Genomic DNA, 57,531 nt, shown 5'->3' with positions numbered 1-57,531 from the left:
AGGTGGTGCAGCAGCCAGGCGGCGCCCGAACCGGCCGCCCAACTCGCCGTCGCGGGCCACCGCAGCCCGTGGTCCCGGCGGACCGGCACGCTACCGGGCAGGGCCGCGGGGAGGCCGGGACCACCGGCCGCGGTGACGGCTCCGGTGACGGCTCCTGGTGCCGTGGTGGCGGAGCCCTCGGCACCCCCGTTCTCCGCCCGGCGCCCCAGGAACTGGTGGACGATCAGCACCGCGCCGATGGGCGGCACCAGGATGCCCAGGAGTTGCAGCCAGCTGACGATCGACGTCCACACGCCGGTGAGCGCCAGCGCGGCTCCGGCCGCGCCCAGCAGGACCGCCAGCGGGCGCATCCGCAGCGGGGTCAGCCCTGACCAGCCCACCGCCGCGTTGTAGAGGCAGTGCGCGGCGACCGAGCCCAGGTTGGCCAGGGTGAACAGCACCGCGAGCGCGGTGATCCAGCCGCCGTGCCCGTCCAGCAGCCCGAGGAAGGAGCCGCCGTCGGTGGCCGGGTGCGCGGCACCGCCCGTGGCGACCACCGCGCCGCCCACCAGGTAGGCCACGGTGTTGCCGAACGGGAACGCCGCCGCGGTCGCGTACACGGCCGAGCGGCCGTCACGGCTCCACCGGGTGAAGTCGGCGGTCATGGTGCCGGAGTCCGCGAACCCCGCCACCACGATCCCCACCGCCGACCAGAAGGTGATGCCGTGGTCGTGGCCGCGGTACGACAGGGCGCCGCTCGCGGTGGCGCCGCCGCGGGCCGCGTACCAGAACGCCAGCCCGGCGGTGAGCAGGAAGAGCGGCACCGCGACGAGGCCGACCAGCGACAGCGCGCGGATGCCGGTGACGGTGAGGGCGACGTAGACCACCGCGCCGAGCAGGGCGCCCCACACCGGGGTCCAGCCGAGCACCTGCTGGAGGGTGGTGCCGGTCAGCCCCACCTGGTAGGAGAACCAGCCGATCACCACGGTCGCGAGCAGGCCGGTGACCAGCAGCCTGCCGCGCGGGCCGAACGCGTCGGCCGCCTGCATCGCGAAGCTGCGGCCGGTGCGACCGGCGTGGTGGCTGAGCGCACCGACGTATCCGAGCAGGGCGAGGTTGCCGGCGAGGATGGCCCAGAACCCTTCGCGCAGGCCGAGGTTGTACACGATCAGGCCGCCGAAGACGGCGTTGCCCAGGCACATGGGGAAGCCGCCCCAGACACCGGCGACCGACAGCAGGCTCTTGCGGGCGCCCGCCGGCACGGCGGTGTGCTCGTACTCCGCCCCCGTGCCGGCGGCGGGGCGATCGGGTCCGGTCACGGTCGGGTCCCCTGTTCGTCGGTCGGGTGGTCCGGTGCATACACCCGCGGCGGCTGCGCGCGGGACGGTGGGGCGTGTACGGGTACGGGCGGGTGCGGGGACACGGGCGCGGGCCGGTCGGTCCCGGCGCCGGGGCGCTGGGAGACGTGGGCGGCCACGACCCGCCAGCCCTCGGGGAGCCGTACCCAGGTCTGGGACTGCCGGCCCACCCCCGGGACGCCGGCGCGTACGAACACGGTCGTGGTGACCGCGAAGTCGGTGCCGAAGGTGGTGACTTCGGTTCGGGTGCGGGTCCGGTCCAGCCCGGCGGCCGGGCGGCCACGGCGGAAGGCCGCGATCTCCTCGGTGCCGAACAGCTCCTCCGTCGCGCCGAGCCGCACCGTGTGCGGGCCGTCCCAGAACATCGCGTCGAGGACCGGGATGTCGTTGCCGGTCAGCGCGTCTTCGTACGCGTCGGCGAGTGCGGTCACCTCGGCGACGACGTTGGGGTGGTCGATCCGCGCACCCGGGGGGTGGGCGGGCACGTCGGCGGCCATGTCAGCGGGCCCGTGCGGGGGACGGGCCGGCCTGGGCGGCCGGTGCGGCGTGCGCCGCGGTCGCGGTCGCGGTGTCGCCCGGCTCGGCGCGGGCGAAGGTGAGCCGGCCGGCGAGGTAGGCGTAGACCGGGCCGAGCGCGTTCATGGCCACCACGCTCACCCAGGCCGCCCAGACGCTTCCCGCGTGGTAGCCGAAGCCGCCGAAGAACGTGGCGAAGTAGGAGGCGAAGCCGAGGAACATCCCCGGCACCAGCGAGGTCGCCCGGAGCCGGCCGGTGTACATCAGGGCCGTGTTGAGCACCAGGATGATCGCGGCGAGCAGCGCGTCCTGGGCCCAGCGGCCGTTGTCCACGTGCGGCCCGAGGTGCTGGTCGGCCAGCACGATGGCGAGCGCGAACGCCGAGCCCACCGGCATCGCGGCCCAGAGCCGTGCGGCGTTGGCCAGGCTGAGCGGGCCCATCAGGTGCAGCCCGGCCCAGGAGACGAAGATCGCCCACGGCGGCAGGTTCAGGGCGGTGCCGCCGACGAAGGCGGTGGTGGCGGCGAGTACGGAGGCGGCGATCTCGTGCGGGACGCGTTCGCGCATGGCGGGCTCCTGGCGGGATGCGGTCGGGGTGAGGAGGGCTGCGGTGCGGTGACGTGGTGAGGTGGGACGCGGTGCGGTGAGGTCCCGGCGCGAGCGAGGGGAGCCACCGGGCGGCGGCGCGGGCGCGCGGCGGGCGGAGAGAGCGCGGAGGGGGAGGGGCGGAGGGGCGGAGGCGGCGGAGGGACGGTCGGACGGGAGGTCAGACGGCCTGCGGCACCCGCGCGTCGAGGACTTCGCTGGTGCGGGTGGTGCGGGCCACGATCCGGCCGCGCTTGACGACGTAGCGCCGGTCCGGGCGGTCGGTGAGGGCGTCCTCGCGGCGCCGGGTGCCGAGCACCACGAGGTCGGCGCGGGCGCCGGGCCGCAGCCCGTAGTCCGCGTCGGTGCCGGTGATCCGGGCGGCGTCGGTGGTGGCCATCCGCAGGATGCGCTCGGTGTCGGCGGGGCTGCCCATGTGGCAGGTCTGCGCCAGCAGCAGGCCGATGTCGAGCAGGTCGGCGTTGCCGAACGGGGTGAAGGCGTTGCGGATGTTGTTCGAGGCGAAGCCGGTCAGCACGCCCCCGTCGAGCAGTTCGCGGACCGGGGTGACGCCTCGGCGTACGGCCTGGGGGTCGGTGCGGCCGCCCAGGTGCAGGTCGGTGGCGGGCAGCGCGACCACCGCGACGCCGGCCTCGGCGAGGCGGGCGATCACCCGGGCGCGCTCGGCCGGCGGTCGGCCGGCGAGTGAGGTGACGTGGCCGAGCGTCACCCGGCCGGCCATGCCGTGCTGTTCGGTCGCGTCGGCGACGGCCTCGGCCAGCGCGAAGCGGGCGTCGCCCGCGTCGTCGGCGAAGTCGGCGTGCAGGTCGGCCGGCACCCGGAACTCGGCGGCCAGCGCGAACACGGTGTCGATGTGCCGTCGGCACGCGTCGAGGTCGCCCTCGTTGTACGCGCAGCCGCCCACCACGTCCGCCCCGCGCAGCAGCGACTCGCGCAGCAACGCGTATGTACCCGGGGCCCGTTCGATGCCCTCCTGGGGGAACGCCACGACCTGGAGGTCCACCAGGTGCCGGTACGACTCGCGCAGTTCCAGCATCACGTCCAGGCCGGTCAGGCCCGCCAGCGGGTCCACGTCGGGGTGCGCCCGGATCAGCGTGGTGCCGTTCGCCACCGCCCACCGCAGCACCCGCTCGGCGCGGGCCCGTACCGACTGCGGGGTGAAGTCCCGCTTGAGCGCGCCGGTGACCTCGATCGCGCCGGCGAGGGTGCCCGCCAGGTTGGGGCGGTCCCGGTCCAGCAGGGCCTTGTCCAGGTGCAGATGGGCTTCGATCAGGCCGGGCAGCACCACGAGACCGTCGCAGTCGATCGTCTCCGCCGCGGCGGCGTCCGCGGGTATCGCGCCCACCGCCGTGATCAGGCCGCCCGCGACCGCGATGTCCACGAGGTCTTCTCTTTCGGCGATCTTCGCGCGACGCAGTACGAGGTCGAACACGGGACGCTCCTTCCGGGTTCCGCGGCAGCGGATTCGGGCTCCTGGAAGGTGTATACAAATGGCTGATTACACGGTTCGGTGCACTTCGATGACGGCCGTGTTTCCGTGTCCTCTCCACCCGGCGCGCGCGGTGGCGGCAGCGCCGGGTGGACGCGATCGGCTCGGGCGGGCCGCGCCGGTCCAGGACGCGGGCAGGATCAGGTGCGCCGCCGCAGGCGGTACGCCGCCTGCGCCTTCCGGATGTGCTCGGCGACCCGCTCCCGGGCCTGCTCGGGTTCGCGGTCGCGCAGCGCCCGGACGATGCCCTCGTGCTCGTCCCAGGACTCCGCCGCCCGCCGGGGAAGGCCGAGTGAATACACCCACGAGATCTTGTAGCCGAGCTGCGCCACGAGAGCGGCGAGCGTCGGGCTCCCCGACGCCTCCGCGAGCACCTGGTGGAAGCGGGTGTTGAGGGCGGCCAGTCCGGCCGGCCCGACCGCCGATCCGGCCGCCAGCGCCTCACGGGCCTCGGCGATCAGCAGTTCCAGGGTGGCGAGTTGTACGGGTGTGCGGCGCAGCGCCGCCCGCTCCGCGCCGAAGGGCTCCATCAACAGCCTTATACCGAGCAGGTCCTCCGCCTCGGCCTCGCTCAACTCCGCCACGAAGGTGCCCGCGTACGGCCGCGAGTGGACGAAGCCCTCCGACTCCAGGGTGCGCAGCGCCTCCCGGACCGGGATGCGCGAGACCCGGTAGCGCGTCGCCAGCCCCTCCTCGGTCAACCGCTCGCCGGGCGCGAACACGTGGCCGACGACGTCCGCCCTGATCGCCGCGCACACCGTCTGCGTGGTGTCGCGCCGCCGCACCGCACTCCGCTCGGTCATCCGGCCGCCTCTCCCGTCTCCGCCGCTGCGTTAACCGACGTGTAACAGTTGTATGCAAAGGTCCCCGGCCATGAGCGTACTTCAGCCGTACGAGGGCGGGACCGACGGCTCGGTGTATCTCGCCGCGGACCGGAAGTCGACCTGCTGGGGCCTGCTGCCGAACGCCGCGAGCCGCCCCGTCCTGACCGTCGCGCCGGGCACCGCGCTGTGCCTGGACACTCTCAGCCACGAGGGCATCCTCCCGGACCAGGGCGCGGACCCGGCCGCCTTCTTCGCCGCCGCGGGCATCCCGGCCGGCCGGGTCCTGCGGGACGCGGCCGAACTCGCCGCCACCGCACAGCCGTTCGACCCGGCCCGGCGCGGCCCGCACGTGGTCACCGGTCCGGTGGCCGTCGCCGGCGCCCGGCCCGGCGACGTCCTGGAGGTGGAGGTGCTGCGGCTGCGGCGGCGCACCGCGTACGGCGTGATCAGCAACCGGCACGGCCGGGGCGCGCTGCCCGGCGAGTACCCGGCGCCGCCGCCCGGCCACCCCGAGGGCGCGCCGGTGCCGACCGTCAGCCTCGTCGCGCACGTGGACGACGACGGCCTGGGCCGGCTCCCGGTCGGCGACGGCCGCGCCGTGCGGTTCCCCCTCGGGCCGTTCCTCGGCATCATGGGCGTCGCCGCCGCGACCGAGCGGCCCGTGCACTCGGTGCCGCCGGGCCCGCACGGCGGCAACCTGGACATCCGCCTGCTCACCGAGGGCGCCCGGCTGTTCCTGCCCGTGCAGGTGCCCGACGCCCTGTTCTACGCGGGCGACCCGCACTTCTCCCAGGGCGACGGCGAGGTCGCCCTCACCGCCTTCGAGGCACCGCTGCGCGCGACCGTACGGCTCGTCCTGCACTCCGACCCGGCCATCCGCCGGCTGGCCGCGCGCCTGGCCGGGCCGTACGCCGAGACCGCCGGGCACCACCTCGTCACCGGCCTGGACACCGACCTGGACGAGGCGGTCCGCAAGGCGACCCGCGCCGCGCTCGGGTATCTCGCCGAGCGGTGCGCGCTGCCCGCCCCGGTCGCGCTGGCCTACCTCAGCGCCGCGGTCGACGTGCGGATCTCCCAGGTCGTGGACGACGTGAAGGGCGTCCACATCTGCCTGCCGAAGGCCGACCTGGCGCCCCTGCTCACCGGGCCGTCCGGCCCCGGCGCGGGGACGATACCCGCATGACGCCCGCACCGCTGATCGCCCCGTTCGTGCCCTGGCTCCCGTCGGACACCGCCCCGGCCGAGGTCCCCGCCGCCGGCACCGCCCACCACGCCGACCGGGACGAACCGGTCGCGCTCGCCGGGGCACGGCTCGCGGTCAAGGACGTCATCGACGTCCAGGGCGCGCCCACCGGCAGCGGCCACCCGCTGCTGCTCGCCGCCGCGGCGCCGGCCCCCGCGCACGCCGCCGCCGTCGCGCGCCTGCTGTCCGCGGGCGCCCGGTACGCCGGCAAGACCCACACCGACGAACTCGCCTACAGCCTCGGCGGCACCAACGCCCACTACGGCACCCCCGCCAACCCCGCCGCACCGGGCCGGCTGACCGGAGGCAGCTCCAGCGGCACCGCGGCGGCCGTCGCCGGCGGCCTCGCCGACGTCGGGCTCGGCACCGACACGGCGGGCTCGATCCGGGTGCCCGCCTCGTACTGCGGCCTGTACGGGCTGCGCCCCACCCACGCGCGCGCCGACCGTCGGGGCATCGCGCCCCTGGCGCCGTCGTTCGACACCCCGGCGCTGCTCACCCGGACCCTGCCGCTGCTCACCGAGGCCGCCGCGGCGCTCCTCGCCGGCACCCCCCGCGACGACCGGCCGGCGCGGCGCGTCCTGGTCCCCGCCGACCTGTGGGGGTGCGCCGCCGACGGTGTCCGCGCCGCGCTGCGCCCCCGCGCGGACCGTCTCGGACGGGCGCTCGGCGTCCCGATGGACGCGGCACCGCTGTTCTCGGACGGTGCCCCGTGCGCCCATGCGGACGCCCGGGACGCCTTCACCCTGGTCCAGGCGGCGGAGGTGTGGCGCGCGCACGGCCCGTGGGTGGGCCGCGCCCGGCCCGTCTTCGGACCCCACGTCGCCGAGCGGCTCGCCCGGGCCGAGCGCGTGACCCCGGAGGCCGAGGCCGCGGCCCGCGCCACCGTGGCCCGGCTGGCCTCCTGGCTGCACCACCGCCTCGACGGCGCGATCCTGGCGATTCCCGCGACCCCCACCCCCGCTCCGCCCTACGGCACCTCCGTCCCCGCCTCGGGCGACCGTGCCGCCCTGCTCGCCCTGACCTGCGTGGCCGGGCTGGGCGGTCTGCCGGCCCTCACCCTCCCCGTCGCCCGGGTCGGCGGCCTTCCCGTCGGCCTGTGCCTGCTGGGCGCGCCCGGCGCCGACGAGTGCCTGCTCCGCACGGCGCCGGCCCTCCGGCGGTCCGGGAGCGCCGGGTGAGACGGGGAACTCCTGGCGCCCCCGGGAGATCTTCGGAGAAAGCCACAAAACGACACCGCGGGGAATCGGGCAAACCGACGAAGGCACCTCCGCCGGGTCCCGCGACCAGCGGATTTCGGGGATGATGGGCCGAGGAGCCGCAGCCGGGCCAGTCCCCGGCCCGTGCTGACTCCCCGCCCGCCCCAGTTGAACCCGCAGGTGAGAGAGTCGGTATGCGTTTCCTCAACGATGTCCAGCCCCCGTACGACCTGACGTACGACGATGTGTTCATGGTGCCCGGCCGCAGCGCCGTGGGCTCCCGGCAGGCGGTGGACCTGCGCGCGCCCGACGGCACCGGCACCACGATCCCGCTGGTCGTGTCGAACATGACCGCGATCGCGGGCCGCCGGATGGCCGAGACGGTCGCCCGCCGCGGCGGCCTGACCGTCATCCCGCAGGACATCCCGATCGACGTGGTCACCGAGGTCATCGGCTGGGTCAAGCAGCGCCATCTCGTGCTCGACACGCCGATCACCCTGGCCCCGTCGCAGACCGTCGCCGACGCGCTCTCGCTGCTGCCCAAGCGGGCGCACGGCGCCGGCGTCGTGGTGGAGGACGGCCGCCCGGTCGGCGTCGTCACCGAGGCCGACCTCACCGGCGTGGACCGCTTCACCCAGCTGTCCGAGGTGATGTCCCGGGACCTGCTGGTCCTCGACGCGGACCTCGACCCCCGCGACGCCTTCCACCGCCTGGACAACGCGCACCGCCGGATCGCCCCGGCCGTCGACGCCGACGGGCGGCTGGCCGGCATCCTCTCCCGCACCGGCGCGCTGCGCGCCACCCTCTACCAGCCGGCCGTGGACGCCGACGGGCGGCTGCGGATAGCCGCCGCGGTCGGTATCAACGGCGACGTGGCGGGCAAGGCGAAGCAGCTCCTGGACGCGGGCGTCGACACGCTCGTGGTCGACACCGCGCACGGCCACCAGGAGTCGATGCTCGCCGCGGTGCGCGCGGTGCGCGCCCTCGACCCCCGGGTGCCGATCGTGGCCGGCAACGTGGTCGCGGCGGACGGCGTGCGCGACCTGATCGAGGCCGGCGCGGACATCATCAAGGTCGGCGTCGGGCCCGGCGCCATGTGCACCACACGCATGATGACCGGGGTGGGGCGGCCGCAGTTCTCGGCGGTGCTGGAGTGCGCGGCCGAGGCACGGCGGCTCGGCAAGCACGTGTGGGCCGACGGGGGCGTGCGGCACCCGCGCGACGTCGCCATGGCGCTCGCGGCCGGCGCGTCCAACGTGATGATCGGCTCCTGGTTCGCCGGGACCCACGAGTCCCCCGGGGACCTCCAGCAGGCGGCCGACGGCCGGCTGTACAAGGAGTCGTTCGGTATGGCCTCCGCCCGCGCGGTGCGCAACCGGACCAGCGACGAGTCGGCGTACGACCGGGCGCGCAAGGCGCTGTTCGAGGAGGGCATCTCCACGTCGCGGATGTTCCTCGACCCGGCCCGGCCCGGGGTGGAGGACCTGATCGACTCGATCGTGGCGGGCGTGCGCAGCTCCTGCACGTATGCGGGCGCGGCCTCGCTGGAGGAGTTCGCCGAGCGCGCCATCGTCGGGGTGCAGAGCGCCGCGGGGTACGCCGAGGGCAAGCCGCTCTACGCCAGTTGGTCGTAGCGCCGCTGGTCGCAGGGCTGCCGGTGCCGTCGCCGACCGGACCCGGCGGCCCGGGGGACAGGGAGCGCCGTGGCACACTCCCGCTGTGGCGCTCAATGAGATCGACGAACGGATCGTGCACGCCCTGGCCGCCGACGCGCGGCGCTCCTATGCGGACATCGGCTCCGAGGTGGGGCTGTCGGCACCCGCGGTGAAACGGCGGGTGGACCGGCTGCTGGCGGCGGGCGCGATCACGGGGTTCACCGTACGGGTGGACCCCGCGGCGCTCGGCTGGCAGACCGAGGCGCTGGTGGAGCTGTACTGCCGACACAACACGTCGCCCGCGGACATCCGGCGCGGCCTGGCGCGCTATCCGGAGGTGGCGTCCGCGTCGACCGTGACGGGCGACGCGGACGCGGTGGTGCAGGTCTTCGCCGCCGATGTGCGCCACTTCGAGCAGGTGCTGGAGCGGATCGCGGGGGAGCCGTTCGTCAGCCGGACCCGCTCCGTGCTGGTGCTCTCCCCGCTGCTGCGCCGCTACGGTGCCGCGGGCCCCTCCTGAGCCGCGGGCCCTTCCCGAACCCCGGGCTCCTGCTGAACCCCGGGCCGCTTCTCGGCCCCGGGCCCCCGGGATTCCGAGCTCTCCGAGCCCTTCCTGAGAGCCCGCTCGGCGCCCGAATCCCGCCCCGGAATGTCCCTATTGGGATGAGTGGATATGTTTTGCCCGTCCCAATGGGGTAACGCGGTGAAGTGAGGCCGGGAAAACGGCCCCGGCAGCCCGAGGAGGCGACATGATCACGCGCGAGCAGATTCCCCAAGTCGTGGGCCATCCCGTCCATGACACTCAGGGGAAGAAGATCGGCGATGCCAAGCACATGTACCTGGACGACGCCACCGGCCTTCCGGAATGGGTGACGGTCAAAACCGGCTTCTTCGGCAACAACGAGACGTTCGTGCCGACCCGCGCCGCGAAGATCGTGCAGGACCACGTCGAGGTGCCGTACGAGAAGGACAAGGTCAAGGGCGCGCCCAACGTGGACGTGGACTCCGGTGGCCACCTGTCCGCTGAGGAGGAGCGGCACCTGTACCGCTACTACGGCCTGGAGACGCGGAGCGGCTCGGGCGACACCGGGGAGAAGGCCGCGGCGGCCGGTGGCATGGCCGGGGCGGCCGGTGCCGCGGGCCGGGGCCGGCAGGCACGCGGGGACACGGCGGACTCGGGCGCCGCGACCGCGAAGGCCACCGACACGGAGATGTCCGGCAGCGAGGCGGGCACCGGCACCGCCGCCTACGCGGCCGGCCGCACCGGAGCGGCCGAGCGGCTCGGCTCCGGGGACGCGCGGGCCATGGACACCGACGAGGCGATGACCCGCTCCGAAGAGGAGATGCACGTCAGGGTCGAGCGCCAGACGAGCGGCCGGGCACGGCTGCACAAGTACGTCGACGTCGAGGAGGTCGAGCAGACCGTACCGATCGCCCACGAGGAGGTCCGGCTCGAGCGGATGCCGATCACCGAGGCGGACCGCGACGCCCGCGCCGGCGACATCAGCGAGGCCGAGCGGGTCGTCACCCTCCACGAGGACAAGGCCGTGGTCGAGACCGAGGTCGTGCCGAAGGAGCGCGTGCGGATGCGCGTCGAGGAGCACACCGAGCAGCGCAAGGTGCACGGCAGGGTCCGCAAGGAGCGGATCGAGTCCGAGATGAGCGGCGAGCCCGGCACCGAACGCGCCACCAAGTCCACCGACGAGGAGGGCCTGACCTGACAGCCGCCCCTCGCGTCAAGCCCGGGCGCCCACCCCCCGAACCGGGGGTGGGCGCCCGCGTCGCGCAACGGATCGCCGTTTCCGCCCCTCAGGACGCAACGGATCGGGGCCACAGGCGCAATGTTCGCGTCTTGTCGCTCCCGCGGGAGGGCACGTAGCGTCCTGAGGGGACCGGTTGAGCTGCGGAAAAGCCGCTGCGGACCGGATCGGTCACCAGGAAGCGGGGAACCGTGGAAGCGTTGCGGACAGGGCTGCTGCAAGGGCCCGGCGGGCTGCCCGCGAGCACCGCGGCGAGCCTCGCGGCGCTGGAGACGGCCGCCGCCGAGGCGGCCGGACGCGGCGCACGGCTGCTGGTGACGGGGGAGATGTTCCTGACCGGCTACGCCCTCGGGGACGCGGTCGCCGAAGCGGCCGAGCCGGCCGGCGGGGCCGCGGCCCAGCACATCGCCGGCATCGCCGCACGGCACGCCATCGCCATCGTGCACGGCTACCCCGAGCGGGACGGCGCGCACGTCTACAACGCCGCCCGGCTCACCGGCCCCGACGGCACCGCGCTGGCCGACTACCGCAAGACCCACCTCTTCGGCGACTACGAGCGCTCCGTGTTCACCCCCGGCGACCGCCCGCTGGTCCAGGCCACCCTGGACGGCGTCCGGATCGGCCTGCTGATCTGCTACGACGTCGAGTTCCCCGAAGCGGTACGCGCGCACGCCCTGGCCGGCACCGAACTGCTCGCCGTACCCACCGCGTTGATGCGCCCGTACGAGTTCGTCGCCGAAACGCTGCTGCCGGCCCGCGCGTTCGAGAACGGCCTGCACATCGCGTACGCCAACCGCTGCGGCCCGGAAGGCGAGTACGACTTCGCCGGCGGAAGCTGCCTGGCCGGGCCGGACGGCGCGGTGCGTGCCCGGGCCGGCGCCGGACCCGAACTCCTCGTCGCCGACGCCGACATGGAGCTGCTGCGCGCCACCCGCGAGCAGAACCCGTACCTGACCGACCGCCGCCCCGAGCTGTACGGCTCGCTCGCCGCCAGGAGAACCGCCCCATGACGTCCGTGCCCACCGCCATCCACGACGAAGGGCACGTCCGGGCCCAGGCCGAACCGCCCATCACGATGTTCGGCCCCGACTTCCCCTTCCCCTACGACGACTTCCTCGCGCACCCCGCCGGGCGCGGCGCGGTGCCGCCGGCCGCCCACGGCACCGAGGTCGCCGTGATCGGCGGCGGCCTGTCCGGCCTCGTGACCGCCTACGAGCTGATGCGGATGGGCCTGCGGCCGGTGCTCTACGAGGCCGACGAGATCGGCGGCCGGCTGCGCACCGTCGCCTTCGACGGGTTCGGCGCCGTCGGCGAGGACGGCGCGCTGACCGCGGAGATGGGCGCGATGCGCTTCCCGCCGTCGTCCACCGCGCTGCGCCACTACATCGACCTGGTGGGGCTGACCACCAAGCCGTTCCCCAACCCGCTGGCGCCCTGCACCCCTTCGACGGTCGTCGACCTCAAGGGGCAGTCGCACTACGCCACGTCGGTCGACGACCTGCCCGAGGTCTACCACCAGGTGATGCGCGCCTGGAACGCCTGCCTGGAGGAGGGCGCGGACTTCTCCGCGATGCAGCAGGCGCTGCGCACCAGGGACGTGCCGCGGATCAGGGAGATCTGGTCCGCGCTGGTCGAGCGGCTGGACAACCAGACCTTCTACGGATTCCTGTGCGCCGCACCGGCGTTCGCGTCGTTCCGGCACCGGGAGATCTTCGGCCAGGTCGGCTTCGGCACCGGCGGCTGGGACACCGACTTCCCCAACTCGATCCTGGAGATCCTGCGGGTCGTCTACACCGGCGCGGACGACGACCACCACAGCATCGTCGGCGGCAGCCGGCAACTCCCGCTGCGGCTGTGGGAACGCGAGCCGGACAAGCTGCTGCACTGGCCGCGCGGCACCTCGCTGCGCTCCCTGCACGGCGGCACCCCGCGCCCGGCGGTCACCGGACTGCACCGCACCGCGGGCAACCGGATCACCGTCACCGACGCGACCGGCGACATCCGCAGCTACCGCGCCGCGGTGTTCACCGCGCAGAGCTGGATGCTGCTGTCGAAGATCGCCTGCGACGACTCGCTCTTCCCGATCGACCACTGGACCGCGATCGAGCGCACCCACTACATGGAGTCCAGCAAGCTCTTCGTGCCCGTCGACCGGCCGTTCTGGCTCGACCGGGACCCGCGCACCGGCCGCGACACGATGTCGATGACGCTCACCGACCGGATGACCCGCGGCACCTACCTGCTGGACGACGGGCCGGACCGGCCGGCGGTGATCTGCCTGTCGTACACCTGGTGCGACGACAGCTCGAAGTGGCTGCCGCTGAGCGCGCACGAGCGGATGGAGGTCATGCTCAAGTCGCTCGGCGAGATCTATCCCGGGGTCGACATCAGGAAGCACGTCATCGGCAACCCCGTCACCGTCTCGTGGGAGGACGAGCCGTACTTCATGGGCGCGTTCAAGGCCAACCTGCCCGGCCACTACCGCTACCAGCGGCGGCTGTTCACGCACTTCGTGCAGGATCTGCTCCCCGCCGACCAGCGCGGCATCTTCCTCGCCGGGGACGACGTGTCCTGGACCGCCGGATGGGCCGAGGGCGCGGTGCAGACCGCGCTCAACGCGGTGTGGGGCGTCATGCACCACCTCGGCGGCGCCACCGACCCGCTCAACCCGGGCCCCGGCGACCGCTACGACGAGATCGCGCCGGTGCTGCTACCGGAGGACTGACGCGGGCGGCGGAGCCGACGGGACCGGACGAGCCGCCGGTGTGGTCGCCGCGGGCGGTGCCTGCGGGAGGCGTGCGCGGTGGGCCGGGAACGGGGCGAGCAGGGCGTGGGCCATCAGGCCGACGGACGACTCCAGGCTCCGTACGCAGTCCTCGTACGCCTCCTGCCGGTCGCGGATCGCCCACAGCAGGCGGGCCGTGGCCCACGCGCCGTCCCGCGCGCGGGCCAGGGACCACGACGCGACGGCGTGCGTGAGCGGGTCGAGGCGCTCCAGCAGGTCGGGGCCGGGCATCAGCTCCTCCCTGACCCGGACCTCGATGGCGGTGAGCACGCCGCCGACCTCGGCGTAGTCGGCGGCGACCTCGGCGGGCACCCGGCCGGTGGCCCGGCAGGTGTCGACCACCGCGAGCGGGAGGTCGTGGCCCACGTGGGCGGTGATCCCCGCGAGGGCGAACTGGAGCGGGTGGACGGTCTCGTCGGCCCGCGCCCGCAGCAGGGGCCGCCAGCAGGCGGGCGCGCCCCTGTCGTCGGCGGCGCGGTGCCTTCCGCCTCCGGCCGCGCCACCCGCCGCTTCCCCGGCCTCGACCGCCGCCAGGTACCGCCCGGCGAAGAGCACGGCCAGCTCCGCCGCCTCGGGCCCGTCCGAGAACCGCCCGCCGGCGAGCCCCCGGGTTACCTCCTCGGTGACCGCCAGGTAGACCCGGTTGAACACCGCCACCCCGTCCGCCGGCGGGAGCCCCGCCGCGAGCGCCCGCATCCGCGCCACCACATCCGCCACGTCCCCCGGCGCCGTCCACTGTGCCGTCGTCGTCATCCCCCCAGCTTCCGCACCACCCCGCCGCCGCCTCCCGCGCCGCGCGGCGATGTCGCCGTGACGGCGGACCGGACCGGCGGTGCACGGGAGGCGCGCCGCCCGGCTCCGCCTGCCACGTATGGCGGTCGCGGCGGTGCCGAGGGCATGCTCGACGACGGGAAGGAAACGGCCCGGCCGCGCCGGCCGCGCCCGCCGACCGCGCCCTCGACGGCGCAGAACGGACACCGCCGTGACCATGGCCTACCTGGCACAGCCCGAACAGCAGCAGAAGCTCGAATGGCTCGACGGCGGTGAGTTCGCCGTGCTCCTCGACAGCGCGGCCACCGCCGGGCAACTGACCGTGGGACGCTTCTCCGTCCGCAAGGGCGAAGCGCCGCCGTACCACCTGCACACGCGTGAGGACGAGGTCTTCATGCTGGTCAAGGGCACGGCGCTGGTGTGGTGCGACGACGAGGAGCGGGAGCTGGCCGAGGGCGGCATCGTCTTCCTGCCGCGCAACGTCCCGCACGGTTACCGGATCACCTCCGACACCGCCGACCTGCTGATGATCTGCACACCCGGCGGCATCGAAGGCATGTTCCGCCACGCCGGACGCGACAAGTCGACCCCCCGCCCCGAGGGCTACGAGATCTCCCAGGACGTCATGGCCGAGGCGGCCGACCGGTACGGCCAGATCATCCTCGGGCCGCCGCGCTGACCGCTACAGCGCGCCCGCGTCGCGCGCGGTCCAGACCGAGGGGTGGATCGGGCGGAAGCCCAGCTCGTCGCGGATGCGGGCGGTGGAGACGATGCCGTCCCAGGGGTCCTCGACCTGGCGGCCGGCGGCCTCGGCGGGCGGCTCGACGCCGTTGAGCCAGAACAGTTCGACGCTGCTGACCGGCGCGTCGTCGGCGATGTTGTAGGTCCGGCCGGCCAGGCCGGCGGCGTACAGCAGGCGCAGCAGACCCTGGCCGACATCGGCGTGGTGGACCATCTGCAGCCGCTGGTGCCCGGCCCACTCCTCGGCCCACCGCACGACCTGTGCGAGGTGCGGGTCGCCCTCGCCGTAGACGAAAGCGAGCCGGCCGATCCGCACGTCGAGACCGTCCAGGGCGAGCAGCCCGGTCTCGGCCGCCCACTTGGAGTCGGGGTAGGCGGCGCCCGTATGCCGGCCGCCGGACAGCGGCTGGTCGTCCTCGACGGCGGGGCGGCCGCGCCCGGCGCCGTACACCAGGTTGGTGCTGACCTGCACGAAGCGGTGCACGCCCGCCTCCACCGCGGCCCGGCCGAGGTCGAGTGCGGCGTCGCGGTTGACCGCCCACGCCTCCTCGTCGGGCACACCGCGGAAGGAGGCCGCGATGTTCACCACCGCGTCGACACCGTCGACGGCCTTGCGCACGTCGGCGCCGTCGCGCAGCTCGCCGGCCACGGCCTCCGCGCCGAGCCGGGTGAGCGGCTCGGCCCGCGCCTCGTCCCGCACCAGCAGCCGTACGGTGTCGCCGCCGCGCCCGGCCTGCTGCATCAGCCGGGGGACGAACCTGCGGCCGACCTGGCCGGTGGCTCCGGTGACCAGAATTCTCATGACGTGCTCCTCGGAAGTGTCCGTTGTACGGTCCGCCGAACGGCGGCCGGCAGTCCGCGTCCGGCCGCCCCTGTCCGTCGGGGTGCGGTTCCCACCGTGCGGCCGACCGGCGCCGGGCGGGAGAGACCTGCCGATCCAGGGAGCAGCACTCCCTGGATAGCCCCGCGCGGCCGCCGCATGCTGGAGGCGTGGACCGACCAGAACTCGCCGACTTCCTGCGCCGCTGCCGTGGCCGCCTCGGACCCGCGGACGTGGGCCTGGCCGGGAGCCCCCGCCGCCGGACGCCCGGACTGCGCCGGGAGGAGGTGGCACAGCTCGCGGGCATGTCCGCGGACTACTACGCCCGGCTGGAGCAGGCCCGCGGCCCGCGGCCGTCCCGGCAGATGCTCGCCGCGCTCGCCCGTGCGCTGCGGCTGACGGCCGACGAGCACGACCACCTCTTCCACCTGGCCGGCGAGGTGCCGCCGCGCGAGCCGGGCGGCGGCCGGCATGTGCGCCCCGGGCTGCTGCTGATCCTGGACCGGCTGCACGACACGCCCGCACAGGTGCTCAGCGACATCGGCGACGTGCTCGCGCAGAACGCGATGGCCGCCGCGCTGCACGGCGACGTGTCCGCCCGGCCGCCGGCGATGCGCAACATCGTGCGGCGGATGTTCACCGACCCCGAGGGCCGAGCGGCGCTGCCGGCGGAGGACTTCGAGCGGGTGGCCAGGAGCCATGTGGCGCAGTTGCGCGCGGTCGTCGCGGCCCGGCCGAAGGACCCGCGCCCGGCCGCGCTGGTCGCCGACCTCCGCGCCGCCAGCCCGCTGTTCGCCCGCCTGTGGACCGACCACGAGGTGGCGGTGCGGCGTTCGGACGTGAAGCGCTTCCGGCACCCGGTGGTGGGGGAGTTGACGCTCGACTGCGAGGTGCTGCTGAGTTCCGAAGGGGACCAGCGGCTGGTGGTGTTCACCGCCCGGCCCGGCTCCGAGTCGTACGAACGGCTCCAACTGCTGCGGGTGGTCGGCCTGCAGGACCTCTCCGTGAGCTGACCGCCAACTCCCTTGTGTGGCCCGGGAGATGGCGCGAGCCTGTGCCATGGCGTGTTCGCGCGACTGCATTTGTCCGACTCGCGCCTTCGACGTTCCGTAAGGGCGCGCTAACGTGGAGACACGGTCCGGCGGGTTCGATTCCCCCGTGCGCACCCGCCGGACCGCTTCCTCGCCGCGCTCTCTTGCGGCCGCGGTGGGATGCCGCAAGGGCGCGGGGCGCCCTGCGGGCAAGCGCCCACCGGGTGGTCCCCTGGGGTGGACCGTGACCCGCCGCATCCCTGTACTGCAAGCCCGTATCGCCTGCTCCCCATTGCCTCGGAGCGGCCTGCCCTCATACGATCCAGCGATCGCATTGATGAACTGGGTTCATCTACGTGAATTGGAGGGGTCGTGGTGCGGGAACGTCCGGAGACGGAGGCAGGCGCGGATGCGGTCGTACGGAGCGCGGCGGGCGCCCTACGGACGGCCGTAGCAGAGGAAGCGGCGCCGCCGACCGTGGTGCTCGACGGCAGTCGCCTGCGGCAGGCCCGGGACCGGCTGCGCTCCGGCGACCCCGAGACCACCGCGGCCCTGGCCCACCTCACCGCCCGCGCGGAGCGCCAACTCGCCCTGGGCCCATGGTCGGTGACGGACAAGCCGCAGACCCCGCCCAGCGGCGACCGGCACGACTACCTCAGCCAGGCCCCGTACTGGTGGCCCAGCCGCCCGCGTACCGCCGCCGACCCCGACGGCCTGCCGTACGAGCGGCGGGACGGGCTGCGCAACCCCGAGATCGACCTCATCACCGACCACCGCGGGCGCGGCGCGATGTTCGACGCGGTGCAGACCCTCGCCCTCGCCTGGTACCACACCGGCCGCGCCGACTACGCCGAGCACGCCGCCCACCTGCTGCGCACCTGGTTCCTCGCCCCCGCCACCCGGATGAACCCGCATCTCGCGCACGCCCAGGCGATCCCCGGCGGCACCGACGGCCGGCCGATCGGCATCATCGACTTCTCCCAGCAGTTCACCTCGATCCTGGACGCCATCGCGCTGCTCGGCGCCGGCGCCCCTGGCTGGACCGAGGCCGACCGGGCCGGAGTGCACGCCTGGTGTGCCGACTTCACCCGCTGGCTCGGCGGCGACTTCGCGGCCGAGGAGGCGGCCACCGCCAACAACCACGGCACGTTCTTCGACATGCAGCTCGCCGCGCTCCAACTCGCCGTCGGACAGCCGGATTCCGCCCGCCGGACGGTGCTCGCCGCCCGTGCCGCCCGGATCGACCCGCAGATCGCGGCGGACGGCAGCCTGCCCGAAGAGCTGGCCAGGAGCCGCAGTTGGCACTACTCGACCTTCTGCCTGGTGGCCCTCACCCGGCTCGCCCACATCGGCCGGCAGGTCGGTGTCGACCTGTGGTCGTACCGCAACCCCGTGGGCGCGGGCATCCTCGACGCGGTCCGCTACCTGCTCCCCGCCGCCACCGGCCGCGCGCCCTGGCCGCACCCGGAGCTGCACTTCCAGCGATTCGCGGCGAGCGACGTGGTGCGGGCCGCCGCCGAGGCGGGCGACCAGGCGGCGGCCGAGGCCGTACCCGAACTCCAGGCACCGCCCGGCGGCGACCTGTGGCCGCTGCGCCCGTCCCCGGAACAGCTCGACCCGATCTCGCGGTAGCGCCACCACGGGCAGCCGCCCGCGCGATCGGAGGGGACCTCCGGGCCGCGGACGCGCCGTCCCTGAGCCGACGGTCCGCGACCCGGAGGGTCTACGGTGCCGGGCGCGCGGCCCGGCGAGCGGGGCGGACCACCCGGGGGCCGTACCCGCCCGATCCTCCGGCGAGTGGCCGGCGGCGTGCATCCGCCCTGGTCACCGGCCGGTGGTCGGCGACGAGGCGGGAGCGGCTGGGGCGGCCACGCCCGAGGCGGCCACCTCCTTGCGCGGGGTGGGCCGGACCACGCCCGCGCCGAGCACCAGCCCGAGGGTCAGCACGGTGACCAGCACGAAGGACGTGGTCAGCGAACTCGCCCCCGCGATCCCCCCGATCGCGGCGGGCGCGACCAGCCCGGAGGTGTACGTCACCGTGGCGACCCCGGCGATCGCCTGGCTCGGCACCGGCCCGCGCCGCCCGGCCGCGGCGAAGCACAGCGGCACCGTCGTGGAGATGCCCACCCCGATCAGGGCGAACCCGATGATCGCCGGCGCCGGGGTGTGCGCGAGGACCACGAGGAGGCCGCCGAGGGTGGAGACGGCCCCGCCGATCCGCAGCGTGCGCACCGCTCCGAGCCGCCGGACCACCAGGTCGCCGACCAGCCGGGAGGCGGCCATCGTGCACGAGAACGCGGTGTACGCCAGCGCGGCGACGGCCGGCGAGGCGTGCGCGATCTCCTTCAGGTAGACCGCGCACCAGTCGGAACTGCCGCCCTCCGCGAACACCCCGCAGAACCCGATCGCCCCGATCACCAGCGCGGCCTTCGGGGGCAGCGAGAAGCGCGGCGGCGCGGCCTCGTCCTCGTGCGGGCGCACATCCGGCGTGCCCGAGGTGATCAGCAGCGCGGCTACCACCAGCGCGGCCGCCATCAGGGCCAGGTGCACCCGGCCGTCCAGGCCAACGCGCACCGCCGAGACACCCACCGCGGCCCCGACCAGCGTGCCCGCGCTCCACATGCCGTGCAGCCCGGACATGATCGACTTGCCCTTGTGCTCCTCGACGGCGATGCCGAGCGCGTTCATCACCACGTCGGCCATGCCGGAGGTCGCCCCGAACGCGAGCAGCGCCGCGCACAGCCAGGGCAGCCCCGGCGCGAGCGCGGGCAGCGCGAGCGTCGCGCACCACAGGCCCAGCAGCACCCGCAGGGCCGCGCGCGAACCGTAGCGGTGCATCAGCCGTCCGGCCAGCGGCATCATCAGCGACGAGCCGATCGCCGGGCAGACCAGCGCGAGCCCCAACGTGCCCGCGCTCAGGCCGAGATGGTCCTTGATCCACGGGATGCGGGTGGCGAACGAGCCCTGCACCGCGCCGTGCACGGCGAAGGCCGCGCGCATGGTCAGGTGGGCCCGGCGGACCCGGGCGGGTGACCACTGCGCCGGCGACCACTGCGCGGGCGGGGAACTGCTCGTCATGCGCGGTAAACTATCAGGAAGCCTGCCTGAAAGTTAAGCCGCTTTTCCGGCCGCATCGGCGGGTTCTGGAAGGATCGCCGCCATGACCGCCACCAGCGCGCACCCCGGGCGCGGTGCCTCCCCCCGCACCGCCCGGGCGATCAACGACCGGCTCGCCCTGCGACTGCTCCAGGAGGAAGGGCCGCTCACCGCGGGGCAGTTGAAGGAGCTGACCGGGATGTCCCGGCCCAGCGTCGCCGACCTGGTCGAACGCCTTCAGGACTCCGGGCTGATCGAGGTGGTCGGCGAGGCGGGCGCGGCCCGGCGCGGCCCGAACGCGCGGGTCTACGGGATCGTCGCCGACCGGGCCTACGTCGCCGGGCTCGATGTCCGGATCGAGAGCATCGGCGTGGAGATCGCCGACCTGCTCGGGCGGACCGTCGCCCGCGCCGAGCGGCCGGTCGCCGCCGGGGCCGACCCCGAGCGGATCGTCGAGGACGGCGTCGCGCTGCTCACCGGGACCGCGCGGACGGCCGGCGCCGCCGCACTGCACACCGTCGTCTTCGGCGCGCCCGGCCTGATCGACCCCGGCACCGGGCGGCTGAGCCCCTCCGGCGCGCTTCCCGCCTGGCACGCGGACTTCGTGGACGAGGTGCGGCGGCGGCTCGGCGTGCCCGTCCTGCTGGAGAACGAGGCGAACCTCGCGGCCGTCGCGGAACAGCGCATCGCGGCCGCGGGGCCCGACGGCGACACGTTCGTACTGCTGTGGATCGGCAGCGGGGTCGGGGCGGGCGTCATGCTCGACGGGCGGCTGCGGCGCGGGGTGTCCGGCGGAGCCGGGGAGGTCGGGTTCCTGCCGATCTCGCCGGACGGGGCGCTGCCCAGCGCGGAGGACTGCGACAAGGGGTACCACGGGCTGGTGGGGAGCAGGGGGGTGTGCGCGCTGGCGCGGGCGCACGGGCTTTCCCCCGGGTCCGGGGCGGACGCGGAGTCGGCGGCGTCGGCGGTACGGGCCGCGGTCGAGGGCGGGGCCGACGCCTTCCTCACGGAATTCGCCGAGCGGATCGCGGTGGGCGCCGCCGCCATCTGCGCGGTGCTCGACCCGGGCCGGGTGGTGCTCGCCGGCGAAGTGGGCGAGGCCGGGGGAGACGTTCTTGCCGAGCGGGTCGGTGCGGCCTTCGCCCGGCTCTCCCCGCTGCGCACGTCCTTCCGCGTCACCGCGGTCAAGGGCGGTCCGATCCTGCGCGGTGCGGTCATCACGGCCATGGACGCGGCCCAGCGCGACTTGTTCGCACCGGCGAGCTGACCCTCCGGGGTGGTGTGTGCTGTCGGTTCAGGGACCACCTGCCGGTGGACGGTTGCGCGCGCAGTTCCCCGCGCCCCTGTGTAAGCCCGGCTCCCACCGTGCTGGCCCCGGGGGTACCCGGGGCACTTTCCAGGGGCGCGGGGAACTGCGCGACCAGCCACCGCGGACCGCAAGGTCCCGTGACCGGCGGGCAGGGGCGCCCGGGGGGTGTGAGGGAGCGCACAAAGAGGTGGGGGTGGAGCGGGAGCACCGTCGCGTGGCAGACTTGACCGCAGTAGTGACGTTCGCGCACTCCGGGGTCGGTGTAATTCCGAACCGGCGGTTACAGTCCGCGACCCGGCCGCAGCCAGCGGCCGGTTGACCAGGTGAAATTCCTGGACCGACGGTGAAAGTCCGGATGGGAGGCAGTGCGCGGCGGGCGTTCACTCGGGAAGGCCGCCGTAGGAGCGGGTCCGTGCGCAGGCGCGGATCGGTGCGTGCGTGGTCGGTCGTTCCGGCGAGTGGGAGCCCGTCAGTTTCCCTCGCCCCGGAGTCCGTGCCTGATGAGGCAGGAGGACCCGGTGGCCACCAGTGCAGAAGCCGACGCGATGCGTCGAGCCGTCGCGCTGTCCGCGCGCGCCCTCGGCGCGACCGCGCCGAACCCCGTGGTGGGCTGCGTGATCCTCGACGCGGCCGGCCGCGTCGCGGGAGAGGGCTGGCACCAGCGGGCCGGCGGACCGCACGCCGAAGTGCACGCGCTGCTCGCCGCCGGCGAGCGGGCCCGCGGCGGCACCGCCCTGGTCACCCTGGAACCGTGCAACCACACCGGCCGCACCGGCCCGTGCGCGAAGGCGCTGATCGAAGCCGGCGTCGCCCGCGTGGTGTACGCGGTGGCCGACCCCAACCGGGTGGCGTCCGGCGGCGCGTACACCCTGCGCGCGGCGGGCGTCGACGTGGCCGGCGGCCTGCTCGGCGAGGAGGCCGCCGCGGTCAACGCGGCCTGGCTCACCTCCGTGCGCAAGGGCCGCCCCTACGTCCGGTGGAAGTACGCCGCCACCCTCGACGGCCGGATCGCGGCCGCCGACGGCACCAGCCGCTGGATCACCTCCGCCGAGGCCCGCGCCGACGTGCACCGGCTGCGCGCCGAGGCCGACGCCGTCGTGGTCGGCTCCGGCACCCTGACCGCGGACGACCCGCACCTGGCGGTACGCGGCATCGACGGCGCCACCCAGCCGCTGCGGGTGGTCGTCGACACGCGGGCCCGCACGACCGCGGGCGTCCGGGTGCTCGACGACGCCGCACCCACCCTGATCGCCGTCGGCAAGGACGCCGACACCTCCCACCTGACCGCGACCGGCGTGGACGTCGTCCGGCTGCCGTACGCGCCGCAGGGCCGCGGCGTCGACGTGGCCGCGCTGCTCGCCGAACTGCTCGCCCGCGGGGTCCGCTCGGTGCTGCTCGAAGGAGGGCCCACGCTCGCGGGGGCGTTCGTGGCCGCCGGATACATCGACACCGTCACCGCCTACCTCGCCCCGGCGCTGCTCGGCGCCGGCCCCGCCGTGCTCACGGGCGGGGGAATCAGCACCATCGCGCAGGCGTTGCGGCTCGACGTGACCGGCGTCGACCGCCTCGGACCCGACCTGCGCGTCACCGCCGTACCCGCTGCCACCGTCGCCAGCGCCGCCACTCCCGCCGACGTCCCCACCGCACCCCAGGAGAGCTGACGTGTTCACCGGAATCGTGGAAGAGCTGGGCGAGATCACCGCCGTCGAGGACCTGGGCGACGCGTCCCGCTTCACCGTAAGCGGACCCGTCGTCACCGAAGGCGCGAAACACGGTGACTCCATCGCCGTCAACGGGGTCTGCCTGACCGTCGTGGACCTGCCCGACGGCGCCTTCACCGCCGACGTGATGGCCGAGACGCTCAAACGCTCCAGCCTCGGCGCGCTCGCCCCCGGCTCCCGGGTCAACCTGGAGCGGCCGATGGCGCTCGGCGGCCGGCTCGGCGGCCACCTCGTGCAGGGCCACGTGGACGGCACCGGCACCGTGCTGGAGCGCGTCCCCGGCGAGCACTGGGAGATCGTCAAGATCGCGCTGCCCGCCGAACTCGCCCGCTACGTCGTCGAGAAGGGCTCCATCACCGTCGACGGGATCAGCCTGACCGTGGTCGACGCGGCAGCGGACTTCTTCACAGTCAGCCTCATCCCGACCACCCTCGCGCTGACCACGCTCGGCATCAAGCAGCCGGGCGACCCGGTCAACCTCGAAGTGGACGTCATCGCCAAGTACGTCGAGCGGATGCTCGGCGGCGCCGACCGCGCCACCGACCGTGACGACGACCGGCGGACGGGGGCCGGCCGGTGAGCATCGTGCACTGGCTGAACAGCCAGGCGTTCACCGCGTTCGACCAGCACGTGGTGTGGTCCGACATGATCGGCAACCTGCTCGGCCTGGCCGCGCTCGCGCTCGGCTGGCGGCGGGCCATGCTGACCTGGCCGGTCCAACTGCTCTCCGGCGTGGTGCTGGTGGCCGCGTTCTGGGGCGCGCACCTCGGCGGCGGCGTCGGCAAGCAGTTCGTGGTGATCACCGTCGCGGTGTGGGGCTGGTACCAGTGGCGGCGCGGCAGCGGCGGGAGCACCGGCCGGCTCGCCATCCGCTTCGCCACCTGGCGCGAGCGGGCCGTCCTGGCGCTGGCCACCGGCCTGGGCACCGTGGCGGTCGGCTCGCTCTTCCTCGCCTACCCGAAGCTCTCGTGGAACCCGTGGCCGGACGCCTACATCTTCGTCGGCACCCTCGCCGCGATGTACGCGCAGGCCCGCGGCTGGGTCGAGTTCTGGTTCGCCTGGCTGGCCGTCGACCTGGTCGGCGTGCCCCTGAACTTCCACAGCGGGCTGCCGTTCTCCGGCCTGGTCTACATCATCTACTTCGTCCTGGTGATCGCCGGGATGTACGCCTGGTGGCAGCAGACGCGGCGCACCGCCGGCGAGCAGGGCGGCCCGCAGCCGCGGCAGCCCGTCACCACCGCGGAAGGAGCGACGGCATGACCACCGTGACCGCACCGCACGACCCCTGGCGGCACCGCATCGACAGCGGCGTCCCCGACGGGCCCACCGCAGTCGACGCCTCCGACGGTCTCGACGATCTCGACGATCTGGTGCTCGACTCTGTCGAGCGGGCCATCGCCGACATCGCCGCGGGCCGCCCCGTGGTGGTCGTCGACGACGAGGACCGGGAGAACGAGGGCGACCTCGTCGTGGCCGCCGAGCGGATCACCCCGCAGATCGTCGCCTTCATGATGAACGAGTGCCGCGGCCTGATCTGCGTGCCGATGGAGACCCCGGAGCTGGACCGGCTGGAACTGCCGCAGATGGTGGAGTCCAACACCGAGTCCATGCGCACCGCGTTCACCGTGTCCGTGGACGCGAGCGGTGCGCACGGCGTGACCACCGGCATCTCCGCCGCCGACCGCGCCGCCACCATCCGGCTGCTCGCCGACCCGGCCGCGCGCGCCGACGACTTCGTCCGGCCCGGCCATGTCTTCCCGCTCGCCGCCCGCCCCGGCGGGGTGCTGGAGCGGGCCGGCCACACCGAGGCGGGCGTCGACCTCGCCCGGCTGGCCGGACTGCGGCCGGCCGCGGCCATCGTGGAGATCGCCCTCGAGGACGGCACCATGGCCCGGCTTCCCGAGCTGGTGCCCTTCGCCCGCAAGCACGGCCTGGCGATCATCTCCATCGAGGCCCTGATCGCCTACCGCCGCGCCGAGCAGGCCGAGGTGCGCCGCGAGGCCAGCACCCGACTGCCCACCGCCTACGGCGAGTTCCGCGCGTACGGCTACCGCGTCCCCGCCGACGGCGCCGAGCATGTCGCGCTGGTCGCCGGCGACCTCGGCGACGGCACCGACGTCCTGGTCCGGGTGCACTCCGAATGCCTGACCGGCGACGTCTTCGGCTCGCTGCGCTGCGACTGCGGCCCGCAACTCCAGACCGCGCTGCGCGAGGTCGCCGCCGCCGGCCGCGGCGTGGTGCTCTACCTGCGCGGCCACGAAGGCCGCGGCATCGGCCTGATGTCGAAGCTGCGCGCGTACGAACTCCAGGAGCGCGGCCGCGACACGCTCGACGCCAACCTCGAACTCGGCCTGCCTGCCGACGCCCGCGACTACGCCGCCGCCGCGCACATCCTCACCGACCTCGGTGTGCGCTCGCTGCGGCTGATGACGAACAACCCGGCGAAGTCCGCGGCACTGGCCGGACACGGCCTGGAGGTGCTCTCCCGCGTGCCGATGCCGGTCGCCGCGGGCGAGCACAACGTGCGGTACCTGCGCACCAAGCGGGACCGGATGGGCCACGAACTGCCGTGGCTCGACGGCGAAGCGGCCGTCCCCGGCACCCTGCCCGAGACCGTCGCCGGCGGCACCACCCGAAGCAGCACCCCCGGCACCACCACCACCCGAAGCACTACCGGAGGAGAGAAGTGAGCGGCAAGGGCGCCCCGGAACTGACCGTGAAGAACTGCGGTGACCTGCGGGTCGCCGTCATCGCGGCGCAGTGGCACACCCAGGTGATGGACGGCCTCGTGGACGGGGCGGTCCGCGCCCTGCGCGACCTCGGCATCGAGGAGCCGACCCTGCTGCGGGTGCCGGGCAGCTTCGAACTGCCCGTCGTCGCCAAGGTGCTGGCCGGCCGCGGCTACGACGCGATCGTCGCCCTCGGCGTGATCATCCGCGGCGGCACCCCGCACTTCGAGTACGTCTCGCAGGGCGTCACCGCCGGGCTCACCCAGGTCTCCGTGGAGACCGGAGTCCCGGTCGGCTTCGGCATCCTCACCTGCGACAACGAGGAGCAGGCGCTGGACCGGGCCGGGTTGCCCGGCTCCACCGAGGACAAGGGTCACGAAGCGGTGACCGCCGCGGTGGCCACCGCGGCCATCCTGCGCTCGGTCTCCGAACCGTGGCGGTGACCAGCATCCGAACCATGGCGATGGTCCCCGGGCACTTCCCCGTACGCTAGGGACCACCATGGCTGACAAGACATTCGAGGAGCTGTTCAGCGAGCTCCGGCAGAAGGCCGCCACCGGCGACCCCAGCACTTCCCGCACCGCCGAACTGGTCGGGAAGGGCGTGCACGCGATCGGCAAGAAGGTGGTCGAAGAGGCCGCCGAGGTGTGGATGGCGGCCGAGTACGAAGGTCCGGACGCGACCGCCGAGGAGATCTCGCAGCTGCTCTACCACGTTCAGGTGATGATGGTGGCGCGCGGGATCTCCCTGGAGGACGTCTACGCCCATCTGTGAGCCGGGCGGCACCGTACGCCCGGCGCACCGCGCACGCGCGGCGGGTCCGCGCCTCCCGCGGACCCGTACCGCCGCAAGTCCCCCCGCACCACCGATGAACCGGCACATCCTGCACATCCGCCGTACTCGAAGAACCCGACGAAGAAAAGGAACCCGACCCCATGCTGCGCATCGCCGTACCGAACAAGGGTGCACTCTCCGGACCCGCGGCGGCCATGCTCCATGAGGCCGGCTACCGCCAGCGCAAGGAGTCCAAGGAACTCGTCCTGTTCGACAACGTCAACGACGTCGAGTTCTTCTACCTGCGCCCGCGGGACATCGCGATCTACGTCAGCTCCGGCCGGCTCGACATCGGCATCACCGGCCGCGACCTGCTGCTGGACTCCGGGGCGAGCGCCGAGGAGATCCTGCAACTCGGCTTCGCCCGCTCGACGTTCCGGTACGCCGCCAAGCCCGGCACCGCGAGCGACGTGACCGACCTGGCCGGGCTGACCGTCGCCACCTCCTACGAGGGCGTGGTCGCCAAGCACCTCGCCGACAGCGGCGTGGCCGCCTCCGTCGTCCACCTCGACGGCGCCGTGGAGACCGCGATCCAGCTCGGCGTCGCCCAGGTCATCGCCGACGTGGTGGAGACCGGCACCTCGCTGCGCATCGCCGGCCTGGAGGCGTTCGGCGAGCCGATCATGGAGTCCGAGGCCGTCGTCATCCGCCGCACCGGCGCCGAGCCCGACGACGTCGACGTGCGGAAGTTCCTGCGCCGCCTGCAGGGCGTCCTGGTCGCGCGGCGGTACGTGATGATGGACTACGACATCCGCGTCGAGCAGGTCGAGAAGGCCGTCGCGCTGACCCCCGGGCTCGAATCGCCCACCGTCTCCCCGCTGCACCACGAGGGCTGGGTCGCGGTCCGCGCGATGGTGCCCACCGCCGAGGCCCAGCTCATCATGGACCAGCTCTACGACCTGGGCGCCCGCGCCATCCTGACCACCGGCATCCACGCCGCCCGGCTGTGACGATGCCCGGCGCCCCGGCCGAGCACCCCACGGCCGCCGCTGCCGCGCCGGACGACCTGCCGATCACCTTCCGGCCGGTCGTCACCCGTGTGGTGCTGCTCACACTCGCCGTGGCGATCGTCGTCGTGCTGACCAGCGTCGCGGTGCTCATGCCGCATGACGGTGCCTCGCCCTGGAGCACCGCCGAGCGCGGCACCGTGGTCGGCACGGCCGTCCTGATCGGTGCGGGACTGACGCTGCTGAGCCGGCCCAAGGCCGTCGCCGACACCAGCGGGCTCACCGTGGTGAACCTCACGGTGCGGCGGCGCCTGGCCTGGGCCGAGGTGCTCGGGGTCAACCTCGGGCACGGCGACGCCTGGGTCCGCCTCGACCTCGCCGACGGCACGACCCTGGCGGTGATGGGGATTCAGCCCGGGATCGCCCGGGGGCGCGCGGTGCGCGACGCCCGGAGGCTGCGTGAGCTGGTCGAAGCGCTGGGCGAGGCCCCGTCCTCGTAAGGGGGCCATCCCCAGGGGGCCGCGGTGCCCCCGCCCCGGCGCCGGGGCGACCGTCTTCACGAGAGCACCCCGTCCCCGCGGGGGCAGCCGTCTTCCGCCGGGTGGGCACCGTCACTTCGCGGGCGCGCCCGCAATGACTACCCTGGTTCACCAAGCGCACTCAACCGCGCCCACCCACCCCGGCGCAGCCCCGCGCAGCGCCCACCCGAGGAGTGACACTCACACCCCGATGGACGAACCGTCCGGTAGTACTTGCGCCGCCCCTCCCGCCCGGAACTCCCACCGGAAACGCGGGGCGGCGGCCTCATGAGCACCCCGTTGCTGCTGCTCGCGGCAGCATTCGTTCTGATCCTCGCCAATGGCTTCTTCGTCGCCGCCGAGTTCGGCCTGGTGACGGTGGAGCGCCCCGCCGCCGAGCGGGCCGCGGCCGAAGGCGACCGCAGAGCCCGTAGCGTGGTCGCCGCCCTGCGGAAACTCTCCTTCCAGCTCTCCGGCACCCAGCTCGGCATCACCATCACCTCGCTGGTCGTCGGCATGCTCGCCGAGCCCGCGCTCGGCGACCTGCTGGAGGACCCGCTGCACGCCGCCGGCCTGCCGGAAGGCGCCGCCCCCGGCTTCGCCGTGGTGATCGGCATGATGGTCGCCTCCGGCGTGCAGATGGTGATCGGCGAACTCGTACCGAAGAACTGGGCGGTCTCCCGCCCGCTGGCCGTCGCACGGATGGTGGCCGGTCCGCAGCGGGCCTTCTCCAGCGCCTTCCGCCCGGTGATCGAGCTGCTCAACCGCGCCGCGAACCGCCTGGTGCGGATGCTCGGCGTGGAGCCCACCGACGAGCTGGCCTCCGCCCGCACCCCCGGCGAACTGGTCTCGCTGGCCCGGCACTCCGCGCTCGCCGGCGCCCTGGAGCCGGACACCGCCGACCTGTTCGTGCGCACCCTGTCGCTCGGCGACCTCACCGCGGAGAACGTGATGACTCCCCGGGTCCGGGTCAGTGCCCTGGAGGACACCGCGACCGCCGCCGACGTCCTCAACCTCACCCGCGCCACCGGCCTGTCCCGGTTCCCCGTCTACCGCGAGCGGCTGGACGACACCACCGGCATGGTGCACCTCAAGGACGCGCTCGCGGTGGCCGCCGACGCGCGCGACCGCACCCCTGTGTCGCGGATCGCCGTCGCCCCGCTGCTGGTGCCCGAGACGCTGCCGGTCCAGCACCTGCTGGAACTGCTGCGCAGCCAGCAGCCGATCGCGGTGGTCGTCGACGAGTACGGCGGCACCGCCGGCGTGGTCACCCTCGAGGACATCGTCGAGGAGCTGGTCGGCGAGGTCCGCGACGAGCACGACACCGCCGACCTGCCCGAACTCGCCCAGGCGCCGGCCGAGGACGGCCACCCGGCGTGGGCGGCGGACGGCGGCTGCCGGATCGACACCCTCGCCCGGATAGGCATGGCCGCGCCCGAGGGCCCCTACGAGACCGTCGCCGGTCTCGTCGCCGACCTGCTCGGCCGCATCCCCGAGGTCGGCGACACTGCCGACCTGCCCGGCTGGCTGCTGCGCGTCGAGGAGGTCGGCCACCACCGGGCTGAACGCGTCAGGATCGTGCGGACTGCACCGTCAGGACCCGACGACGGGCCGGACGACGGCGCCGGCTGCGCCGCGGGTGCCGCTGGTGCTGACCGTGCCGCCGGTGCCGAGGGCGTCGAGGGGGACGACCAGCGATGAGCGCACTCCAACTCCTCTTCGCCGTGCTGCTCGTGCTCGGCAACGGCTTCTTCGTCGGCGCCGAGTTCGCGCTCGTCTCCGTGCGCCGCAGCCAGATCGAGCCGCACGCCGCGGAGCAGCGCGCCGCCCGTACCGTCCTGTACGGGCTGGAGCACCTGCCGCAGATGATGGCCGCCGCGCAGTTCGGCGTCACCGTCTGCTCGCTGACCCTCGGCGCGGTCGCCGAACCGACCGTCGCCCACCTGGTGGAGCCCGCCTTCTCCGCCGTCCATGTCCCGCACGACCTGGTGCACCCGATCGGCTACGTGCTGGCGCTGGCCATCGTGGTCTTCCTGCACCTGGTGATCGGCGAGATGGTGCCGAAGAACCTGGCGATGTCCGACCCGGAGAAGGCCGCGCTGCGGCTCGCCCCCGGGCTGGTCGGGTTCGCCCGGGTCTTCCGCCCGGTGATCGCGGTGCTCGGGTCGTGCGCCCGGCTGATCCTGCGGGCGTTCCGGGTCGAGCCGAAGGACGAGGTCGACGCGGTGTTCACCAGCGCCGAGCTGACCGTCCTGGTCGAGGACGCGCGCGCCGCGGGGCTGCTCGACTCCGACGAGCAGGAGCGGCTGGAGGACGCCCTGGAGCTGGGCACCCGCTCGGTCACGGAGGTCCTGCTCACCCCGGACGAGCTGGTCACGCTCGGCCCGGGGGCCACCGCCCGCGAGATCGAGGCGCTGACCGTGCGGACCGGCTACTCCCGCTTCCCGGTGGCCGCCGGCGCGGACGCCTCCGGCGGTTCCGGCTATCTCGGCTACCTCCACGTCAAGGACATCCTCGACGTCGAGGACCCCGACCAGCCGGTGCCGCAGCGGCTCTGGCGCCCGATGGCCACCCTCCGCGCGGACCTTCCGCTCGACGACGCCCTCACGTCCATGCGCCGCGCCGCCACCCATCTCGCGTCCGTCACCGACGCCAACGGGCGGGTGCTCGGCCTGGTCGCCCTGGAGGACGTGCTCGAAAAGCTGGTCGGCGAGGTCCGCGACCCCGCGCACCGGGCGTCCCCGCGGAAGAACGGGGTGCCGCTCCCGGGCCCGGCCGCCGAAGGCACCTCGCCGGGTGAACTGGTGCGCTGAGCCCTGGCCGCCGGTCGTGTCCCCGGGTCGCGTCCACAGGCCCTGTCCCCGGGCCCGGTCCGACGAGCAGTGCCGCCCGCGGGCGTCACTCCGCCGGGTCGGCCGGGGGCGGGGCCCCGGGGCCCCGTCCCGAGAGCACCTCGCCGTACGCCTGCATGAGGTCCGGCAGGCGCAGCGTGGCCAACTCGTCGCGGCTCGGTGCGGCCGGGTACTCCGACAGCCGCAGATCCCGATAGGCGCAGCTCTTCTCGTAAAGGGTCCGCAGTAAGCGCCCGTTGCCGAGTTCGTCGACCCATCCCTGGTCGACGACATGCCCGCTGATCGCGCCGAGCTCGTCGAGCGCCTCGTCGTCCCACCGGTCGCCGTTCTCGCCGGCGAGCACCTCGCCGATCCGGGTCAGCTCCTGCGGGCGGTAACTGGGGAAGTCCACCCGGGTGGTGAAGCGCGAGCTGAGTCCGGGGTTCGCCGCGAGCAGCCGGTCCATGCCCTCGGGATAGCCCGCCAGGATCACCACGAGCCGGTCCCGGTTGTCCTCGGCGCGCTTGAGGAGCACCTGGAGCGCCTCGTCGCCGTAGGCGTCGCCCTTGCTGTAGCCGGAGTTGGACAGGGCGTACGCCTCGTCCACGAAGAGCACCCCGCCGAGCGCGGAGTCGATCAGTTCGTTCGCCTTCACCGCGGTCTGCCCGAGGAACTCGCCGACCAGGTCGGAGCGTTGGGCCTCGACCAGGTGATCGCCGCCGAGCAGGCCGAGGGCGTAGAAGACCCGGCCGAGGATACGGGCGACGGTGGTCTTGCCGGTGCCGGAGGGGCCGGAGAAGACGAAGTGCCGTTTCGGCGGCTGGACCGGCAGGCCCTGCCCGGCCCGCAGCCGGGCCATGCGCAACTGGGCCGACAGCGCCCGCACCTGGCGCTTGACCGGCTCAAGACCGACCATCCGGTCCAGTTCGGCGAGCGCCTCGGCGAGCAGCACGGAGTCGGAGCCGCCGAGCGGCAGTCCGGCCGCGCCGGTGGGTGCCGCGCCGCCGGCCGGCGGCGCGGAGCGGTCGCGTACGGCGTCGTCCAGCGGGCCTGACATCAGCAGCGACTCGTCCAACTCGGCGTCGGGGCCCGGGCCGGTGGCCGCCGACGGGTCGGGCGGGAAGTCGACGGGGTAGCCGCCGTCCGGGTCGCCGCCTTCGGGTACGGCCTGGCCGCCACCCCCGGCCAGCGAGACCGCGGCCAGTCCCGCGCCCTCGTCGAGGCCGTCGTCGGACTCGTGGATCGCGGCGAGCCGGGCGGAGGTGTCCATGAAGGACGCGTCGACCCGGTGCACGGCGCGGTAGAGCGGTACGGCGGCGGCGCTGCGGCCGGTGCCCTCGTAGGCCCGGGCGAGCCAGTAGCGCAGCTCCTTGCGCTGCGGCTGCTCGCTGCGGCAGCGCATCAGCGCGGCGGACAGCAGCGGTTCGGCCTGGCCGCACATCTCCAGCCGGACCCGGGCCATTCCGCCGAACAGCCCCGCCTCGATGCCGAGCACGGTGTCGCCGAGCAGCGGTTCGGTGTGCCGGACCAGCCGCTCCCAGTCCTTGACCAGGTAGGCGCGGCAGGCGTGCAGGAAACGCACCTGCGGATCGGTGTCCACCGGCGGGCAGTCGGCCAACGCCCGGTCCAGCTCGGCGACATGGCGGCCGTCCAGCCAGTGCGAGGCGTGCGCGAGCAGCAGGTCGCGGCTGGTCTCCAGCACCGGCTGCACCCACCAGCCCAGCCAGTACCAGGAGTTGAGGGTGCGGCGGTGGGCGGCGCGCTGCTCGCCGAAGCGGTCGCGATGCCGGTACATCTGGAGCAGCGCGGTGGAGGTGTCGGCGCGCAGCGCGTGCAGGCCCAGCCACGCGTCGGCCATGCCCGGGTCCAGCCGGACCGCGGCCCTGAACTCCTCCTCGGCCTGCACGTAAGCGCCCATCGTGTACGCGTCCACCCCGCGCAACCAGGCCAGATCGGCCGGCGCTCCCGGGCGGTCGGTGCCGAAGTCCATCAAGTCCCCACCACTCCGTCCCCCCGCCTCGCGGACACGCACGCCCCAACCCGTGGCCAACGGGCGGGAGTTGAGCAGACTGCGATACCCCCCAGGCACCGCACCGACCCCTTCGCGCATCGTACCCGCGATGGTCCGATCACCGTAGGGTGCCGAGACAAGCGGGACAGGGGAGCACGGCGTGCCGGGGGAGGGGGACCTTGAGGCGCCGTGACGTCACGGTGGGTGAGGAGAAAGGCGCGCCGGCAGCGTGGCGAACGGCGCGGAGAGCAGGACGAAGCCCCCGATCACGGGGGAACAATCGGGGGCTCCGTGTCTGCTGAGCGGCTGCGCAATGCCGCTGGTTGAAAACGTAATCTCTCGATACCCGGCCGGTCAAGCGATCGCGGGAGCCCGTTCGTGACGAAATCGCGCGCGGTCGCCGATCGCCTTCGATCACTCGCCGACCGGGTCCGACCGGCGCGGGTCCGGCCGTCAGGGTCCGCAGCGGGCAGGCACCGGATGCTCACCGACCGTAGCGGTCGGCGGGGTTCGGGTGCTGCGCCGCGCGGGCCGCGGGGCCCGGGGCGAACCGGTAGCCGCCTTCCTGGTCCTGGTGGACCAGCAGGTCGGCGTAGGGGCGAGTCGGGTCAGCGGTGAAGTGTGCGTCCTCGGCGGCGGTCCAGCCGGTCCAGAACGGGGTCAACTCCGGCCCGTCCCGGCGCAGTCCGCGCCGCCGCGCCTCGGCCGGGTCGACCTCCAGCCACAACACCAGCGCGAGGTGGGGCCGCAGCGCGGCCCGGCCGGTGCCGACCCCTTCCAGCACGACGCACGGCGCCGCGTCCACCGCGTGCTCGCCCGCGAACCGGCGCGCGTGCCAGTCGTAGACCTCGTGCACCGCGCTGCGGCCGGCGCCGAGCGGGCCGAGCACCTGCGTCGCCAGCCGGCCCGTCCAGTCGAACGGCTGCTCGTGCGTGGCCAGGTCGTCCGTGTGGACGACCGGGCTGCCGCCGAGCGCCGCCGCGAGGTGCCTGGCGAGGGTGGTCTTTCCGGCACCCGCGTGACCGTCCACCGCGATCAGCCGGGTCCGGCCGCACGACGGCGCCAGGCCGCTCATGCCCGCGGCCATCTCCGTCAACGTCATATCCGCCACCCCGCGACCATACGGCCCGCCTCGCCGAGCCGCCCGCCCGGCGCCCCCGCGGGGGAGCGGCTGCCGCACCGGCGGGCCCGCGGCCGGGGTCGGGCGCCGGCTCGGGTCGGGCGCCGTCTCGCGTCGGGCCGGCCGAAACGGGCGGACGTCCTTCCGGCGCGGCGTGGCGCGGCCGTCTACCGTAGGGGGGTGAGCGAATCCACCGGCAAGGCCGGCGCAGCCGAACTGTTTCCGCCGGAGCGACTGGCCCGGGCCCGCCAGGCCGCCGAGGACGCCGGGCTGGACGCCCTCCTCGTCTCCCCGGGCGCCGACCTCCGCTATCTGACCGGGTATCAGGCCCTGCCGCTGGAACGGCTGACGTGCCTGGTGCTGCCGGCGGCCGGCGACCCGTTCCTGGTGGTGCCCGAGCTGGAGAAGGCGGCCGCCGAGGCATCCCCGGCCGGCGCCCTCGGCGTGGAGATCACCGGCTTCGCCGAGACCGACGACGCGTACGCGATGATCGCCCGGCGGCTGCCGCCGCACGTCACCCGTTTCGCGGTCGACAACCACATGTGGGCCGAGAAGCTGCTCGCCTTCCAGGCCGCGCTGCCCGCCGCGCAGGCGGGCCTGGCCGGTGACGTGCTGTCGGTGCTGCGGATGCGCAAGAGCCCCGCCGAGGTCGAGGCGCTGCGCCGGGCGGGCGCGGCGATCGACCGGGTGCACCGCCGGATCGGCGAGTGGCTGCGGCCCGGCCGCACCGAACGCGAGATCGGCAAGGACATCGCCGACGCGATCATCGCGGCCGGCCACGCCACCGTCGACTTCGTGATCGTCGGCTCGGGACCGAACAGCGCCAGCCCGCACCACGAGGTCTCCGACCGGGTGGTGAAGTCCGGCGACCCGGTGGTGGTGGACATCGGCGGCACCACCCCCGACGGCTACTGCTCGGACTCCACCCGCACCTACGCGGTCGGTGAACCGCCCGCCGCGTTCCGGGAGTTGTACGAGGTGCTGCTCGCCGCCCAGACCGCGCAGACGGACGCGGTGCGCCCCGGGATCACCGCGGAGCAGCTCGACGCGGTGGGCCGGGACCGGATCGCCGCGGCCGGGTACGGCGAGCACTTCATCCACCGCACCGGCCACGGCATCGGCCTGGAGACCCACGAGGAGCCGTACATCGTGACGGGCAGCGCGCGGCCGCTGGAGCCGGGGATGGCGTTCTCGGTCGAGCCGGGGATCTACCTGCCCGGTCGGTTCGGCGCGCGCATCGAGGACATCGCGGTGTGCACCGAAGAAGGCGGCGAGCGGCTCAATCTGACCGGGCGTGACCTGGTGGTTCTTCCCGGGTGACCGCCAGTGGTCCAGTCCAATATTGATCGGTCTGGGAACACGGCACCCCTGGTGGAACGACCCGGTCAGCGACGATAGTGGTCGGCACCCACCGTGCCCCAGCAGGGCCCGGACGGGCCATCTCCCGTTCACGTCGAGGGGAACCGAGGTACCACCCATCATGACCAGTAACGCGCCCCGGCGTGCCGTGCTGACCGCCGCGCTCGCCGCCGCGGCCGGCGTCGCCGCCTCGAACGCGCAGACCGCTTCCGCCGCCCCGGCCGCCGCGCCGGCCGGCACCGGGACCGCCGCGGGGCGGGCCGCGCACAGCGGCGGCAAGGGCGGCGCCGCCGCGACCGACCCCGCGCCGGTCGACTACCACGGCTGGAGCACCTACCCCGACTGGCTGTTCGGCGAGCACCAGGGCACCCTCCCGGTGCCCGGCTCCCGCCCCGGGGTGCGGATCGTCCGCCCGGCGGGCACGTCGGACTACACCGACCCGCACACCGGCAAGACCGCCACGTACGAGTACGCCTCCTGGACGTCGCCGGCGCGCAAGCTCCCGCACCCCGCCACCGAGCTGGTCTCCTCGTGGAACGCGCAGACGCCCGCGGGCACCTGGATTCAGGTGGAGCTGCTGGGCACGTACACCGACGGCACCGCCACCCCGGCCTACGTGATGGGCCGCTGGACCGCCGGCGACAGCGACGAGGACATCCGCCGCACCTCCGTCGACGACCAGGGCGACGACACCAGCAGCATCTACACCGACACGTTCTCGATCGACGACGCCAGTGCGGGCAAGCTGCTCGCCTCCTACCGGCTGCGGGTCACCCTCTACCGCAAGCCCGGCAGCCACGACACCCCGACCGTGTGGCGGGTCGGCGCGTTCGCCTCGAACGTCCCCGACCGCTACACGGTGCCCGCGTCCGTGCCGAGCCTGAAGGGCGCCGTCGAACTGCCGGTGCCGCGCTACTCGCAGGACATCCACAAGGGCCAGTACCCGCAGTACGACAACGGCGGCGAGGCGTGGTGCAGCCCCACCTCGTCCACCATGTGCATCGAGTACTGGGGACGCGGCCCGACCGCGGCCGACCTGGCCTGGGTGGACCCCTCCTACGCCGACCCGCAGGTCGACCAGGGCGCCCGCTACACGTACGACTACCAGTACGAGGGCTGCGGCAACTGGCCGTTCAACGCGGCCTACGCGGCCACGTACAAGGACATGCAGGGCGTCGTCACCCAGCTGCACTCGCTCAACGACGCGGAGCGGCTGATCAAGGCCGGCATCCCGGTGATAACGTCCCAGTCGTTCCTGGCCAGCGAGCTGGACGGGTCCAACTACAGCACCTCGGGCCACCTGATGTGCATGGTCGGCTTCACCGCCGAGGGCGACGTGATCATGAACGACCCGGCCAGCGAGAGCGACACCGCGGTACGCAACGTCTACAAGCGCGCCCAGTTCGAGACGGTGTGGCTGCGGACGAAGCGGATCACCGCGAGCGGCTCGGTCGGCTCCGGCTCCGGCGGTGTGGTGTACCTGTACTTCCCGGCGAAGCCGAGCCCCGGGCAGAAGCGCGCGCTCGCCTCCGTCGGCGTCGTCTGAGTCCGGCTCACGGCTGGACGGCTGACGGCTCCACAGCTGACGGTTCGACGGCACGACAGTTCCAGGGCCCCGGTCCCGCGTCTTCCGCGGGGTCGGGGCCCTTTCGCGTGGTCCAACTGGTAGAGACCAATTTGTGGGTTGACCCAAAGGTCTGGACCAACCTATTGACGTGTTCGGATCATCGCAGGACCCTGCTGCCACGTTCCCCCACAGGAGGTCCGACGTGAACCGTCTCAAAGCCCTCGGCACGGGAGTGGCCGCCGCGGTGCTCGCTGTCGCCGGGCTGGGCACCGCCGCCGCCCTCGGCACCGGCCAGGCCGGCGCGGCACCCACCGCGAGCGCGCTCGGCAACAACTGGTACGCCGCCGCGCCCTATCTGATGCCGCTGGACAACGACCCGCCGGACGCCACCGCGATCATGGACGCCACCGGGCTCAAGGCGTTCCAACTCGCCTTCATCCTCGCCCCCAACGGCGGCGGCTGCAGCCCCACCTGGGGTGGCACGAACGCGGTCTCCTCGGACACCTCGGTCGCGAACACCATCGCCGCGATCCGCGCCAAGGGCGGCGACGTCTCCGTCTCGATCGGCGGCTACGGCGGCACCAAGCTCGGCCAGGCGTGTTCCGACGCGGCCTCGACCGCGGCCGCGTACCAGCAGGTCGTCACCAAGTACCAGCTCAAGGCGATCGACTTCGACCTGGAGGAGCCGGAGTACGAGAACACCGCGGCGGTCGCCAACGAGCTGGGCGCCGCCCAGATCCTGCAGCAGAACAACCCCGGCATCTACATCTCGGTCACCACCGCGGGCACCGCGGCCGGCACCGGCTGGTTCGGCCAGCAGATGCTCAACGAGGCCAAGTCGCTCGGCTTCACCCCGAACAACTTCTCCATCATGCCGTTCGACGGCGGCTTCAGCGGCGCCGCCTCCCAGACCGCGGCCCTGACCGCGTTCAACGGGCTGCTCCAGAGCACCTTCGGCTGGGACGCCGCCACCGCCTACGCCCACGAGGGCTTCTCCGGCATGAACGGCCGCAGCGACTCGGGGGAGTACTTCTACCAGGCGGACTTCCAGACCGTGCTGAACTACGCCACCAGCCACGGCATGGGCCGCTTCACCTTCTGGTCGCTCAACCGCGACCGCCAGTGCACCCCGCCGGACAACAACGGCACCACGTCCGGTACGTGCAGCTCGGTTCCGCAGGGCGCCTGGGACTTCGCCAAGTACTCGGTGAAGTTCGCCGGCGCCACCCCGCCCACCGATCCGCCGACCACGCCGCCCACCACTCCGCCCACCACCCCGCCGAGCGGCGGCGACTGCGCGAGCGTGTCCGCCTGGAGCGCGTCCGCGGTCTACAACGGCGGCGCCGAGGTCTCGTACGGCGGCCACAAATGGCTCGCGCAGTGGTGGACCACGAACGAGCAGCCCGGCACCACCGGTGAGTGGGGCGTGTGGAAGGACGAGGGCGCCTGCTGAGCCGTCAGGGCCGGCGGACGCGCCGGTCGCAGCACTGATCCGCACGGATCTCGAAGGCCGAGGTCGGGCCCGTGGCGCGCTTGCGCCACGGGCCCTTTCGGCTGGGTGCGCATCTCCGCACGTGCGCGTTTTCGCATATGCACATGCCGGTGGTAGCCGACCAAAACGGACCTCGCTTTTCCGGTTATGTGCTTCACTCCGAACATGTGATCAGTAACCTCGGTTGAGCATCCGGGAGTCTGCCCGATCCGGCCGTGCCCGCCTGCCGTGTCCGCACTCCCCCCGACCTGGAGACACCGACCGTGACCGAGCGACCGTCCTGGGCCCCGCAAGGCATCGACATCACCGTGCCGAGCGTGTCCCGGATCTACGACTACTTCCTGGGCGGCTCGCACAACTTCGAGGTCGACCGGGAAGCGGCTCGGGTCGCGCTCAGCGCGCTGCCGGGGATACCCAAGATCGGCCAGGCCAACCGAGCCGTCATGCGCAGGGCGGTGGACTTCGCCCTGGACCGCGGGATCACCCAGTTCCTCGACATCGGCTCGGGCATCCCCACCTTCGGCAACGTCCACGAGGTCGCCCAGGCCGGCCACCCCGGCGCCCGCGTCGTCTACGTCGACAACGACCCGGTCGCGGTCGCCCACAGCCGCGCCGTCCTGGACGGCAACGACGACGCGACGATCGTCGCCGCCGACCTGCGCGACCCCCGGTCGATCCTCGACGCCCCCGAGACCGGCAGGCTGCTCGACCTGTCCCGGCCGGTCGCGCTGATGCTGGTGGCCGTCGTCCACTTCCTCACCGACGACGACCGCCCCGCCGAACTCATCGCCACCCTGCGCGACGCGCTGGCCCCCGGCAGCGTCATGGTCATCACCCACGCCACCGTCGAGTACGGCCCGACCCCGGCCGGTCAGCGTGGCGTCCAGAAGGTCTACCAGCGCACCAGCACCCCGCTGATCATGCGCACCGCCGCCGAGTTGGAGCCCTTCTTCGACGGCTTCGACATCGTGGAGCCGGGCATCGTGCCGCTGCCCTTCTGGCGGCCCGACACCCCGCCGGCCGACGACGACGACCCGTCGGTGCTGCACGGTCTCGCCGGTGTGGGGCTGAAGGCGTGACCGCCGAGCCGGCCGCGGCCGGGGACGCGGCGCGGCAGACCGGCAGCGAGCCGGCCGCCGCGTCCGGGAGCGTGACCACGAGCGCGTCCGGGAGCGCCGCCGCGGCCGAAATCGGAGCGTCCGGCGCCACCGGAGCCGTCGACGGAAGCGGGGTCACCGCCGCAAACAGAGCCCGAGCGGCGACCGCGGTGCCCGCAGGGACGGCAGACACCGCCCGGACGGCAGGCCCTGCCGAGGCGGAGGCGGGCGCCGAGGTGGAATCCGCCGCCGAAGTGGAAGCCCACGCTGGGACGGAGGGTTCCGCGCAAGCGGAAGCCGAGGCCGAGGCCGAGGACAGCCTGCGCCGGTTCGCCGCCATATGGGGCCGCGCGGTCTACCCGCTGACCGCCACCTCCATGACGCGGGCCGAACTGGAGTCGTACCTGAGGCCGTTGGCCCGCGTGCTCAGCGACGCGCTGAGCGCCGACCGGTTCGACCCGCGCGCCGCCGTGCCGGTCGGTGCCGCCCTGGTCGGCGCGCACTGCACCGACCCCGAGGCGCTGCCCAGCATCCTCGGCATCATCGACGCCTATCTCGTGCTGTACTGCCCGCCCGGCGGCGGCCTGCCCGCCGACGAGGCGCGCGCCCGCTGCTCCCGCCTCCAGCACGCCGTCGCCGTCGGGTTCTCCCAGGCGCTGCGCGAACGCACCCTGAACGAGCAGGAGTCCATCTCCCGGGCCGCGCTGGCCGCCCAGGCCGACGCCGAACGCGCGCTGGCCGCCAGCGAGGCCCGCTTCCGCGCGGTCTTCGAGGGCGCCGCCGTCGGCATCGGCATCGCCGACCTGGACGGCCGCGTCGTGGAGGTCAACGACGCGCTCAGCCGGATGTTCGGCGGCGAGAAGCACGTCATGCAGCGCACCGTCTCGGAGTGGGCCCACCCCGACAACGCGGCGACCACCGGCGCCCTCAACGGCGAACTGGTGCGCGGCGAACGCGACGGCTACCACATCGAGAAGGCGTACCCCCGGGCCGACGGCTCCGTGCTGTGGGCCAACCTCCAGGTCTCCCTGCTCCGCGACGCCACCGGCGGCCCCCAGTACCAACTCGCCCTGCTCGAGGACATCACCGAGCGCCGCCGGCTGCTGCACCGGCTGCGCCACGAGGCCACCCACGACGCCCTTACCGGCCTGCCCAACCGTGCCCTGTTCTTCGAACGGCTCGACCAGGCACTCGCCGCGACAGCCGAGACCGACGCGCCCGTGGTGTCCGCCGCGACGGCCGCCCCCGCTCCGCCCGAGCAGGGCGCCGACGGCGGCACACCGGGCGACCGCTCACACCGCGCAGCCGCCCCCGCGACCGGCGCCCCCGCCTCCACTGACGGCGGCGGTACGGGCCCGGGCCGCCGGATCGGCCTGTGCTACCTCGACCTCGACGGCTTCAAGGCGGTCAACGACAGCCTCGGCCACGCCGTGGGCGACCGACTCCTGGTCGCCGTCGCCGAGCGGCTGCGGGACTGCCTGACCACGCCCGACCAGCTCGTGGCCAGGATCGGCGGCGACGAGTTCGTCGCCCTCTACACCGACCCGCCGAGCCTGGAGGCCGTCACCGATCTGGCCGGCCGCATCCTGTCCGCGCTGTCCGCGCCCGTGCTCCTCGACGGCCGCGAACTGCCGGTGCACGGCAGCATCGGCATCGTGCTCACCCCGACCGCCTCGCACGCCGCCGCCGACGTGCTGCGCAGCGCCGACATCACCATGTACCGGGCCAAGGAACTGGGCGGCAACCGCTACGAGGTCGCCGACCCCGACGCCGACGCCCGCGCGATCACCCGGCACAGCCTCACCAACCGGCTGCCGGGCGCCCTGGAGCGCGGCGAGTTCTTCGTGGAGTACCAGCCGCTGATCGGGCTCAGCGACGGCGTCGTGCACGGCGCGGAGGCCCTGGTCCGCTGGGGCCACCCGGTGCACGGCGTGCTCGGGCCGGACCGGTTCATCCCGCTCGCCGAGCACACCGGGCAGATCGTGCCGCTCGGCCGCTGGGTGCTGGAGCAGGCCGTCCGGCAGGCCGAGGTGTGGCAGCGCAACCACCACGGCGCACGCGCCCCCCGGGTGAACGTCAACCTCTCGCCGATCCAGTTGCACCATCCCGACCTGGTCGCCGAGGTGACCCGGGTGCTGGACGACAGCGGGCTCGCCCCGGAGTCGCTCTGCCTGGAGGTCACCGAGAGCGCGCTGATCGGCGCCGACCAGGACGCGTTGAAGCCGCTGCGCCGGATCGCCGACCTGGGTGTCGAGATCGCCCTGGACGACTTCGGCACCGGCTACTCCAACCTCTCCTCGCTGCGCTGGCTGCCCGTCAGCGTGCTCAAGCTCGACCGCGCTTTCTCCCGGGGGATGAGCCACCACCCCGCCGACCCGGTCGACCTGAAGATCGTCGAGGGCATCGTCTCCCTCGCGCACGGCCTCGGCCTGTCCGTCACCGTCGAGGGCGTCGAGACCAGCGCCCAGGCCGACTACCTGCGGGACCTGGGTTGCGACACCGGCCAGGGCTGGTTCTACGGACGCCCCGCCCCGCCCGAGCAGTTGGGGACCCTCCTGCTCGCCGACGCCAGCTGAGCCCGGCCGGGCCGGCAGCCGATCGGTTGGCCGGCGGGCCGGTGGCCGGCCCGTGACGGCCGGTCAGTTCTGCTTGGTGAACGTGTCGGGCGCACCCAGCGACCGGCCGCCGCTGAAGTCGGCGAGCCGCAGCGTGTCGCCGCCGCGGTCGATACTGAGGGTGTAGATCCGGCCCTGGACGCACACGGTGCCGCTGGACGGGTCGGACGGGGCGCTGGCCACCGCCTGGAAGATCACGGTGGAGCCCTCCTGCTCGCTGAAGCTGAGCGTGTCGGTGCAGCCGATGTCCTGGCCGGAGAGCAGCGCGGCGACGTGGGTGACCTCCTTGCCGACCACGCTCCCGCGCGTGCCGCCGGTCAGGGTGAGGGTGACCTTCGTCTTCCCGGTGACCGAGGCCAGGCCGGGACCGACACCGGACCAGGTGCCGATCCAGGAGGAGGGCAGCTTGTCGCCCGAATCGGAACCCGAATCGGAACCCGAATCGGAACCCGAATCGGAGCCCGAACCGGAGCCGGAGTCGCCGCTGCCGGTGGAGCCGCCGGCGGCGTCCGTTCCGTTCGTGGTCGCGGTGGCCGAGGTGGTGGGCGCGTCCGCGTTCGAGCCGTCGCCGGAGCCCGTGTGCTGCCGCCAGCGGTGCACCGCGAGGGTGCCCACGACCACCAGGACGACGGCGACCGCCGCCGCGGCGACGACCGTGGTCCGCCGGCCCCCGCCGCGGTTCGGGCCGCCGGGCGAGCCGTGGGCGGGCGGTGCGAGCGGTTGCCCGAGCGGGCCCTGAGCCGGCTGCCCGGTGGCCGCCGGCGGCCCCTGGTAGGCCGGGTGCCGGAACGTCGTGGACGCCGGACCGTACGGCGTGGTGGCCGCCACCGGCGGGGCGCCGGGCGCGGGCGGAGCGGCCGCGGGCGCGGGCGCCGTCGCGGGCTTGTCCGGCGGCTCGGCGGGGCCCGGGCCGGCGTCGGGCGCCGGCGGATCGCCCAGCGTCGCCCGCATCTCCTCCTCGCGGGCGGCCAGTTCGTCGGGCAGCCCCGGCGGCAGGTGCCCGGACCAGGGCGCCGGCGCGGCGGCCGCCCCGCCCGGTCCGCGCAGCGACTCGGCCGCCCCCAGCGCGGTCGGACGGTCCGCGGGGCTCTTGGCCAGCAGCGCGGTCACCGCCGGCAGCAGCGCGTCGGGCACTCCGCTCAGGTCCGGCTCCTCGTGCACCACGCGGTACAGCAGCGCCGGCGTCGAGGCGGTCTCCCCGGGGTGGTTGAACGGGCCGCGGCCGGTCGCCGCGTAGACCAGCACCGCGCCGAGCGAGAACAGGTCGCCGGGCTCCGCGGAGGTCCCGGAGGCGGCCTGCTCGGGCGCCATGTAGCCGGGCGAGCCGATCATCGCACCGGTGCTGGTGTGCCGGGTGTCCTCGGCGGCACGGGCGATGCCGAAGTCGATCAGCAGCGGACGGGCCCGCGGCAGCAGGACGTTCGACGGTTTCACGTCACGGTGCGCGAGCCCGGCGTGGTGCACCGCGTGCAGGGCCTCGCACAGCTCCGCGCCGAGCGCCGCCGCGCTGTCGCCGGGCAGCGGCCCGTGCTCGCGCACCCAGTCCGCCAGCGACGGCGCGGCCACGTACTCGGTCGCCAGCCACTGCGGACTCGCGCCGACGGGGGAGTAGTCGACCACGGCGGCGGTCCACGGCGAGCGCACCCGGTCCGCGTTCCTGATCTCGCGGGCGAACCGCTCGCCGAACGCCGGGTCCAGGCCGAACTCCGCGCGGACCGTCTTCAGCGCCAGCGGCGCCCCGCGACCGTGCGGGCCAGGTAGACCTGTCCCATCCCGCCCGCCCCGAGCCGTGCGAAGAGCGGATACCCGCCCACCGAACGGGGATCGGCCGCCCCCAAGCTCTCCATGCGCAGCAGCGTACGTGGCCCTTCCGCTTCGTTCGCCGGCATCCGCCAGGATCACCCGCGACCGCCCGGACCACCCGGGCACCGAACCAGGGGACGCGGTCGGCCGCCCGCGCGGTTGCGGACCCGCCGGGGGGCTTGTGGCGGGGAATCGCCTGTGACGGGGACGCCGCCGTACGGCATACTCCATCCGCCGGACCCGTTGATCACCATTGCCGCGACCCGGCGTGGGAGACAGCGACGGGATCGGGGTAGTTCTCACCGGACGGCTCCCCCACACCCAGGCGAGGGGCCGCCGCCACCCCACAGGGAGGAAGTGCCGTCATGCCCCAGCAAGGCCCGCAGCCGGTCGAGAGGCAGCTGCCCACCGATGAGGCCCGCTTCCTGCTCGACTTGACCCGCGACCTGGCCCGGCGCGACATCGCGCCCGCCGCGGACTCCGAGGAGGAGGCCGGGCGCTTCCCGCGGGAGACCATGGCCCTGATCGGGGGCTCCGGACTGCTCGGCCTGCCCTACGCCGAGGAGCACGGCGGTGGCGGCCAGCCGTACGAGGTCTACCTGCAGGTGCTGGAGGAGCTGGCGGCCGCGCGCCTGACCGTGGGGCTCGGTGTCAGCGTGCACACGCTGGCCTGCCACGCGGTGGCCGCGTTCGGCGGCAAGCAGCAGCGCGCCGACCACCTGCCCGCGATGCTCGGCGGCGAACTGCTGGGCGCCTACTGCCTGTCCGAGCCGACCTCCGGTTCCGACGCGGCGAGCCTGCGCACCCGGGCCGTGCGCCACGGCGACTCCTGGACCATCGACGGCACCAAGGCGTGGATCACGCACGGCGGCGTCGCCGACTTCTACACGGTGCTGGCCCGCACCGGCGGCGAGGGCGCGCACGGCATCTCCGCCTTCCTCGTGCCCGGCGACGCGTCCGGGCTGAGCGCGGGCGCGCCCGAGCGGAAGATGGGCATGAAGGGCTCGCCGACCGCCCAGATGCACTTCGACGGGGTCGAGGTGGCCGACGAGCGGCGGATCGGCGAGGAGGGCCAGGGGTTCGCGATCGCGCTGGCCGCGCTCGACGCCGGGCGGCTGGGCATCGCCGCGTGCGCGATTGGCGTGGCGCAGGCCGCGCTCGACGCCGCGGTGGGCTACATGGGGCAGCGCCGCCAGTTCGGCCGCCCGATCGCCGACTTCCAGGGGCTGCGGTTCATGCTCGCCGACATGGCCACCCGGGTCGAGGCGGGCCGCGCGCTCTACCTGACGGCGGCTCGACTGCGCGACGCCGGGCAGGACTTCAGCGCGCGGGCGGCGATGGCGAAGCTGTTCTGCACGGACACCGCGATGCAGGTCGCCACGGACGCGGTGCAACTGCTCGGGGGATACGGCTACACCGCGGACTTCCCGGTCGAGCGGTACATGCGCGAGGCGAAGGTGCTGCAGATCGTCGAGGGCACCAACCAGATCCAGCGGATGGTGATCGCCCGGCACCTGGTGGGACCCGAGTCCCGGGACTAGCGTCCCGCGGCGGGGATACGGCTTCCCGCCGTGGGCCTTGTCGACAGCGCTCGCGGTGATTACCCCTAGGCCGCGAGCGGGTGGGCGTCGCGCTGGAGGGGGACGCGGATCGGGCGGGAGCCCGGTCCGCCGACGTGGGAGAAGGGCTGCGTACGCCAGTCGAGCGGGAGCGCGGCCGTGAACTGCTCGGTCGCGGGGGCGAGCACCAGCGGCTCCAGGGACCCCGCGTCGGCGACCGCGCGGCCGGAACCGGCGCAGACGGTCAGCCCGAAGGGCTGCCAGGGGTTCGGGCACACCGCGTGCGACGGCAGCACGCTGTCGTCGCCGGCCACCGCGATCGGCCGCGCGCAGTCCGGGCAGGCCAGCCGTACGACATCGGCGAGGTCGGCGCCCTCCTCGTCGGCGCCGTCCTCCTCGGTGTACGGCTCCTCGGCGTCGTCGTATCCGTCGGTCAGGTCCGCGTCCTCGGCCGCGGGGGCGGGCGCCGGGGCGAGCACGAGGTCGCGTTCGTGCCCCTCCGCGACGGCCGATGTCGTCCGCACGCTGCGGCTGTGTCGCACATGGTTACGCATACTGCGTTCCCCCTTGGGTGTTGCCCTCCGTTGGGCCGGCCCGGCATCAGGCACGCGGCCATAGCGAGCACTTCCCGCCGCGCTACGCGGGTAATCGCGCCATACGGAGTGCTCCGCACGGTCGCTGTGTGGCCTTCGTCACACTCGCCCGGCGAGCGGTGGATGCGCCCCCGCCATGCGCCCGTACGCCCCCGGAATGCCCCGGGCCGTGCCCCGCCGACCCGCCTTATAGGGTGGCGAAAGGGCGGGGACCAGCGCGGTTGTGCCGGCGGAGAGCCGGCGGGCGGGAGTGGCACGGCATGCGGACCAACTGGGCGGGCAACCTCACCTTCACCGCGGAACGCGTGCACCGCCCCGCCACCCTCGACGAGCTGCGCGCGATCGTGGCCGGCGGCCGCCGGGTCAAGGCGCTCGGCAGCGGCCACTCCTTCAACGAGATCGCCGACACCGACGGCGATCTCGTCGAACTCACCGCGCTCCCGGCCGAGATCGACATCGACAGCGCCGCCGGCACCGTCCGTGTCGCCGCCGGAGTGCGCTACGCCGAACTCGCCGCGCACCTGCACGCCCACGGCTTCGCGCTGCCCAACCTCGCCTCCCTGCCGCACATCTCGGTGGCCGGCTCGGTCGCCACCGGCACCCACGGCTCCGGCGACGCCAACGGCTCGCTCGGCACCTCGGTGACCGCCCTGGACCTGGTCACCTCCGGCGGCGACACCCTCAGCCTCAGCCGCGACAAGGACGGCGACCGCTTCGACGGCGCCGTCGTCGCACTCGGCGCACTCGGCATCGCCACCCACCTCACGCTCGATGTGGTGCCCACCTTCCAGGTCCGGCAGACCACCCGCACCGGCCTCGCGCTCGACGACGCCCTCACCCACTTCGACGCGCTCACCGGCGCCGCCTACAGCGTCAGCCTCTTCACCGACTGGCGCGCCGACCGCTTCACCCAGATATGGCTCAAGCGGCTCGACGGCACCCCCGAACCCGAACTGCCCTGGACCGCGCCCGCCCCCGGCCCGCTGCACCCCGTGCCCGGCGTCGACCCGGTGCACTGCACCCCGCAGGACGGCACCCCGGGCCCCTGGCACGAGCGGCTGCCGCACTTCCGCCCCGAGTTCACCCCGAGCAGCGGCGAGGAACTCCAGTCCGAGTACCTCGTGCCGCGCACCCACGCCACCGCCGCGATCGCCGCCGTCGCCGCCCTGCGCGAGACGGTCGCGCCGGTCCTGCAGATCTGCGAGGTCCGCACCGTCGCCGCCGACCGGCTCTGGCTCAGCCCCGCCTACGGGCAGGACACCGTCGCCCTGCACTTCACCTGGCGCCAGGACCCGGCCGCCGTCACCCCCGTGCTCGGCCGGATCGAGGCCGCCCTCGCCCCCTACGCGGCCCGCCCGCACTGGGGCAAACTCGCCACCACCGACCCCGCCACCGTCCGCGGCCTCTACCCCCGGATGGCCGACTTCCAGGCGCTGGTCGCGGCCACCGACCCCGACGGCACCTTCGGCAACGCCTTCCTGCGCCGGATGCTGGTGCCATGACCGACCAGCCCGAGCCCGGCCGTCCCGTGACCGCGAACCCCTCCGTGCCGGTAAGGTCATCGGCTGTGGAGGAGCTGGACCGGCACATCGTGGAACTGCTCGTCGCCGACGGGCGGATGAGCTACACCGACCTGGGCAAGGCCACCGGCCTGTCCACCTCGGCCGTGCACCAGCGGGTGCGCCGGCTGGAGCAGCGCGGCGTCATCCGCGGGTACGCGGCCGTCATCGACCCGGAAGCGGTCGGCCTGTCGCTGACCGCGTTCATCTCCGTCAAGCCGTTCGACCCCAGCGCTCCCGACGACATCGCCGACCGGCTCGCCGAGGTGCCCGAGATCGAGGCGTGCCACAGCGTGGCCGGCGACGAGAACTACATCCTCAAGGTGCGGGTCTCCGCCCCGATCGAGCTGGAGCACCTGCTCTCCCGGATACGGTCGCTGGCCGGCGTCTCCACCCGCACCACCGTGGTCCTGTCCACCGCCTATGAGTCCAGGCCCCCCCGGATCTGACCTCGGCCCGGGCCGGGGGAGACTGGCCGTATGCACCAGCGCCCCGCCGCAGCGGCGACCACGACCCCCGACCCGAACGACCTGAACGGCCCCGCCGGCCGCACCGTGCTGCTGCGCGGCGGCTTCGTCTACAGCCCCGCCGACCCCTTCGCCACCGCGATGGTGGTCGACGGCGACACGGTGGCCTGGGTCGGCTCGGAAGGCGCCGCCGACTCCTTCGCCGACGGCGTGGACCAGGTCGTGCAGCTCGACGGCGCGCTGGTCACCCCCGCCTTCGTCGACGCCCACGTGCACACCACGGCCACCGGCCTCGCCCTGACCGGCCTCGACCTCGGCGCGGCTCCCACCCTCGCGGACGCGCTGGCCCGCACCGCCGCATACGCGGCCGCGCACCCCGGGGACCGGGTGCTGCTCGGCCACGGCTGGGACGACACCCGCTGGCCCGAGGGCCGCCCGCCGACCCGCGAGGAGCTGGACCGGGCGGTGCACGGCCGCCCGCTCTACCTCGCCCGCACCGACGTGCACTCCGCCGTCGTCACCACCGCCCTGCTCGACCTGGTGCCCGGCGCCGCCGACCTGCCCGGCCACCACCCGGCCGGCCCGCTCACCCGCGACGCCCACCACGCCGCCCGCGCGGCCGCGTACGCCGCCGTGACCCCCGCCCAGCGCGCCGCCGCCCAGCGCGCCGCGCTCCGGCACGCCGCCGCCCGCGGCATCGGCAGCCTGCACGAGTGCGCCGGCCCCGACATCTCCTCGCAGGACGACCTCACCGCCCTGCTCGCCCTCGCCGCCGCCGAACCCGGCCCCCGCGTGCACGGCTACTGGGCCGAGCCCGTGAGCGGCCCGGCCGACCTGGAGCGGCTGCGCGACCTCGGCGCGGTCGGCGCCGGCGGCGACCTCTTCGTGGACGGCTCGCTCGGCTCCCGCACCGCCGCGCTGCACGATCCGTACGCCGACACCGGCCCCGACGCGGAGGCCGACCACGGCAGCCACCGCGGCGTCACCTACCTCGACGCCGACACCATCGCCCGCCACCTCACCCTGTGCACCCAGGCAGGGGTCCAGGCGGGCTTCCACGCCATCGGGGACGCCGCGGTGGCCGCCGTGGTCGACGGAGTGCGTGCGGCGGCCTCCACGGCCGGCCTGGACCGCGTACGGGCCCTGCGGCACCGCGTCGAGCACGCCGAGGCGATGACCGACGCGACGATCGCCGCGTTCGCGGAGTACGGCCTGATCGCGTCCGTGCAGCCTGCCTTCGACGCGGCCTGGGGCGGCGACGACGGCATGTACGCGGCCCGCCTCGGCCGCGAGCGGGCCCGCACGCTGAACCCGTACGCCGCCATGACCCGCGCCGGGGTGCCGCTCGTCCTCGGCTCCGACAGCCCCGTCACCCCCCTCGACCCCTGGGGCACCGTCCGCGCGGCCGCCTTCCACCGCACGCCCGAGCACCGCATCTCCGCCCGCGCCGCCTTCAACGCCCACACCCGCGGCGGCTGGCGCGCCCTCGGGCGCGACGACGCCGGCGTGCTCGTGCCCGGCGCCCCGGCCGACTACGCGGTCTGGCAGGTCGGCGACCTGATCGTGCAGACCCCCGACGAACGCGTCACCAACTGGTCCACCGACCCCCGCTCCGGCACCCCCGGCCTGCCCGACCTCACCCCCGGCACGCCGCTGCCCACCGCGCTGCGCACGGTCGTCGCCGGCCGCACGATCCACCGCCCGCCGAACGGGTGACCTGCGCTTTCCGGGATGCGGCCGAACGGTGTGCGGTGGACCGGTGGCGGCGTGTCGCGGTCGCGCCGGTGCCTCGCCACTGACCTGCTGATTTACCGGGAGTCCGCAGGTCACAGGGGTGTTGACAGTGGCTGGTCGGGGGCGAGTAGGTTCGGCCAGGTCCACCACAGGACGTCGGACCGGGGGCTCTCCGCGGTTGCGTCGAACACCGCTGGGCCATGGGGCGCCGCGCCGCACGCGCGCCGCCACTGGCAGCCAGGTCCAGCGTCCGCGGCGCGGAACGCGGGGGGAGTGCCGCCCGATCGACAGGTGTGACCCGGGAAGGGCCCGGACGCCCAGTAGACAACGGCCTCGGTGCCGAGCCGCAGCCAGCGGTTCCCAGGTCGGCCCGAAGGGTGTCCGGGCCCGCTCCCGTTGGGGGCCCTGACCCGCCGGGCCGCCCCGTTCTGCCGTCACGGGACCTTGCGGTCCGTAGGTGGCTTGTCGCGCCGTTCCCTCCCAGAGCTTCGCCGGGGTGGGGGTGCCCCCGGCGGAGCCAGGGGGAGTGCCCCCACGGCCCCTGGGTATCTGCGGCACCTCCTTGCTTGCCGCGGGATGGGCCGCACTTGCCAAGGGGCGCGGGAAACTGCGCGACAAGCCACCCACATGCCTCAAGATCCGGGAACTCACGGGGATGGGCAGGACGGGCGGACCCCGCCCCGGCCGAACCGCCAGGAAGACGAGGTACGGTCACCTTCGACAACTCTCTCGACCTGCAGGAAGGCCACCCCCGTGCGCCTGCGTCCGCCGAACGCCCCCGCGGCGCCCCCCGTGGCCGTGCCTGCCGCCGACGTGACCGTCGTACCGGTCGTACCGGCGACGCGGCGCGCCCGGTGGAAGGCCACCGCCAGGGCCGCGGCCCCCAGGAGCGGGGTGGCCGCGGCCTTCGGCCTGATGATGGCCGCCGCCTTCCCGCCGTACGGCGTGTGGCCGTTGTCGCTGGTCGCGGTGGCCGGCCTCGCGCTGGTGCTGGAGGGCCGCACGGTCCGCCAGGGCGCCTGGCTGGGCTTCGCCTTCGCTTTTCCGTTCTTCCTGTGGCTGCTGGTGTGGCTGCGGTCGGTGATCTGGCTCGCCGTGGTGGGCCTGTCCGCGATCGAGGCGCTGTACCTGGTGGTGATGGCCGCCTTGATGGTGGTGGCCCGCCGGCTGCCGTGGTGGCCGCTGTGGGCGGCCTGCCTGTGGGTGACCCAGGAACTGGTCCGCGACCGGCTGCCGTTCGGCGGATTCCCTTGGGGCCGGCTGGCGTTCGCGAACACCGGGTCGCCGTTCACCCCGCTCGCCGCGCTCGGCGGCGCCCCGCTGGTGAGCTTCGCGGTGGCGCTCAGCGGCGCCCTGCTGGCCGCGGCGGCGCTCGCCGCCCACCGGGCGTACCTCGCCCGCCCCGAGGCCCCACGGACCCGGGCGCTGACCGTGCGGGGCGCCCTGCCCGCGGCCGGCGCGCTCGTCCTGGCCGCGGCCGTGCTGCTGTCCGGCCTGCTCGTGCCGATCCACACCAACGCGGTCGGGCATGTGAAGGTCGCCATCGTGCAGGGCAACGTGCAGCAGCCCGGCATGCACTTCCTCGGCCGCCCGATGAAGATCCTGGACAACCACGTGCAGGCCACCCTCAAGCTCGCCGCGGACATCAAGGCCGGCAAGGTGCCCAAGCCCGACATCGTGCTGTGGCCGGAGAACTCCTCGGACCTGGACCCGTTCACCTACCCGCAGGCGTACGACAAGATCACCGAGGCGGTCCAGGCGGTGGGTGTGCCGGTGCTGGTCGGCGCGCTGGTCGACGGCCCGGACAAGGCGCACGTGCAGAACGAGGGCATCGTCTGGGACCCGGTCACCGGCCCGGGCGCGCACTATACGAAGCAGCACCCGGTGCCGTTCGGCGAGTACGTCCCGTTCCGTAAAGAGTTGACCAAGGTCATCCCGATGCTGAACGAGATCCCGAAGGACTTCTACCCAGGTAAGGGCAGCGGCGTGATGCAGATCGGCCCGGCGAAGCTGGGCGACGTGATCTGCTTCGAGGTGGCCTACGACGGAATTGTGCGCGACACAGTGAACGCCGGAGCCCGCGCCATCGTCGTACAGACCAACAACGCAACTTACGGCCGCACCGGCCAGCCCGACCAGCAGCTCGCGATGTCCAAGCTGCGAGCGGTCGAGCACGGCCGGGCCGTGGTCACCGCGGCGACCAGTGGGATCAGCGCGGTGGTCGAGCCGGACGGGACGATCGAGCAGCGCAGCAAGGAGTTCACCCAGCAGGTCATCAGCGCCGACATTCCGCTGCGCGACGAGAAGACGATCGCGGACCGAGTCGGTGCGGCACCTGAGTGGGCACTCGCTATGGTTGGTCTTCTGTCCTGCGCGGCCGCCACCGCGATCGGCAGGCTGGAGCGCACGCGCATGGCGAAAGGGCAGACGCAGCAGTGAACGAGGACGAGCAGCGGAGCTTCGACTCCCTCGGCAGGGTCCTGGTCATCATCCCCACCTACAACGAGGCGGAGAACGTCCGGCCGATCGTCAAGCGGGTCCGGGCGTCGGTGCCCGAAGCGGACATCCTGATCGCCGACGACAACAGCCCTGACGGGACCGGCAAGTTGGCCGACGAACTCGCCGCCGACGACCCGCAGGTGCACGTGATGCACCGCAAGGGCAAGGAGGGCCTCGGCGCCGCCTACCTGGCCGGGTTCCAGTGGGGGATCGACCACGACTACGGCGTGCTGGTCGAGATGGACGCCGACGGGTCGCACCAGCCGGAGGAACTGCCGCGGCTGCTCACCGCGTTGAAGAGCGCCGACCTGGTGCTCGGCTCGCGGTGGATTCCCGGCGGCCGGGTGGTGAACTGGCCCAAGCACCGCGAGTACCTCTCCCGGGGCGGCAGCACCTACTCCCGGATGATGCTCGACGTGCCGATCCGCGATGTCACCGGCGGCTACCGGGCCTTCCGGCGGCAGACCCTGGAGAGCCTGGGCATGGGCGACATCGCCTCCGCCGGCTACTGCTTCCAGGTGGACCTGGCCTGGCGCGCGGTGAAGGCCGGCTTCCACGTGGTCGAGGTGCCGATCACCTTCGTGGAGCGCGAGCGTGGTGACAGCAAGATGAGCCGCAACATCGTGGCCGAGGCGCTGTGGCGGGTCACCGCGTGGGGCGTCGGGGCGCGGGCGAGCAAGATCACCGGGCGCCGTCAGCTGCCGTAACGCCATCGTGCCGCTGCGGCCGGTCATTTGAGGATGTTGACCGCTCGGGCCACCACCAGCACCACGGTGACCAGCGACACCGCGGACTGCGCCATCATCAGCAGCTTCGCCTTCCGTGTCACCGGCAGCACGTCGGTCGGGCTGAACGCCGTGGAGTTGGTGAAGGACAGGTAGAAGTAGTCCAGGTAGGCGGACTCCCAGTGCGGAGGTGACAACTGCGGGGACTGCAACTGCGGGAAGAGGAGGTCCGGCACGTCCTGCTCGCCGTGCGCGCGGGCGGCCGGCCCGCCACGGTCCAGTTCCCAGTAGGCGAGCGCGAAGATCACGACGTTGATCATCCAGATCGCGCCACCGGTCAGCAGCAGCCTCCCGGCCGGCGTGTGGTCGGTGCCCTCGGCCAGCCCGCGCACCAGCAGGACCACGGAGAACAGGTTCGCGGCTCCGATCGCCAGGGTCAGCACCAGGCTGAGTACCCGATACGTACGGGAGCCGCGCTCGATGCGGTGCGGGTTGAGCGCGATCAGGCAGGCGAGCAGGGCCGCCTCCACCGCGGGGACCAGAATCCGGGGGTGGCCCACCAGCCGGGCGGGCAGCACGAGCTGGATCGCCATCACCGCGAGCACGGAGGCGGTCGCGGCCCAGCGCGGCTCCCCCCGGGTGGCCCGGCGCCAAGCCGGTACGGCCTCGTGCTGGGCCGTGCCGAGCTCGGCCCGGGCGGGGACGAGCAGGGCCTCGATCCGGGCCAGGCGGTCGGCGAGGGTGTCGCCGTCGGGGGCGGGACCGCCGGGTGATCCGGCGTGCGGGTCGTCGGCTCGGGGCTGGTGTGCCTGCGGCGCGGGGTCGTCGGAGGGCTCCGGGTGTGTCACGTCGCACATCGTCGCTGGCCGGTACGGCGCCAGTCCACCGCCCAGGGAGCCCGGCGACGGGCTTTACCCGGACTTTGGCACACTTGAGATATGACGACGAACACATCGCCCCCGGTCAGGCCGCAGCGACAGCGTCGTTCGCGGGCTCGCACCATCGTGCCGATCGCGATCGCGGTGTGGGTGGCGCTGGAGATCTGGCTGCTGACGGTGGTGGCCGGGGCGACCAACTGGCTCGTGGTCTTTCTGTGCATTCTCGCCGGGTTCGTGCTGGGCGCCGCCGCCGTGAAGCGCGCCGGGCGCAGCGCCTGGCAGAACCTCGCGGCATCCGTGAACGCCCAGCAGCAGGGGGTTCAGCCCGGCCCGCCCCAGGGCGGCGGCCGGACCGGCCTGGCCATGCTGGGCGGGCTGCTGCTGATCATCCCCGGGTTCGTCTCCGACGCGGTCGCGCTGGTCCTGCTGATCCCGCAGGCCCGGGCGTTCATCGGGCGCCGGGTGGACCGGGCGATACTCGGCCGCGCCGTGCCGATGCCTCCAGGAGGGCCCGCGGGCGGCTTCGGAGGGCCCGGCGGACCTGGTTTCGGTGGCGGGGACGGCCCTGGTGGTGGGCCCGGCTCCGGCAGCGGCTCGGGCGGGGGGCCTGGTTCCTCCGGGGACAAGGTGGTCCAGGGCGAGGTCATCAACCGGGACTGACCGCCCGCAACCGGCACGGACTGCCCGCCCCGGCCCGCTCGGCCTGCCACGGCGGGCGGCAGGGCCTGCCGTCGGCCGCAGCGGCCGGCGGCACAGGATGTGGGCACAGGGCACCGTAGGACGGCATGGGTACGCCCGGCGCGGAGCGGGTGCTCCGGCCGGGCGGAAGGGTTCGGGGGCCGCGGATGCGGGCCCGGAGTGGGCCCGCGGCGCCGCGGACCCGGTCCGTCAGGCGGTCTTGCGGTTGTCGCGCGGATGCACCGCGATGTTCATCGCTCCGGACCGGAGGACGGCGAGCCGTTCGGCCAGCACTTCCTCCAACTCTTCGAGCGTGCGCCGCTCCATGAGCATGTCCCAGTGCGTGCGCGCCGGCTTCGTGGTCTTCTCCTCGGGACCTTCTCCGTCCACCAGAAGCGCGGTCTGGCCGCAGGCGCGGCACTCCCACTCCGGAGGAATCTCGGCCTCAACCGAAAACGGCATCTCAAATCGATGGCCGTTCCGGCATGCGTACTCAACGGTCTGGCGCGGGGCCAGATCGATGCCGCGGTCGGTCTCGTAGCTGGTGGCCCCGAGTCGCGTGCCGCGGAGAGCTCGCTCACTCATGAATCGTGCCTCCCGGGCTTTGGTCGCCCACAGGACAGGTGTCGCTGTCGTCGTCATCCGGTCAACGTCCGGTCGGCGGTGAAGATTCCCGTTTCGGGATATGCGTCGCCCGTCGTGTCGCCCCTGTTTCTACCCAGCGACATCCCATTTGTCACACTCGGCGGGATATGTCACCCGCTGTCGTCGTATCTTTTGCGTGCAGTAGCGGTCAGCTCGCTGGGCCAACCGCGTACACTACCCGCCCGCACCCCTCAGGGCTAAATCGTGTCCACCACTCGGTGTTCCGGCGCTTCCCGGCGAATACCCGCAGAGCCGTCCGTACCGGCCATGATCGGCCCGGAACCGGCCGCGGACGAGGCCGGGAGACCGGCCTGGGACCGGGCCGGGGGAGTGTCGAACAGGCGCAGGAAGAACTGGGCGAGCGGGCCGATCGACACGGCGTACAGCACGGTGCCGACGCCCACGCCGCCGCCGAGCACGAAGCCCGCCGCCAGCACGGTCAGCTCGATGCCGGTACGGATCAGCCGCAGCGAGCGGCCGGTTCTGCGGTGCAGGCCGGTCATCAGGCCGTCGCGGGGACCGGGGCCGAACCGGGCCGAGATGTACAGGCCGGTGGCCGCGCCGTTCAGCAGCACCCCGCCCACCACCAGCGGCACCCGCACCGCGAGCGCCGCGTGATACGGCACCAGGGCCAAGGTGGCGTCGAGCGAGAGGCCGACGAGCACCACGTTGGACACGGTGCCGAGCCCCGGGCGCTGCCGCAGCGGCCACCACAGGAGCAGAACGGCGGCACCGACGACAATGGAGACCAGACCGATGCTGATCCCGGTCAGCCGCGACAGCCCCTGGTGGAAGACATCCCACGGGTCCAGGCCGAGCGAGGCGCGGACCAGCAGCGCGTCGCTCGCGCCGTACAGCGCGAGCCCGGCGTAGAGACGGACGAGGCGGTGGACAGGTGGACGGCGCACGGGTACCCCCCTGGCGTGTGAACGGCGGCGCATGCCACTCTGTGGCCTGTACACGGCTTTCTTCCACAGCCAATCCGGGAAAGGTGGACTGAGTTCGATGCCTCAGTGGACCGCTACGGTGAGCGCCGCGCACCTCGCCCGGCTTCTGACCCCCCGGCCGGCGGCCGACGGGAGCGGGGCCGGTACCGGGAACGGCGGGCGGAAGCTGCCCGCCTACCGAGGGCTGGCCGACGGGGTGCGGCTGCTGGTGCTGGAAGGGCGGCTCCAGGTCGCCGCGCGGCTGCCCGCCGAGCGGGAACTCGCGCTCGCGCTCGGGGTGAGCCGGACCACCGTCGCGGCCGCGTACGAGGCGCTGCGGGCCGAGGGCTTCGCACGCTCCCGGCGCGGCGCCGGCAGCTGGACCGCGATCCCCGAGGGCCACATCCTGCCCTCCCGCAGCCTGGAGCCCCTGCCGCCGGACGCCGCCGGGTCCGTGATCGACCTCGGCACCGCCGCGCTGCCCGCGCCCGAGCCGTGGCTGAGCCGGGCCATGCAGGGCGCCCTCGCCGAGCTGCCCGCGTACGCCGCGACCCACGGCGACTTCCCCGCCGGGCTGCCGGTGCTGCGCGAGGCCATCGCGGACCGCTACACCGCACGCGGGGTGCCGACCATGCCCGAGCAGATCATGGTGACCACCGGGGCGATGGGGGCGGTCGGCGCGACCGCCCGGCACGCGGTCGGGTATGGCGAGCGGGTCGCCGTGGAGTCGCCCAGCTACGCCAACGTGCTGGAGCTGTTCCGCGAGACCGGCTCCCGGCTGGTGCCCGTCGCGCTGCGGGAGCGGCTGGGCGGCTGGGACATGGACGTCTGGCGCCGCGTGATGCGGGACGCCGCGCCCCGGATGGTCTATGTGATGCCGGACTTCCACAATCCGACCGGCACGCTGGTCGGCGACGACGAGCGGCGCGAGCTGGTCGAGGCGGCCCGGGTGGCGGGGGCCACGGTGGTCGCCGACGAGACCATGGCCGAACTGGTCCTCGACGGCGAGGAGTCCGGGGTGCGGCCGCTGGCCGCGTTCGACCGGGGCGGGACCGTGATGACGGTCGGCTCGGCGAGCAAGAGCGTGTGGGCCGGGCTGCGGATCGGCTGGGTGCGCTCCACGCCCGACGTGGTCCGCCGGCTGGTCTCCGCCCGCGCCTACCTCGACCTCGCGTCTCCCGTCGTCGACCAGCTCGCGGTGGCCTGGCTGATGCGGGGCGGCGGCTGGGAGCAGGCGCTCGCCTCCCGCCGGGCCCGCGCCCGCGAGTGCCGGGACGACCTGGTGGCCGCGTTGCGCGCGCACACGCCCGGGTGGGACTTCAGCGTGCCGCGCGGCGGCATGACGATGTGGGTGCGCACCGGTGACGTCTCCGGGTCCCGCCTCGCCGTCACCGGTGAACGGCTCGGCGTCCGCGTGCCCGCGGGGCCCCGTTTCGGGGTCG

At 74.1% G+C, this 57,531-nt stretch carries 50 protein-coding genes and 1 riboswitch (2 of these 51 only partly in view); of the genes, 34 read left to right on the top strand and 16 right to left on the bottom strand.

What is annotated here, in order from left to right:
- From OG370_RS06265 to OG370_RS06245, 5 genes are all read right to left on the bottom strand, one after another.
- Window positions 1-1,298, bottom strand: the 5' portion of a protein-coding gene (locus OG370_RS06265) for a cytosine permease (protein WP_328461447.1). The gene continues 148 nt to the left of window position 1, outside the view; only the first 1,298 of its 1,446 coding nucleotides appear in the window; it begins with the start codon at window positions 1,296-1,298; the stop codon falls past the left edge of the window.
- On the bottom strand, window positions 1,295-1,834 hold the full coding sequence (gene hpxZ, locus OG370_RS06260) for an oxalurate catabolism protein HpxZ (protein ID WP_328461445.1): 540 nt from the start codon (window positions 1,832-1,834) through the stop codon (window positions 1,295-1,297). Before hpxZ ends, OG370_RS06265 begins: the two co-directional genes overlap by 4 nt.
- A gap of 1 nt (window position 1,835) precedes the next feature.
- The gene (locus tag OG370_RS06255; protein ID WP_328461443.1) at window positions 1,836-2,420 is read right to left on the bottom strand and encodes a DUF1097 domain-containing protein; all 585 of its coding nucleotides are present in this window, start codon (window positions 2,418-2,420) and stop codon (window positions 1,836-1,838) included.
- Between the two features lie 199 nt (window positions 2,421-2,619).
- A complete protein-coding gene (locus tag OG370_RS06250; RefSeq protein ID WP_328461441.1) occupies window positions 2,620-3,891 on the bottom strand; it encodes an amidohydrolase family protein in 1,272 nt (423 codons plus the stop codon).
- Between the two features lie 197 nt (window positions 3,892-4,088).
- Complete coding sequence (locus OG370_RS06245) at window positions 4,089-4,751, bottom strand: GntR family transcriptional regulator (RefSeq protein WP_328461439.1); 663 nt, start codon at window positions 4,749-4,751, stop codon at window positions 4,089-4,091.
- Between the two features lie 70 nt (window positions 4,752-4,821).
- Here OG370_RS06245 and OG370_RS06240 point away from each other — a divergent pair, with 70 nt between their 5' ends.
- The 7 genes from OG370_RS06240 to OG370_RS06210 all read left to right on the top strand — a co-directional run bounded on the left by OG370_RS06240 (window position 4,822) and on the right by OG370_RS06210 (window position 13,354).
- A complete protein-coding gene (locus tag OG370_RS06240; protein WP_328461437.1) occupies window positions 4,822-5,955 on the top strand; it encodes an acetamidase/formamidase family protein in 1,134 nt (377 codons plus the stop codon).
- Entirely contained in the window at window positions 5,952-7,196 is a 1,245-nt protein-coding gene (locus tag OG370_RS06235; RefSeq protein ID WP_328461435.1) for an amidase family protein, read from the top strand. Before OG370_RS06240 ends, OG370_RS06235 begins: the two co-directional genes overlap by 4 nt.
- 212 nt (window positions 7,197-7,408) lie before the next feature.
- Entirely contained in the window at window positions 7,409-8,848 is a 1,440-nt protein-coding gene (locus tag OG370_RS06230; RefSeq protein WP_328461433.1) for a GuaB1 family IMP dehydrogenase-related protein, read from the top strand.
- 85 nt (window positions 8,849-8,933) lie between these two features.
- A complete protein-coding gene (locus OG370_RS06225) occupies window positions 8,934-9,389 on the top strand; it encodes an Lrp/AsnC family transcriptional regulator (RefSeq protein WP_328461431.1) in 456 nt (151 codons plus the stop codon).
- Between the two features lie 229 nt (window positions 9,390-9,618).
- Complete coding sequence (locus OG370_RS06220) at window positions 9,619-10,590, top strand: PRC and DUF2382 domain-containing protein (protein WP_328461429.1); 972 nt, start codon at window positions 9,619-9,621, stop codon at window positions 10,588-10,590.
- Window positions 10,591-10,820: 230 nt separating this feature from the next.
- Window positions 10,821-11,639, top strand: coding sequence for a carbon-nitrogen hydrolase family protein (locus OG370_RS06215; protein WP_328461427.1), 819 nt, complete (start codon window positions 10,821-10,823; stop codon window positions 11,637-11,639).
- On the top strand, window positions 11,636-13,354 hold the full coding sequence (locus OG370_RS06210) for a flavin monoamine oxidase family protein (protein WP_328461425.1): 1,719 nt from the start codon (window positions 11,636-11,638) through the stop codon (window positions 13,352-13,354). Before OG370_RS06215 ends, OG370_RS06210 begins: the two co-directional genes overlap by 4 nt.
- Here OG370_RS06210 and OG370_RS06205 read toward each other — a convergent pair.
- Window positions 13,340-14,167, bottom strand: coding sequence for a DUF5995 family protein (locus OG370_RS06205; RefSeq protein ID WP_328461423.1), 828 nt, complete (start codon window positions 14,165-14,167; stop codon window positions 13,340-13,342). The two genes, OG370_RS06210 and OG370_RS06205, sit on opposite strands and share 15 nt — an antisense overlap.
- A 235-nt stretch (window positions 14,168-14,402) precedes the next feature.
- Here OG370_RS06205 and OG370_RS06200 point away from each other — a divergent pair, with 235 nt between their 5' ends.
- Entirely contained in the window at window positions 14,403-14,864 is a 462-nt protein-coding gene (locus OG370_RS06200; RefSeq protein ID WP_328461421.1) for a cupin domain-containing protein, read from the top strand.
- A gap of 3 nt (window positions 14,865-14,867) precedes the next feature.
- Here OG370_RS06200 and OG370_RS06195 read toward each other — a convergent pair whose 3' ends face one another.
- Window positions 14,868-15,728, bottom strand: a complete 861-nt coding sequence (locus OG370_RS06195; RefSeq protein WP_328461418.1) for an NAD-dependent epimerase/dehydratase family protein — start codon at window positions 15,726-15,728, stop codon at window positions 14,868-14,870.
- Between the two features lie 188 nt (window positions 15,729-15,916).
- Here OG370_RS06195 and OG370_RS06190 point away from each other — a divergent pair, with 188 nt between their 5' ends.
- Both OG370_RS06190 and OG370_RS06185 read left to right on the top strand, forming a co-directional pair.
- A complete protein-coding gene (locus OG370_RS06190) occupies window positions 15,917-16,759 on the top strand; it encodes a helix-turn-helix transcriptional regulator (protein WP_328461416.1) in 843 nt (280 codons plus the stop codon).
- Window positions 16,760-17,152: 393 nt separating this feature from the next.
- On the top strand, window positions 17,153-18,409 hold the full coding sequence (locus OG370_RS06185; protein ID WP_443060850.1) for an alginate lyase family protein: 1,257 nt from the start codon (window positions 17,153-17,155) through the stop codon (window positions 18,407-18,409).
- 192 nt (window positions 18,410-18,601) lie between these two features.
- Here OG370_RS06185 and OG370_RS06180 read toward each other — a convergent pair whose 3' ends face one another.
- Window positions 18,602-19,855, bottom strand: coding sequence for an MFS transporter (locus OG370_RS06180; RefSeq protein ID WP_328461411.1), 1,254 nt, complete (start codon window positions 19,853-19,855; stop codon window positions 18,602-18,604).
- A gap of 82 nt (window positions 19,856-19,937) precedes the next feature.
- Between OG370_RS06180 and OG370_RS06175 the strand changes: the two genes are divergently transcribed.
- The 11 genes from OG370_RS06175 to OG370_RS06125 all read left to right on the top strand — a co-directional run bounded on the left by OG370_RS06175 (window position 19,938) and on the right by OG370_RS06125 (window position 30,744).
- Window positions 19,938-21,140, top strand: coding sequence for an ROK family transcriptional regulator (locus OG370_RS06175; RefSeq protein WP_328461409.1), 1,203 nt, complete (start codon window positions 19,938-19,940; stop codon window positions 21,138-21,140).
- A gap of 284 nt (window positions 21,141-21,424) precedes the next feature.
- Window positions 21,425-21,555, top strand: a riboswitch (FMN riboswitch).
- 145 nt (window positions 21,556-21,700) lie between these two features.
- Window positions 21,701-22,843 (top strand): bifunctional diaminohydroxyphosphoribosylaminopyrimidine deaminase/5-amino-6-(5-phosphoribosylamino)uracil reductase RibD, encoded by a 1,143-nt coding sequence (gene ribD / locus OG370_RS06170; RefSeq protein WP_328461407.1) that lies wholly within the window; start codon window positions 21,701-21,703, stop codon window positions 22,841-22,843.
- Window position 22,844: 1 nt separating this feature from the next.
- Window positions 22,845-23,483 (top strand): riboflavin synthase, encoded by a 639-nt coding sequence (locus OG370_RS06165; RefSeq protein ID WP_328461405.1) that lies wholly within the window; start codon window positions 22,845-22,847, stop codon window positions 23,481-23,483.
- Window positions 23,480-24,163, top strand: a complete 684-nt coding sequence (locus OG370_RS06160; RefSeq protein ID WP_328461403.1) for a nicotinamide mononucleotide transporter family protein — start codon at window positions 23,480-23,482, stop codon at window positions 24,161-24,163. Before OG370_RS06165 ends, OG370_RS06160 begins: the two co-directional genes overlap by 4 nt.
- Window positions 24,160-25,593: a bifunctional 3,4-dihydroxy-2-butanone-4-phosphate synthase/GTP cyclohydrolase II gene (locus OG370_RS06155; RefSeq protein WP_328461402.1), complete on the top strand. Its 1,434-nt coding sequence runs from the start codon at window positions 24,160-24,162 to the stop codon at window positions 25,591-25,593. The genes OG370_RS06160 and OG370_RS06155 overlap by 4 nt, the downstream gene beginning before the upstream one ends.
- Complete coding sequence (gene ribH / locus OG370_RS06150; protein WP_328461401.1) at window positions 25,590-26,075, top strand: 6,7-dimethyl-8-ribityllumazine synthase; 486 nt, start codon at window positions 25,590-25,592, stop codon at window positions 26,073-26,075. The genes OG370_RS06155 and ribH overlap by 4 nt, the downstream gene beginning before the upstream one ends.
- 58 nt (window positions 26,076-26,133) lie before the next feature.
- Window positions 26,134-26,406: a phosphoribosyl-ATP diphosphatase gene (locus tag OG370_RS06145; protein ID WP_103887687.1), complete on the top strand. Its 273-nt coding sequence runs from the start codon at window positions 26,134-26,136 to the stop codon at window positions 26,404-26,406.
- Between the two features lie 161 nt (window positions 26,407-26,567).
- Complete coding sequence (hisG, locus tag OG370_RS06140) at window positions 26,568-27,416, top strand: ATP phosphoribosyltransferase (protein ID WP_328461400.1); 849 nt, start codon at window positions 26,568-26,570, stop codon at window positions 27,414-27,416.
- A 2-nt stretch (window positions 27,417-27,418) separates the two neighbouring features.
- The gene (locus tag OG370_RS06135) at window positions 27,419-27,913 is read left to right on the top strand and encodes a PH domain-containing protein (RefSeq protein WP_328461399.1); all 495 of its coding nucleotides are present in this window, start codon (window positions 27,419-27,421) and stop codon (window positions 27,911-27,913) included.
- A 306-nt stretch (window positions 27,914-28,219) separates the two neighbouring features.
- Complete coding sequence (locus tag OG370_RS06130) at window positions 28,220-29,632, top strand: hemolysin family protein (RefSeq protein ID WP_328461397.1); 1,413 nt, start codon at window positions 28,220-28,222, stop codon at window positions 29,630-29,632.
- Window positions 29,629-30,744 (top strand): hemolysin family protein, encoded by a 1,116-nt coding sequence (locus OG370_RS06125; protein WP_328461395.1) that lies wholly within the window; start codon window positions 29,629-29,631, stop codon window positions 30,742-30,744. Before OG370_RS06130 ends, OG370_RS06125 begins: the two co-directional genes overlap by 4 nt.
- 85 nt (window positions 30,745-30,829) lie before the next feature.
- On the opposite strand, the gene OG370_RS06120 is transcribed toward OG370_RS06125, so the two are convergent.
- A complete protein-coding gene (locus tag OG370_RS06120) occupies window positions 30,830-32,752 on the bottom strand; it encodes an AAA family ATPase (protein WP_328461393.1) in 1,923 nt (640 codons plus the stop codon).
- Between the two features lie 505 nt (window positions 32,753-33,257).
- Window positions 33,258-33,875, bottom strand: coding sequence for a uridine kinase family protein (locus tag OG370_RS06115; protein ID WP_328461391.1), 618 nt, complete (start codon window positions 33,873-33,875; stop codon window positions 33,258-33,260).
- A 198-nt stretch (window positions 33,876-34,073) separates the two neighbouring features.
- On the opposite strand from OG370_RS06115, the gene OG370_RS06110 reads away from it, so the two are divergent.
- The 5 genes from OG370_RS06110 to OG370_RS06090 all read left to right on the top strand — a co-directional run bounded on the left by OG370_RS06110 (window position 34,074) and on the right by OG370_RS06090 (window position 41,984).
- Window positions 34,074-35,213 carry a M24 family metallopeptidase gene (locus tag OG370_RS06110; protein WP_328461389.1) on the top strand — a complete coding sequence of 380 codons (1,140 nt, stop codon included), beginning with the start codon at window positions 34,074-34,076 and terminating at the stop codon, window positions 35,211-35,213.
- A 160-nt stretch (window positions 35,214-35,373) separates the two neighbouring features.
- A complete protein-coding gene (locus OG370_RS06105; RefSeq protein WP_328461387.1) occupies window positions 35,374-36,798 on the top strand; it encodes a C39 family peptidase in 1,425 nt (474 codons plus the stop codon).
- A gap of 223 nt (window positions 36,799-37,021) precedes the next feature.
- Window positions 37,022-38,272, top strand: coding sequence for a carbohydrate-binding protein (locus OG370_RS06100; protein WP_328461385.1), 1,251 nt, complete (start codon window positions 37,022-37,024; stop codon window positions 38,270-38,272).
- 302 nt (window positions 38,273-38,574) lie between these two features.
- Window positions 38,575-39,390 carry an SAM-dependent methyltransferase gene (locus tag OG370_RS06095; protein ID WP_328461382.1) on the top strand — a complete coding sequence of 272 codons (816 nt, stop codon included), beginning with the start codon at window positions 38,575-38,577 and terminating at the stop codon, window positions 39,388-39,390.
- A gap of 272 nt (window positions 39,391-39,662) precedes the next feature.
- Entirely contained in the window at window positions 39,663-41,984 is a 2,322-nt protein-coding gene (locus tag OG370_RS06090) for a putative bifunctional diguanylate cyclase/phosphodiesterase (RefSeq protein ID WP_328473845.1), read from the top strand.
- A 63-nt stretch (window positions 41,985-42,047) separates the two neighbouring features.
- Here OG370_RS06090 and OG370_RS06085 read toward each other — a convergent pair whose 3' ends face one another.
- Together OG370_RS06085 and OG370_RS06080 are read right to left on the bottom strand one after the other, a co-directional pair.
- The gene (locus tag OG370_RS06085) at window positions 42,048-43,721 is read right to left on the bottom strand and encodes a serine/threonine-protein kinase (protein ID WP_328473843.1); all 1,674 of its coding nucleotides are present in this window, start codon (window positions 43,719-43,721) and stop codon (window positions 42,048-42,050) included.
- Window positions 43,722-43,744: 23 nt separating this feature from the next.
- Entirely contained in the window at window positions 43,745-43,870 is a 126-nt protein-coding gene (locus OG370_RS06080; protein ID WP_328474892.1) for a hypothetical protein, read from the bottom strand.
- A gap of 321 nt (window positions 43,871-44,191) precedes the next feature.
- Between OG370_RS06080 and OG370_RS06075 the strand changes: the two genes are divergently transcribed.
- Window positions 44,192-45,367: an acyl-CoA dehydrogenase family protein gene (locus tag OG370_RS06075; protein ID WP_328461380.1), complete on the top strand. Its 1,176-nt coding sequence runs from the start codon at window positions 44,192-44,194 to the stop codon at window positions 45,365-45,367.
- A gap of 65 nt (window positions 45,368-45,432) precedes the next feature.
- On the opposite strand, the gene OG370_RS06070 is transcribed toward OG370_RS06075, so the two are convergent.
- Window positions 45,433-45,939 carry a hypothetical protein gene (locus OG370_RS06070; RefSeq protein WP_443060621.1) on the bottom strand — a complete coding sequence of 169 codons (507 nt, stop codon included), beginning with the start codon at window positions 45,937-45,939 and terminating at the stop codon, window positions 45,433-45,435.
- A gap of 299 nt (window positions 45,940-46,238) precedes the next feature.
- Between OG370_RS06070 and OG370_RS06065 the strand changes: the two genes are divergently transcribed.
- The 5 genes from OG370_RS06065 (at window position 46,239) to OG370_RS06045 (ending at window position 52,944) form a co-directional block, all read left to right on the top strand.
- Window positions 46,239-47,480 carry a D-arabinono-1,4-lactone oxidase gene (locus OG370_RS06065; RefSeq protein ID WP_328461376.1) on the top strand — a complete coding sequence of 414 codons (1,242 nt, stop codon included), beginning with the start codon at window positions 46,239-46,241 and terminating at the stop codon, window positions 47,478-47,480.
- A 65-nt stretch (window positions 47,481-47,545) separates the two neighbouring features.
- Window positions 47,546-47,986, top strand: coding sequence for an Lrp/AsnC family transcriptional regulator (locus tag OG370_RS06060; protein ID WP_328473841.1), 441 nt, complete (start codon window positions 47,546-47,548; stop codon window positions 47,984-47,986).
- A 30-nt stretch (window positions 47,987-48,016) separates the two neighbouring features.
- Window positions 48,017-49,720, top strand: coding sequence for an amidohydrolase (locus OG370_RS06055; RefSeq protein WP_328461374.1), 1,704 nt, complete (start codon window positions 48,017-48,019; stop codon window positions 49,718-49,720).
- Between the two features lie 777 nt (window positions 49,721-50,497).
- Window positions 50,498-52,177 (top strand): apolipoprotein N-acyltransferase, encoded by a 1,680-nt coding sequence (gene lnt / locus OG370_RS06050; RefSeq protein WP_443060849.1) that lies wholly within the window; start codon window positions 50,498-50,500, stop codon window positions 52,175-52,177.
- Complete coding sequence (locus tag OG370_RS06045) at window positions 52,174-52,944, top strand: polyprenol monophosphomannose synthase (protein WP_328461372.1); 771 nt, start codon at window positions 52,174-52,176, stop codon at window positions 52,942-52,944. The genes lnt and OG370_RS06045 overlap by 4 nt, the downstream gene beginning before the upstream one ends.
- Before the next feature lie 23 nt (window positions 52,945-52,967).
- On the opposite strand, the gene OG370_RS06040 is transcribed toward OG370_RS06045, so the two are convergent.
- Window positions 52,968-53,810, bottom strand: a complete 843-nt coding sequence (locus tag OG370_RS06040; protein WP_328461370.1) for a DUF1345 domain-containing protein — start codon at window positions 53,808-53,810, stop codon at window positions 52,968-52,970.
- Between the two features lie 90 nt (window positions 53,811-53,900).
- On the opposite strand from OG370_RS06040, the gene fxsA reads away from it, so the two are divergent.
- The gene (fxsA, locus tag OG370_RS06035; protein WP_328461368.1) at window positions 53,901-54,500 is read left to right on the top strand and encodes an FxsA family membrane protein; all 600 of its coding nucleotides are present in this window, start codon (window positions 53,901-53,903) and stop codon (window positions 54,498-54,500) included.
- Window positions 54,501-54,728: 228 nt separating this feature from the next.
- Here fxsA and OG370_RS06030 read toward each other — a convergent pair whose 3' ends face one another.
- Window positions 54,729-55,103, bottom strand: coding sequence for an RNA polymerase-binding protein RbpA (locus OG370_RS06030; RefSeq protein ID WP_031517570.1), 375 nt, complete (start codon window positions 55,101-55,103; stop codon window positions 54,729-54,731).
- A gap of 257 nt (window positions 55,104-55,360) precedes the next feature.
- Complete coding sequence (yczE, locus tag OG370_RS06025) at window positions 55,361-56,104, bottom strand: membrane protein YczE (RefSeq protein ID WP_328461366.1); 744 nt, start codon at window positions 56,102-56,104, stop codon at window positions 55,361-55,363.
- Between the two features lie 64 nt (window positions 56,105-56,168).
- Here yczE and yczR point away from each other — a divergent pair, with 64 nt between their 5' ends.
- On the top strand, window positions 56,169-57,531 hold the 5' portion of the coding sequence (yczR, locus tag OG370_RS06020; protein ID WP_328461364.1) for a MocR-like transcription factor YczR. Its footprint extends 149 nt past the window's final position; only the first 1,363 of its 1,512 coding nucleotides appear in the window; its start codon is at window positions 56,169-56,171; its stop codon lies off the right edge, out of view.

Source organism: Streptomyces sp. NBC_00448 (assembly GCF_036014115.1).
GTDB lineage: Bacteria > Actinomycetota > Actinomycetes > Streptomycetales > Streptomycetaceae > Actinacidiphila.
Note: the sequence above shows the minus strand (reverse complement) of the source record. Positions and strands in the feature narration are given on the sequence as shown.

Bases quoted from the DNA above. Each gene is read 5' to 3' on its own strand.
- OG370_RS06255 (WP_328461443.1), bottom strand. From the start codon at position 2,420: ATGCGCGAACGCGTCCCGCACGAGATCGCCGCCTCCGTACTCGCCGCC.
- OG370_RS06220 (WP_328461429.1), top strand. From the start codon at position 9,619: ATGATCACGCGCGAGCAGATTCCCCAAGTCGTGGGCCATCCCGTCCAT.
- OG370_RS06065 (WP_328461376.1), top strand. From the start codon at position 46,239: ATGCGGACCAACTGGGCGGGCAACCTCACCTTCACCGCGGAACGCGTG.
- OG370_RS06130 (WP_328461397.1), top strand. From the start codon at position 28,220: ATGAGCACCCCGTTGCTGCTGCTCGCGGCAGCATTCGTTCTGATCCTC.
- OG370_RS06120 (WP_328461393.1), bottom strand. From the start codon at position 32,752: ATGGACTTCGGCACCGACCGCCCGGGAGCGCCGGCCGATCTGGCCTGG.
- hisG (WP_328461400.1), top strand. From the start codon at position 26,568: ATGCTGCGCATCGCCGTACCGAACAAGGGTGCACTCTCCGGACCCGCG.
- OG370_RS06195 (WP_328461418.1), bottom strand. From the start codon at position 15,728: ATGAGAATTCTGGTCACCGGAGCCACCGGCCAGGTCGGCCGCAGGTTC.
- OG370_RS06240 (WP_328461437.1), top strand. From the start codon at position 4,822: ATGAGCGTACTTCAGCCGTACGAGGGCGGGACCGACGGCTCGGTGTAT.
- OG370_RS06105 (WP_328461387.1), top strand. From the start codon at position 35,374: ATGACCAGTAACGCGCCCCGGCGTGCCGTGCTGACCGCCGCGCTCGCC.
- OG370_RS06200 (WP_328461421.1), top strand. From the start codon at position 14,403: ATGGCCTACCTGGCACAGCCCGAACAGCAGCAGAAGCTCGAATGGCTC.
- OG370_RS06205 (WP_328461423.1), bottom strand. From the start codon at position 14,167: ATGACGACGACGGCACAGTGGACGGCGCCGGGGGACGTGGCGGATGTG.
- OG370_RS06245 (WP_328461439.1), bottom strand. From the start codon at position 4,751: ATGACCGAGCGGAGTGCGGTGCGGCGGCGCGACACCACGCAGACGGTG.
- OG370_RS06135 (WP_328461399.1), top strand. From the start codon at position 27,419: ATGCCCGGCGCCCCGGCCGAGCACCCCACGGCCGCCGCTGCCGCGCCG.
- OG370_RS06115 (WP_328461391.1), bottom strand. From the start codon at position 33,875: ATGACGTTGACGGAGATGGCCGCGGGCATGAGCGGCCTGGCGCCGTCG.
- hpxZ (WP_328461445.1), bottom strand. From the start codon at position 1,834: ATGGCCGCCGACGTGCCCGCCCACCCCCCGGGTGCGCGGATCGACCAC.
- OG370_RS06075 (WP_328461380.1), top strand. From the start codon at position 44,192: ATGCCCCAGCAAGGCCCGCAGCCGGTCGAGAGGCAGCTGCCCACCGAT.
- OG370_RS06155 (WP_328461402.1), top strand. From the start codon at position 24,160: ATGACCACCGTGACCGCACCGCACGACCCCTGGCGGCACCGCATCGAC.
- yczE (WP_328461366.1), bottom strand. From the start codon at position 56,104: ATGCGCCGCCGTTCACACGCCAGGGGGGTACCCGTGCGCCGTCCACCT.
- fxsA (WP_328461368.1), top strand. From the start codon at position 53,901: ATGACGACGAACACATCGCCCCCGGTCAGGCCGCAGCGACAGCGTCGT.
- OG370_RS06145 (WP_103887687.1), top strand. From the start codon at position 26,134: ATGGCTGACAAGACATTCGAGGAGCTGTTCAGCGAGCTCCGGCAGAAG.
- OG370_RS06030 (WP_031517570.1), bottom strand. From the start codon at position 55,103: ATGAGTGAGCGAGCTCTCCGCGGCACGCGACTCGGGGCCACCAGCTAC.
- OG370_RS06230 (WP_328461433.1), top strand. From the start codon at position 7,409: ATGCGTTTCCTCAACGATGTCCAGCCCCCGTACGACCTGACGTACGAC.
- OG370_RS06210 (WP_328461425.1), top strand. From the start codon at position 11,636: ATGACGTCCGTGCCCACCGCCATCCACGACGAAGGGCACGTCCGGGCC.
- OG370_RS06055 (WP_328461374.1), top strand. From the start codon at position 48,017: ATGCACCAGCGCCCCGCCGCAGCGGCGACCACGACCCCCGACCCGAAC.
- OG370_RS06070 (WP_443060621.1), bottom strand. From the start codon at position 45,939: ATGCGTAACCATGTGCGACACAGCCGCAGCGTGCGGACGACATCGGCC.
- OG370_RS06080 (WP_328474892.1), bottom strand. From the start codon at position 43,870: ATGGAGAGCTTGGGGGCGGCCGATCCCCGTTCGGTGGGCGGGTATCCG.
- OG370_RS06235 (WP_328461435.1), top strand. From the start codon at position 5,952: ATGACGCCCGCACCGCTGATCGCCCCGTTCGTGCCCTGGCTCCCGTCG.
- OG370_RS06125 (WP_328461395.1), top strand. From the start codon at position 29,629: ATGAGCGCACTCCAACTCCTCTTCGCCGTGCTGCTCGTGCTCGGCAAC.
- OG370_RS06175 (WP_328461409.1), top strand. From the start codon at position 19,938: ATGACCGCCACCAGCGCGCACCCCGGGCGCGGTGCCTCCCCCCGCACC.
- OG370_RS06180 (WP_328461411.1), bottom strand. From the start codon at position 19,855: ATGACGAGCAGTTCCCCGCCCGCGCAGTGGTCGCCGGCGCAGTGGTCA.